General features: G+C 41.3%; 54 protein-coding genes (1 of these 54 running past the window's edge). 28 read left to right on the plus strand and 26 right to left on the minus strand.

Annotated features, from left to right (window positions below; genetic code table 11):
• The first annotated feature begins 155 nt into the window (after positions 1–155).
• Both QC759_RS05685 and QC759_RS05690 read left to right on the plus strand, forming a co-directional pair.
• Positions 156–2879, plus strand: coding sequence for a PAS domain S-box protein (locus QC759_RS05685; protein ID WP_048073302.1), 2724 nt, complete (start codon positions 156–158; stop codon positions 2877–2879).
• Positions 2880–3123: 244 nt separating this feature from the next.
• Positions 3124–3696 (plus strand): HEAT repeat domain-containing protein, encoded by a 573-nt coding sequence (locus QC759_RS05690; protein WP_048073303.1) that lies wholly within the window; start codon positions 3124–3126, stop codon positions 3694–3696.
• Positions 3697–3739: 43 nt separating this feature from the next.
• Here QC759_RS05690 and QC759_RS05695 read toward each other — a convergent pair whose 3' ends face one another.
• The 3 genes from QC759_RS05695 to QC759_RS05705 all read right to left on the minus strand — a co-directional run bounded on the left by QC759_RS05695 (position 3740) and on the right by QC759_RS05705 (position 6232).
• Positions 3740–4174, minus strand: a complete 435-nt coding sequence (locus tag QC759_RS05695; RefSeq protein ID WP_048073304.1) for an N-acetyltransferase — start codon at positions 4172–4174, stop codon at positions 3740–3742.
• 118 nt (positions 4175–4292) lie between these two features.
• The gene (locus QC759_RS05700; RefSeq protein WP_048073305.1) at positions 4293–5120 is read right to left on the minus strand and encodes a carbon-nitrogen hydrolase family protein; all 828 of its coding nucleotides are present in this window, start codon (positions 5118–5120) and stop codon (positions 4293–4295) included.
• 218 nt (positions 5121–5338) lie between these two features.
• Entirely contained in the window at positions 5339–6232 is an 894-nt protein-coding gene (locus QC759_RS05705) for a succinylglutamate desuccinylase/aspartoacylase family protein (protein WP_052660000.1), read from the minus strand.
• Positions 6233–6408: 176 nt separating this feature from the next.
• Between QC759_RS05705 and QC759_RS05710 the strand changes: the two genes are divergently transcribed.
• Positions 6409–6804, plus strand: a complete 396-nt coding sequence (locus QC759_RS05710) for a TIR domain-containing protein (protein ID WP_048073306.1) — start codon at positions 6409–6411, stop codon at positions 6802–6804.
• A 403-nt stretch (positions 6805–7207) separates the two neighbouring features.
• Positions 7208–7936, plus strand: coding sequence for a hypothetical protein (locus QC759_RS05715; protein WP_279845303.1), 729 nt, complete (start codon positions 7208–7210; stop codon positions 7934–7936).
• Positions 7937–8375: 439 nt separating this feature from the next.
• On the opposite strand, the gene QC759_RS05720 is transcribed toward QC759_RS05715, so the two are convergent.
• Both QC759_RS05720 and QC759_RS05725 read right to left on the minus strand, forming a co-directional pair.
• A complete protein-coding gene (locus QC759_RS05720) occupies positions 8376–9494 on the minus strand; it encodes a sensor histidine kinase (protein WP_052660001.1) in 1119 nt (372 codons plus the stop codon).
• A gap of 55 nt (positions 9495–9549) precedes the next feature.
• On the minus strand, positions 9550–10221 hold the full coding sequence (locus tag QC759_RS05725) for a cobalamin B12-binding domain-containing protein (protein ID WP_052660002.1): 672 nt from the start codon (positions 10219–10221) through the stop codon (positions 9550–9552).
• A 213-nt stretch (positions 10222–10434) separates the two neighbouring features.
• Between QC759_RS05725 and QC759_RS05730 the strand changes: the two genes are divergently transcribed.
• Positions 10435–10776 (plus strand): DUF488 domain-containing protein, encoded by a 342-nt coding sequence (locus QC759_RS05730; RefSeq protein ID WP_048073308.1) that lies wholly within the window; start codon positions 10435–10437, stop codon positions 10774–10776.
• Positions 10777–10861: 85 nt separating this feature from the next.
• Here QC759_RS05730 and QC759_RS05735 read toward each other — a convergent pair whose 3' ends face one another.
• From QC759_RS05735 to QC759_RS05755, 5 genes are all read right to left on the minus strand, one after another.
• A complete protein-coding gene (locus QC759_RS05735) occupies positions 10862–11758 on the minus strand; it encodes a PAS domain-containing response regulator (protein WP_048073309.1) in 897 nt (298 codons plus the stop codon).
• Between the two features lie 128 nt (positions 11759–11886).
• The gene (locus QC759_RS05740) at positions 11887–12342 is read right to left on the minus strand and encodes a response regulator (protein WP_048073310.1); all 456 of its coding nucleotides are present in this window, start codon (positions 12340–12342) and stop codon (positions 11887–11889) included.
• Between the two features lie 49 nt (positions 12343–12391).
• The gene (locus tag QC759_RS05745; protein ID WP_048073311.1) at positions 12392–12688 is read right to left on the minus strand and encodes a hypothetical protein; all 297 of its coding nucleotides are present in this window, start codon (positions 12686–12688) and stop codon (positions 12392–12394) included.
• A 226-nt stretch (positions 12689–12914) separates the two neighbouring features.
• Positions 12915–15224 carry a PAS domain S-box protein gene (locus QC759_RS05750; RefSeq protein WP_052660003.1) on the minus strand — a complete coding sequence of 770 codons (2310 nt, stop codon included), beginning with the start codon at positions 15222–15224 and terminating at the stop codon, positions 12915–12917.
• Positions 15225–15576: 352 nt separating this feature from the next.
• The gene (locus QC759_RS05755) at positions 15577–16380 is read right to left on the minus strand and encodes a hypothetical protein (RefSeq protein WP_279845309.1); all 804 of its coding nucleotides are present in this window, start codon (positions 16378–16380) and stop codon (positions 15577–15579) included.
• Positions 16381–16687: 307 nt separating this feature from the next.
• On the opposite strand from QC759_RS05755, the gene QC759_RS05760 reads away from it, so the two are divergent.
• The 3 genes from QC759_RS05760 (at position 16688) to QC759_RS05770 (ending at position 19078) form a co-directional block, all read left to right on the plus strand.
• Complete coding sequence (locus tag QC759_RS05760) at positions 16688–17578, plus strand: AAA family ATPase (protein ID WP_081944568.1); 891 nt, start codon at positions 16688–16690, stop codon at positions 17576–17578.
• A 7-nt stretch (positions 17579–17585) separates the two neighbouring features.
• Positions 17586–18740, plus strand: a complete 1155-nt coding sequence (locus tag QC759_RS05765; protein ID WP_048073312.1) for a vWA domain-containing protein — start codon at positions 17586–17588, stop codon at positions 18738–18740.
• Positions 18741–18826: 86 nt separating this feature from the next.
• Positions 18827–19078: a hypothetical protein gene (locus tag QC759_RS05770; protein ID WP_048073313.1), complete on the plus strand. Its 252-nt coding sequence runs from the start codon at positions 18827–18829 to the stop codon at positions 19076–19078.
• Positions 19079–19104: 26 nt separating this feature from the next.
• Here QC759_RS05770 and QC759_RS05775 read toward each other — a convergent pair whose 3' ends face one another.
• Positions 19105–19881: a metallophosphoesterase gene (locus QC759_RS05775; RefSeq protein ID WP_048073314.1), complete on the minus strand. Its 777-nt coding sequence runs from the start codon at positions 19879–19881 to the stop codon at positions 19105–19107.
• A 128-nt stretch (positions 19882–20009) separates the two neighbouring features.
• Entirely contained in the window at positions 20010–20780 is a 771-nt protein-coding gene (nucS, locus tag QC759_RS05780; RefSeq protein ID WP_048073315.1) for an endonuclease NucS, read from the minus strand.
• 416 nt (positions 20781–21196) lie between these two features.
• On the opposite strand from nucS, the gene QC759_RS05785 reads away from it, so the two are divergent.
• A complete protein-coding gene (locus QC759_RS05785) occupies positions 21197–22624 on the plus strand; it encodes a M48 family metallopeptidase (RefSeq protein ID WP_048073316.1) in 1428 nt (475 codons plus the stop codon).
• A 204-nt stretch (positions 22625–22828) separates the two neighbouring features.
• The gene (locus tag QC759_RS05790; protein ID WP_048073317.1) at positions 22829–23110 is read left to right on the plus strand and encodes a hypothetical protein; all 282 of its coding nucleotides are present in this window, start codon (positions 22829–22831) and stop codon (positions 23108–23110) included.
• 55 nt (positions 23111–23165) lie between these two features.
• Here QC759_RS05790 and QC759_RS05795 read toward each other — a convergent pair whose 3' ends face one another.
• Together QC759_RS05795 and QC759_RS05800 are read right to left on the minus strand one after the other, a co-directional pair.
• The gene (locus QC759_RS05795) at positions 23166–23630 is read right to left on the minus strand and encodes a hypothetical protein (protein WP_048073318.1); all 465 of its coding nucleotides are present in this window, start codon (positions 23628–23630) and stop codon (positions 23166–23168) included.
• 191 nt (positions 23631–23821) lie between these two features.
• Positions 23822–25228, minus strand: a complete 1407-nt coding sequence (locus tag QC759_RS05800) for an MFS transporter (RefSeq protein WP_048073319.1) — start codon at positions 25226–25228, stop codon at positions 23822–23824.
• Positions 25229–25536: 308 nt separating this feature from the next.
• On the opposite strand from QC759_RS05800, the gene QC759_RS05805 reads away from it, so the two are divergent.
• Together QC759_RS05805 and QC759_RS05810 are read left to right on the plus strand one after the other, a co-directional pair.
• Positions 25537–26283, plus strand: a complete 747-nt coding sequence (locus QC759_RS05805) for a ZIP family metal transporter (RefSeq protein WP_048073320.1) — start codon at positions 25537–25539, stop codon at positions 26281–26283.
• Between the two features lie 220 nt (positions 26284–26503).
• A complete protein-coding gene (locus QC759_RS05810) occupies positions 26504–26962 on the plus strand; it encodes an HIT family protein (protein WP_048073321.1) in 459 nt (152 codons plus the stop codon).
• 18 nt (positions 26963–26980) lie between these two features.
• On the opposite strand, the gene QC759_RS05815 is transcribed toward QC759_RS05810, so the two are convergent.
• Together QC759_RS05815 and QC759_RS05820 are read right to left on the minus strand one after the other, a co-directional pair.
• On the minus strand, positions 26981–27694 hold the full coding sequence (locus tag QC759_RS05815) for a HEAT repeat domain-containing protein (RefSeq protein WP_048073322.1): 714 nt from the start codon (positions 27692–27694) through the stop codon (positions 26981–26983).
• A 48-nt stretch (positions 27695–27742) separates the two neighbouring features.
• The gene (locus QC759_RS05820; protein WP_231553393.1) at positions 27743–28204 is read right to left on the minus strand and encodes a metal-dependent transcriptional regulator; all 462 of its coding nucleotides are present in this window, start codon (positions 28202–28204) and stop codon (positions 27743–27745) included.
• 238 nt (positions 28205–28442) lie between these two features.
• Between QC759_RS05820 and QC759_RS05825 the strand changes: the two genes are divergently transcribed.
• From QC759_RS05825 to QC759_RS05840, 4 genes are all read left to right on the plus strand, one after another.
• The gene (locus QC759_RS05825) at positions 28443–28910 is read left to right on the plus strand and encodes a hypothetical protein (protein ID WP_048073323.1); all 468 of its coding nucleotides are present in this window, start codon (positions 28443–28445) and stop codon (positions 28908–28910) included.
• Positions 28911–28940: 30 nt separating this feature from the next.
• Positions 28941–30155, plus strand: coding sequence for an FAD-dependent oxidoreductase (locus QC759_RS05830; RefSeq protein WP_048073324.1), 1215 nt, complete (start codon positions 28941–28943; stop codon positions 30153–30155).
• Between the two features lie 96 nt (positions 30156–30251).
• Positions 30252–31070, plus strand: a complete 819-nt coding sequence (locus QC759_RS05835) for a DUF4013 domain-containing protein (RefSeq protein WP_048073325.1) — start codon at positions 30252–30254, stop codon at positions 31068–31070.
• Positions 31071–31125: 55 nt separating this feature from the next.
• A complete protein-coding gene (locus tag QC759_RS05840; RefSeq protein ID WP_048073326.1) occupies positions 31126–31521 on the plus strand; it encodes a tautomerase family protein in 396 nt (131 codons plus the stop codon).
• A 274-nt stretch (positions 31522–31795) separates the two neighbouring features.
• On the opposite strand, the gene QC759_RS05845 is transcribed toward QC759_RS05840, so the two are convergent.
• The 6 genes from QC759_RS05845 to thsA form a co-directional block, all read right to left on the minus strand.
• A complete protein-coding gene (locus tag QC759_RS05845; protein WP_048073948.1) occupies positions 31796–32374 on the minus strand; it encodes an acetate uptake transporter in 579 nt (192 codons plus the stop codon).
• 95 nt (positions 32375–32469) lie between these two features.
• Positions 32470–34374 carry an acetate--CoA ligase gene (gene acs, locus QC759_RS05850; RefSeq protein WP_048073327.1) on the minus strand — a complete coding sequence of 635 codons (1905 nt, stop codon included), beginning with the start codon at positions 34372–34374 and terminating at the stop codon, positions 32470–32472.
• Between the two features lie 188 nt (positions 34375–34562).
• Positions 34563–35255, minus strand: coding sequence for a hypothetical protein (locus tag QC759_RS05855; RefSeq protein ID WP_048073328.1), 693 nt, complete (start codon positions 35253–35255; stop codon positions 34563–34565).
• 151 nt (positions 35256–35406) lie between these two features.
• On the minus strand, positions 35407–37410 hold the full coding sequence (feoB, locus tag QC759_RS05860) for a ferrous iron transport protein B (protein WP_052660004.1): 2004 nt from the start codon (positions 37408–37410) through the stop codon (positions 35407–35409).
• Positions 37403–38170 (minus strand): metal-dependent transcriptional regulator, encoded by a 768-nt coding sequence (locus tag QC759_RS05865; RefSeq protein ID WP_048073329.1) that lies wholly within the window; start codon positions 38168–38170, stop codon positions 37403–37405. The genes feoB and QC759_RS05865 overlap by 8 nt, the downstream gene beginning before the upstream one ends.
• Before the next feature lie 281 nt (positions 38171–38451).
• Positions 38452–40038, minus strand: coding sequence for a thermosome subunit alpha (gene thsA / locus QC759_RS05870; RefSeq protein WP_081944569.1), 1587 nt, complete (start codon positions 40036–40038; stop codon positions 38452–38454).
• Positions 40039–40657: 619 nt separating this feature from the next.
• On the opposite strand from thsA, the gene QC759_RS05875 reads away from it, so the two are divergent.
• A complete protein-coding gene (locus QC759_RS05875) occupies positions 40658–42610 on the plus strand; it encodes a heavy metal translocating P-type ATPase (protein WP_052660005.1) in 1953 nt (650 codons plus the stop codon).
• 216 nt (positions 42611–42826) lie between these two features.
• The gene (locus QC759_RS05880) at positions 42827–43039 is read left to right on the plus strand and encodes a DUF2188 domain-containing protein (RefSeq protein ID WP_048073331.1); all 213 of its coding nucleotides are present in this window, start codon (positions 42827–42829) and stop codon (positions 43037–43039) included.
• 192 nt (positions 43040–43231) lie between these two features.
• Here the strand turns inward: QC759_RS05880 and QC759_RS05885 are convergent, their stop codons facing one another.
• From QC759_RS05885 to QC759_RS05895, 3 genes are all read right to left on the minus strand, one after another.
• Positions 43232–43783, minus strand: coding sequence for a putative ATP-dependent zinc protease (locus tag QC759_RS05885; protein ID WP_052660046.1), 552 nt, complete (start codon positions 43781–43783; stop codon positions 43232–43234).
• A gap of 112 nt (positions 43784–43895) precedes the next feature.
• The gene (locus QC759_RS05890) at positions 43896–45272 is read right to left on the minus strand and encodes a 2,3-diphosphoglycerate synthetase (protein ID WP_048073332.1); all 1377 of its coding nucleotides are present in this window, start codon (positions 45270–45272) and stop codon (positions 43896–43898) included.
• 30 nt (positions 45273–45302) lie between these two features.
• On the minus strand, positions 45303–45626 hold the full coding sequence (locus tag QC759_RS05895) for a UPF0058 family protein (protein WP_048073333.1): 324 nt from the start codon (positions 45624–45626) through the stop codon (positions 45303–45305).
• A gap of 255 nt (positions 45627–45881) precedes the next feature.
• On the opposite strand from QC759_RS05895, the gene hisD reads away from it, so the two are divergent.
• The 3 genes from hisD to QC759_RS05910 all read left to right on the plus strand — a co-directional run bounded on the left by hisD (position 45882) and on the right by QC759_RS05910 (position 50174).
• Complete coding sequence (gene hisD, locus QC759_RS05900; RefSeq protein WP_048073334.1) at positions 45882–47165, plus strand: histidinol dehydrogenase; 1284 nt, start codon at positions 45882–45884, stop codon at positions 47163–47165.
• A gap of 395 nt (positions 47166–47560) precedes the next feature.
• Positions 47561–48820, plus strand: coding sequence for an aspartate--tRNA(Asn) ligase (aspS, locus tag QC759_RS05905; RefSeq protein ID WP_394296499.1), 1260 nt, complete (start codon positions 47561–47563; stop codon positions 48818–48820).
• Positions 48821–48926: 106 nt separating this feature from the next.
• Entirely contained in the window at positions 48927–50174 is a 1248-nt protein-coding gene (locus tag QC759_RS05910) for a BaiN/RdsA family NAD(P)/FAD-dependent oxidoreductase (protein WP_048073336.1), read from the plus strand.
• A 131-nt stretch (positions 50175–50305) separates the two neighbouring features.
• Here QC759_RS05910 and QC759_RS05915 read toward each other — a convergent pair whose 3' ends face one another.
• Positions 50306–50920 (minus strand): hypothetical protein, encoded by a 615-nt coding sequence (locus QC759_RS05915; RefSeq protein WP_048073337.1) that lies wholly within the window; start codon positions 50918–50920, stop codon positions 50306–50308.
• A gap of 267 nt (positions 50921–51187) precedes the next feature.
• Here QC759_RS05915 and QC759_RS05920 point away from each other — a divergent pair, with 267 nt between their 5' ends.
• The 7 genes from QC759_RS05920 to thpR form a co-directional block, all read left to right on the plus strand.
• Positions 51188–51847 (plus strand): nitrite/sulfite reductase domain-containing protein, encoded by a 660-nt coding sequence (locus QC759_RS05920; RefSeq protein WP_048073338.1) that lies wholly within the window; start codon positions 51188–51190, stop codon positions 51845–51847.
• A gap of 593 nt (positions 51848–52440) precedes the next feature.
• Positions 52441–52980, plus strand: a complete 540-nt coding sequence (locus tag QC759_RS05925; protein ID WP_048073952.1) for an SDR family oxidoreductase — start codon at positions 52441–52443, stop codon at positions 52978–52980.
• A gap of 14 nt (positions 52981–52994) precedes the next feature.
• Positions 52995–53792, plus strand: coding sequence for a 2-amino-3,7-dideoxy-D-threo-hept-6-ulosonate synthase (locus tag QC759_RS05930; protein ID WP_048073339.1), 798 nt, complete (start codon positions 52995–52997; stop codon positions 53790–53792).
• A 94-nt stretch (positions 53793–53886) separates the two neighbouring features.
• Complete coding sequence (locus QC759_RS05935; protein WP_048073340.1) at positions 53887–55011, plus strand: 3-dehydroquinate synthase II; 1125 nt, start codon at positions 53887–53889, stop codon at positions 55009–55011.
• Positions 55012–55250: 239 nt separating this feature from the next.
• Positions 55251–55820, plus strand: coding sequence for a hypothetical protein (locus QC759_RS05940; RefSeq protein WP_048073341.1), 570 nt, complete (start codon positions 55251–55253; stop codon positions 55818–55820).
• A 398-nt stretch (positions 55821–56218) separates the two neighbouring features.
• Positions 56219–57157, plus strand: a complete 939-nt coding sequence (locus QC759_RS05945; protein ID WP_048073342.1) for a phosphoenolpyruvate carboxykinase (ATP) — start codon at positions 56219–56221, stop codon at positions 57155–57157.
• Positions 57158–57368: 211 nt separating this feature from the next.
• Positions 57369–57671: the 5' portion of an RNA 2',3'-cyclic phosphodiesterase gene (gene thpR, locus QC759_RS05950; protein ID WP_048073343.1), read on the plus strand. Its footprint extends 246 nt past the window's final position; 303 of the gene's 549 nt are visible here — the first part of the coding sequence; it begins with the start codon at positions 57369–57371; its stop codon lies off the right edge, out of view.

The following is a 57671-nucleotide window of genomic DNA, read 5'->3' on the forward strand; positions in this document are numbered from 1 at the left end:
TTTGTGACTTAAGTCACAAAAAATTGTATTAAATATATGGTATGGTGAACCCATTAACTAAATGTAATGCTAAAAATTGTGAGTATATCTAAAAATTTAGGAACGTTTATATTATAAGTATCCCAGTAGTACTTACAGGTCTAAAGGGGATAATGATGAACGACAACAATAATGGTTGGAATGATCAAAACCGGATGAAAATATTGAAAAATGAAATATCAAATCTAAAAAAGGAAATCGCCTTTAAGGATGAAATCTTTGGCATCACCCCTAACTACATCCTAATAATTGGATTAGACGGTGAGATCTTAGAGGTGAATGGCTCTGTAAAAAATTTGAATTACCGGGTAGATGACGCCGAGATTCCAGCCCAGCTTTCACAGCTCAACATTATACCTTCCAATGAATTTTATAAGTACACTCAATCTATTGATTCTATTTTTAATAACAAAATTAATGAACCCTTTGAATCATTCCTTTTAGGTAATGGGGGAGGAATTAGATATGTTAAAGTAGATCTTTCCCCAGTAAAAGCAGAGGATGAGATAATAGCCATCTCAATCTTGGCCAGGGACATAACCGACCTTAAATTAATGGAAGATTCATTACAGGAGTCATTGGCTATTCAAGAGGCCACCCTGGAATCTGTTTCCAATGGAATTGTAGTGGTTAACAACCATAAAAAAGTAATTTGTTACAATCATAAATTCCTAAAAATGTGGAATATCCCGGAAGAATTACTTGAATCCGATGAAAACCATGTATTGAACCATATCTCAACCAGTTTAGAAGATCCAGTGGAGTTTCAATCAATTATAAAAAACATCTACCAGCACCCCCTCGAGAACAGCACCCACATTTTAAGATTCAAGGATGGACGAGTTTATAAAGCTTACTCGCAACCACATATCACTGACCATACCATAACTGGAAGAGTATGGAGCTTTCATGACATTACGCACCTTAAACAAACTAAAAAATCATTGAAAGAATCTGTTGCTTACTATAAAACTATATTTGAGCATTCTGGAACCGCAACTCTCATTATTGAAGAGGATAACACCATATCCCTGGTTAACTCAGAATCAGAAAAAATCTTAGGTTACCCTCCCTACGAGGTTATGGGAAAAAAAACATGGCTTGACTTTGTAGTTCCGGAGTGCCAGGAGCAGATGAGGGAATATCGGGAGTTAAGATATAAAAATTCCAAACTAGCTCCAGATAACTATGAATTCCGTCTGGTTGATAAAGAAGGTGAAGTTAAAGATATAATGGCCAATATTTGCATTATTCCAGGAACAAAAAGGATTTTAGCTTCTATATTAGATATTACCGAACGAAACGAAGTTTTAGAAAAAATTACAGATAGTGAGAATAAATACAGAACTCTGGCCGAAGCTGTGGAAGACTTTATTTTTATGTTTGATAAAAACGAGCGTCTGGAGTACATCAATGAATACGCTGCCCGCAAATGGAAACTTAACCGTCAAGAGGTTATGGGCAAACCACGTAGCGAAATATTCCCCCCTGAGGAAAATGAACTACAAAGCAAGTATATTCAGAGAGTAGTGGCCATAAAAAAGACACTGAGAGGTGAAAACTTAGTCACCATGTGCCCGGACTCCATGTGGCTGGACACAGCCCTTATCCCCCTGAAAAATAATGGTGATGATGTGGAAAAAGTTCTGTGTGTGGCCCGAGACATCACCGAAAGGAAAGAATACGAATTACTCTTAGGACGACAAAATGAAATTCATAAATCCATGGGAACGATCTTAACTGAAGCAATCTTATCCGAAACAGAAGAAGAACTTAGTCAGACATGTTTGACTGTTTGTCAAGATATTACCGGTAGTGAATTCGGTTTTATCTGCGAAAAGGATGAATACGGCTCTTTTCAGACCAGAGCTATCAGTGAAGATCTTCTAACCAAGCACAATTTACTGAATACAGATTTTTATCCCCTGCTCCGCAAGCTCAATATCAAAATCATATGGGAAGAACTCAAAACCAACAAAAAACCCCTGATTTACAACCATTTCTCTCCCCTTAAAGTCAATTCTTTAAGTGAAGATAAATTTCCTAAAAATATCCTTATGGCTCCACTGTTAAAAAATGGAGAATTCATGGGACTCATTGGATTATGCAACAAAAAAACCAACTACGATTTTTCAGACAGTAAAGCCATGGAAAGCATTTCCACTACCATTGTAGAAGCATTACTCCGTAAAAGGGCAGAAGAAAAGTTGAAAAAGGCATTACATGACAAGGAAATGCTGGTGCGTGAAATCCACCACAGAACCAAAAACAACCTGATGATCATGGCCAGCCTCCTCAACCTCACCTCTGCGGATATTGAAGATGAAAAAGCCAGGGAGATATTCCACCAGATCCAGACCCGGGCCAAATCCATGGCCCTCATCCATGAAAAACTCTATCAATCCACAAACTCCAAAGAAATCAACTTTGGAGAGTACATACGACACCTCTCCCGTGATCTATTCCACACCTTCTTAAGAGAACCAGGGAGGGTGCAACTGGTACTGGGATTGGAGGATTTAAACCTGGACATTGACACTGCCATACCACTGGGCCTCATACTAAACGAGCTTCTAACCAATTCCATGAAGTATGCGTTCCCCGAAGAAAGTTATGGTACCATCACCGTTAAATTTTACAAAAAGGATGAAAAATACGTGATGAAAGTGAACGATGACGGAATTGGATTACCTTCCGACTTGGATGTAGATAAAACTGATACTTTAGGATTGCAGTTGATTAAAAATCTTATTGGCCAAATAGACGCGGAAATTAAGATCCAGGTAGACCATGGAACACAGGTAACCATTAAATTTTCTGAAAAAGACTATTTATCCTGATTTTTCTCATTTCAGGATTACTCTAATTTTTTTTGATGCCCAGATTTATTTTGATACGGTTTACCTTTTTTACCATGCGGAAAGACATTGAAAAAAAAATGTTTTGTGAAGGATAGCATTTCCCAGTGGACACCCTTATTCCCCTATAAATTTAATATTCCCTAAGAAATTATAATGAATTTAGTTAGGTTAATATCCCAGAAAAATTAGAAATGTTGTTAGAAACCTAAGTTGAGGGATTAATGTGTCAGATGATAATAATAATCAATTATTGAAAGAATTAACAGATGATGATCCACAAAAAAGGATAGAAGCTGCCGAAAAATTGGGTGAAGCAAAAAGCCCCGATTCCATTGGCCCGCTTATCGAAGCGTTAAATGATGAGAATCCCCAGGTCCGTTATGCCTCAGCCAAGGCATTGGGATTGATAGGAGACCTGGCCATAGAACCTCTGGTAACCATATTAAAAAGTGAAGAAGGTAATATTCGCCGGTACGCCACCCTGGCCCTCAAGGATATCAAGAGTGACACCGTGGTTGACCATCTGGTGGAAGCCCTGAATGATGAGGATTGGAGTGTGCGCAAGTTCGCCTCCAAGGCACTGGGTGAGATAGGTAACCCTGCTGCCGTGGACCCCCTTATTGAAACCCTTACTGATGAAGACTGGGGTGTGAGGGTAGCCGCAGTTAAAGCACTGGGTGATATTGGTGATGAGCGGGGTATTGACCCCATCAAAAAGGCCCGCCGCGCAGCAACCGGGGATAAAGAGTTTAAAAAGGCAGCTAATAAAGCTTTGAAAAAGATACCAAAGAAGTAAATTCCTGCAATAAGAAGTAGATTCGGCAATCTACTACTCATTTTTATTTCTTTTTTTCCCAGGACATAATGTACTCCATGAACCCTGAATTTTCATTGGATTGCATGGATTTAATAAGAAATCCATGTCGCTGGTAAAATCTAACTGCCTTTACATTGTAGATGTAAACACTCAGTTCTAAGTAGTGATACCGTGATTTACAGTAATCCAGGAGTTTTCCACCTATACCCTTTCCCTGGTGCTTTTCCAGAACGAACAGTGCACCAATAAAGAAATTATCCCGAACACTGATGAAACCCCTTACTAAGCCCTCTTTTTTATAGATAAAATTAGTGGAAACCGGTATATAACCCTCTTTAAGGGGCTGGTAATTGTCAGTCCAGTACTTCTTGGATATGAAACTGTGAGCAGATATGGTGGTCTCCAGCCATACATCCATAACTTCATCTACTTCATGGGATTCTAATAGTTTAATCATCTCCCCGCCATCCCTAAATCTAAGGAATAAACATCCTCAAAATCTACATTTACCCCTCAATTTACATTTCAGTTTTAAATATTTTAAATCCTATTCTATTCTTATCCATAAATTTAGTTTATTTATCCTTAATTTGGTAAAGGTCAGTGCGTCTGTTTTTAAGAAGGGGGAGTTCCTGTCGGGTCTGGGATATTCTATCCAGATCAAGGGAAGCATATAATATTTCTTCTCCGGTTCCTGCTTCAGCAATTACCGTTCCCCAGGGATCGGCCACCATGGAATGACCGTAAGCCACGTAGGATGCATTGAGATCTCGGGAGGGTGATGCAGCAGCCAGGTAAACCTGGTTATCCATGGCTCTCACCCTTATTAACGCTTCCCAGTGGGCGGGTCCAGTGGTGAGATTAAAAGCACCAGGGATAATCATTAGTTGAGCCCCTTTCAGGGACATTAGGCGCAGTAATTCACTGAAACGGATATCATAACAGATGCAAATACCGATCCTGCACAGTGGTGTGTCTACCACGGTAAGTTGATCACCAGGAGAAAGGGTTTCTGATTCCTTGAATCTGATTTTACCCGGTACATCAATATCAAAAAGGTGAACTTTGCGATGCCGGCCAATTATTTCCCCCTGGGGATTGAAAAGGAAACTGGAATTATATATTTTCCCCTTATCTTTTTCTGGAATAGAACCAGCAAGGATATGAATTTTTTCCTTCTTAGCAACCTCAGAAATAGCACCTAAGCTGGGGCTACTATCTGCTTCCTCGGCATATTCTGGAAATAGGCTAGTTTCATAGGGGCAATTCCACATCTCGGGAAGTATTACTAGGTCCACTTGGGGGGCGGCTTGGCTGATGATTTCCAGTGCACGGGCTATGTTTTCATTCTTATCTTCAACAACCCTCATTTGACACAGTGCAACCTTTAAATGGTCCTTCATTTTCACTAACCCCTTTACACTTGTCTATTAAATTCTTCTGGTTAATAAGTTAAACCTTATAACCCGGGCAGTTTCCTCCTTCAGGATTAGTAAAATTGTGTGAACTTCTTAAAAATGGACAAAAAATTTTAATATGAATGAAGAAGATTAATGAAAGGCAGACACTGATTAATATCTAATTAAATATCCGGCCTATTATCTGTTTATAATTTATCCCTTTAATCAGCCTTATAAACTCCAGAATAATCTAAAAATGCCTTCATATACTGGTAGGATAAATTCAAGCTCCCGGGATCCGTTTTATTGTGAGGGGATAAAACTTCACACACCACTGAGGTGATACCATTCTGATTGCTTACGGTGGAAAGAACACCAGGGTATGGTCCCACCTCCACCAGGGGCGATCCAGTTCTATTCCCCATGTACTGGGCTAACTCCTGGCTTTTATTATTTTGAGGATAGTATATAATGCAATTTTTTCCCGGAATGTCGTTGGGTTGTGCGGAGTGGAAATCAACCAGCAAGGTAACATCACACTGGAGGGAAGTGTTGATTATGTTGTTTAGAGGAGTTCCTGGATTATGGGCCACCCTATCCGGGTCACTGTTGTTAGGGGTTCTGTTACCAGTGGCGGTGTTAAGGGGGATGGCAAAGGGAATAATATACACTGTTCCCTTGATTTTTTCCCCATTAAGTTCATTTATGAGGTTGAGGGCAGCCAGTTGTGGGGGTAATTCTCCCCCGTGAACTCCGGCCACCAGCATGATGCGGGGACGGCTTCCATCCCCCAATACAATCATGGGGGTTCCCTGTTTAGCAGCCTCCACAACCTCCATGGTTACCGGTGTTTGGTTTAGGTTATCCATTAAAACCGTGTTACTGGACACATCCCCCCCGGTGGAGTTATCTACAATTGTTATTTTGTAATTAGGTGAACTGGACACTTCCAATCCTGTGGCCAGTGGTGGGTTTTCATAGGGAATGTTCATTAAAATAAGGGTACACAGAACTAAGATAAAGAGTCCTGTAACCAGTAATTTTCCGTTGATGAACAGGATTTTTTTATTGGACCTGGATTTTTTCTTAGGGTATAATGATGGCCCCTTTTTCATTAAATCCCCCAAGTTCCTATCAAAAATTAATGTTGTAAATATTTTTATGCTTAATATTATAAATAGATAGCTATTTATCATCTAATTTATTAAAAATATAATTAGATTAATGCATAGTTCTAATGGAACCTAAATGAAATTGCAAAATACTTTAACACTAGAATGGTGGATCTTAAATGTTTCAAGAGGACATGAAAATTTATCATCTGTTTATCAGCCACAATGGCGAAGGAGACGAAGAATACCTTACCTTCATCCAGAGACTCATCGAAGCACGTGATTTTGAATGGGAAGACCATGGAATCCCCGGGAATAACGGCAGCGAAGATTTGAATAAGCAAATTGAACCAGCCGAGGTGGTGATTATTCTCTCTGGCCTATACGCAAGACACCATGATTTAATCCAGGAACAAGTGAATATTGCCCAAAAACTGGGTAAACCCCTGGTTTTAATTCGTCCTTATGGAATGGAAGAAGTTCCTGGGGAATTGGAAAAAATAGCCAGTGGTGTTGTAGGCTGGAATAGGGTGTGTATTGTAGAACGGATTCAGGAGTCTTTAGAAGATGAATAAAATGATTATCTATTTTTTATTGCTTTAAAAGGATATTATATCAATTAATTCCCAATTTATCTATTTTAAACCATTAAATAATATAATGATAAGGTCTTTTTTCAGGGGCAAATTGAATATTTATATTATCAATATACTTTTTTTTGTAATTTTGTTCAAATTTTTATGTCGGAAGTTGAATTTCCACATATGGTTTCCGGCATAAGTTAATATAGTTTTATCTACAACTATCTAACGTGATATGCGAACAAAATTGCCATTTAAGATAAATATCTGGATGTGTAATAAATTGTTCACATTATCAACTTCAATTACATGATACTATGAATTAAAAAATGTAAAAGGAGGTGAAAATACGGACAAAAAAATAATAATCCTAACAATCACTTTTATACTGACATTGGTGGTCTCTGGAACAGCAACAGCTGCAAACAACACCACTGAAATCATAACATCAGGTCCAAGTGGAATTGGAGGGAATGGTGAAAGCTATTATTCAGATATAAGTGAAGATGGAAACATTATAACCTTCCGCTCCAGTGCAACCGACCTTATACCCGGCATAACCACCACCGGACAACAAATATTCACCTACGACCGAACCACACAAACCACCACACTAATAACATCTGGAAGCTCAGGAATCGGTGGGAACCATGCCAGCACTTGGCCATCTATTAGTGGTGATGGAAACATCATAACCTTCCAATCATGGGCTACTGATCTTATACCCGGCATAACCACGGATAGTTATCAAATATTTGCTTACGACCGAACCACACAAACCACTACACTAATAACCACAGGAACATCCGGAACCGGAGGAAATAATTTATCTATTCGTCCGGTTATAAGTAACCAGGGAAATGTTATAACCTTTGAATCCAGAGCAACTGATCTTGTACCCAATCTAACCACCAACGGAGTACGCCAGATATTTGCCTTTATTCTCAGGGAGGATCCAGATGATGGTGACCACAACAGTGACCCAGAATCAGTTCCTGAAGTTCAGGCAACAACATTTGCAACTAAAACCATAGGAATGCAAAACACAGGAATACCACTTGTAGGAATAGTCTTAGCCTTCTTGATGGTAATTGGCGGATTTGTCAGCACCCGTAAAAAACAATAAGGGGGACACCATTGGCCGGACTGATTTTAGCTATCCTGATGATCTCAAGTGGTTTTGTTAGCAACAGGAAAAACAGATAAAGGGATTTATATCCCTTTTTCCCCTTTTTTATTTTTAAATTTCAATGAATCCATCTAATCCTACCAATCTTTTACAGGGATAAGAAAGTCTTAGGAGAATATTCTTATGGCCAATTTGATGAATTCAACTATTAATATCATTAAAATGAACAGTAAAAAGAGAACTGCGAATTTTATTGTCCGGGTATTGCTGGCTATAATCATATCCTCCTGATTGTTTGATATTCACTTAAATTAGATGGTTATACTTAATTTTAAATTTTACTTATTAATTTGATTGTAGATTGATTAAATTGGTTAGTCTAAGTGAAACAATAAGCACAGCACACAGTCAGAGTATTAAAACTAGTAAGATCCTTTTAAACTCCAAGTTCTTTGAAAGTAATGGTAAACTGAGTTCCCTGGCTGTTTTCAAGTTTTAATTTTCCATTTAACTGGCTGGTTAAACTGGTTACCAGTTGCATACCCAAAGAATTGGTTTTAGTATAATCCAGGTCCGGTGGAAATCCTATTCCATCATCACTCACCTTTAAAACAAATTCATCTTCTTCTTTCCCGAAGGATATAGAAATTTTGCCTCCCCTGTCGCCGGGAAATGCGTGCTTCATGGAATTGGTGACTAACTCATTCAGGATTAAACCCAGGGGAATGGCGGAGTTGATATCAATATTCACTTCCTGGATGTTCAGTTCGAGGTCAATTCTACTGGGGTCCTTAACATAGGTGCGGTACAGGTCATTGGCCAGGGTGGTTATGTACTCCTTGAAGTCAATATTTTTAAGATCAGTGGATCTATACAGGCGTTCATGGATTAAAGCCATGGATTTAGCCCGGTTCTGGCTTTCTTTGAAGATTTCTTTAGATTCTTCATCTTTTAAGTAACTTGACTGGAGATTTAGGAGGCTGGAGATGATCATTAAATTGTTTTTAACCCGGTGGTGTACCTCCTTTATGAGCATTTCTTTCTGCTGGTTTAGCTGTTCAAGTTGAATATTCTTTTTAGTTAGCTCCCGCTGGGCATTGGTGAGATCGTTATTGAGCCGACCCAGTTCTTCATAAATCTTGGCTTCTTTAGCTTCCTGCTCCCGGAAGTGGGTGGTGAAATATTTCATAACCCCCCGGAGAGCACTGGTTTGTTCATGGTTAACCTGGGTTAGGTGTTCCATGAAATGAAAAGTGTCATCGGCAGATTTTGCCCCAAAAATCAAGATATACTGGTTAACTAAGAACCCGGAGACGTGTAAAACCATCAATTCATCTTCTAATTTTAATGTAAATTCCCAGTCGTAAACCGCGTCTTGGTTTTTTATTTTTTCAATAAAATCCTGTGCCTTTTCCTGGCTCCCCTCATCCCCGATTTTCAGGAAAGGTTCTCCTATTTTAAAAGATCCTAATCCCAGGTTATCATAGAAAATTTCAATGATTTTCCCATTGTAATCGCAGGCCAGGCCAAATGATTCCACTGCACTATCTACCATGAGCTTTCCCCCTTTATTAAAAAATGAGTTTCCGTGGACATAGCTTTCCACTATCCTATGATGAAATTATTTCATCGGCCAGGTTTATGGCCTCTACCGCGTTATGGGAGTATCCGTCTGCACCTATTTTTTTCCATAGTTTTGGTGCCAGGAGAAAGGGTCTGCCCCCTACCATTATCTTAATTTCTGATATATCCTGCGTGTTTCTGATTAATTTTATTAAATCCATCAACGTCCTCAGGTTGGAATGGATAGATACTGACAGAGCAACCAAATCTGGTTTTATATCGATGATGGTTTGCAGGATACTTTCATTGGGCGTGTTGGCCCCCAAGTAGTAGGTATCCCATCCTTCCATTTCAAATAGGTCCGCTACCATTCTTAACCCCATTTCGTGCATCTCCCCTGCAGCACACGCTGCCACCATCTGGTGGCCATTTTTTTGGGTGGAAAATATATGGGGATAAAGCTGGGACATGACCCTCTGGGTGGCTGCCGTGCAGAAGTGTTCTTGGGCCACAGTTATTTGATTGGTTTGCCACAGGCGACCTATCTCGTGCTGAGATGCCTCAAAAACATTCATATAAATATCTTTAATAGATGTACCTTCTTCCACTGCTTTCATTATCATATCACTGGCTTCATTTCTCCTGAGATTTAAAAGGGCATCCATATAATTTTTAGCCAGCGAAAAAAATTCACCAGATTCCTCTTCTAATTGATTCATGCCTTTCCCCCTATTAGATATTAGTATATAGTTTTTGATCCTATTTGTTTTTATGGGAATGTTCCTTTTAGGCCCTGGTGTGGCTCCTTAAACCTACAGAAGATTAGATCAGGAAGATACCATGTTCCTTTTGAAGACTTTAATGAGAAATATTTATTAGTTATGCTGTTTTAAGATGTATTAAGCTGAATAAAGTTATATGGTGGTTTTACAATGATTCAAATTAAAAGAGCCTATGATGAAGTGAGCAGGGATGATGGTTTCCGTATTCTGGTAGATCGTCTGTGGCCCCGGGGACTGAGCAAGGAAAAATTAAAAATAGACCTATGGCTTAAAGAGATAGCACCCTCCCCTGAACTTCGCAAATCATTCAGGCACGATCCTGATAAATGGGATTGGTTCCGGACCAGTTATCTGGAAGAGTTAAATGAAAAATCCGAATTAATATCCAGTGTTAAAAAATTGGAACAGGAAAAAGGAAAAATTACCCTGGTTTATGCTGCCAAGGATGAAAAACATAACAACGCCGTGGTTCTCCAGGAACTAGTTAAATAGTAAAACGCACCTCAGGATGTCCAAGATCTTAGGGAAAATTAAAATGCTCGTTATTCACTCGCTATTTACTGCTATAATCCAGTTATTAGGCAAATTTATCCATGTGTTCATCCCGGTAGTCATTTTGGATTAGAGGTTTCATGGCCTCGATCATGCTGCCCATGATCAGGAAGAAATTCTCATCCTTCTCCCTCAAAGCATCCATTAATGACCTTTCTACACTTTTCCGTGAACTTATATCCGTGAGAATGGAAATTGCACCTAAATAGTTCCCATCTGGTTTGAATAAAGGGGTGGATGAAACCAGGACATGTAAATAGATACCCTGCTTGTTCTGTAATTTTAATTCATAGGCATTGCTACTGCCACTTTCCTTCTGGTTCAGATGGTATCTGATCAATTTCTGACCATCACGGTCCGTGAAGTGGGAAATATCCTTTTGTAGCATTTCTGATACTTTATAACCCAGCAGGCTAGCAATGGATTGGTTAACATAGGTTAATTTGTTATGGGAATCCATTAAGAAAACACCAGACTGGGCTTTTTCTACCATTAACCGGTATTTTTCTTCACTTTCCCTTAATTTACGTTCAATATTCTTGCGTTCCATTGCATACTGGATGGATTTAACCAGTAACTGACTTTCAATCTGCCCTTTTACCAGATAATCCTGAGCACCTTTACTCACTGCTTTAATAGCTAATTCTTCATCAGCAAGTCCGGTTAATATGATTATGGGTGTTTTTGGGGCTTTTTTATTGGTGGTGATGAAGGTGTGGATACCGTGACTATCCTGGAGATGAAGATCGAGCAACAGAACATCCACCTCTTCTTTATCCAGTAGGGTTAATCCCCCTTGGAGATTATCTGCATGGAGAAAATGGAAATGGATACTCTGCACATCCTTAAGCATCTCCCTTATCAGAACCATATCTCCGGGATTATCTTCAATTAGCAGGAGGTTGATGGGATTTTCATACATGATAGTCACCGTGGAGTTCAATCTATTCCTTTAATAAATTAATTAACATCTAATTGTGGGCAATACTAATACTATGAAAGGCGTCATTAATTAATTTATTGTAAAATAAACTTTTATAATACAACTTTTTAAATTTCATTTATTTTAGGGGGGAATTTTACAATGTTAAGCCAGAAATCCTCTATGATTCCAACCACCCTAATGAAATGATTGAGGTCAAAGGGTTTGGTAATGTAACAATTGGCATTATTCTGGTAAGCCTCTACAAGATCGTCCTCAGCAGTGGACGTGGTTAATACCAGGACGGGAATACATTTAAGGCTTTCATCCGCTTTAATCTCTTTGAGTACCTCTCTTCCGTCCTTTTTTGGTAAATTTAAATCCAGTAAGATCAGGTCAGGCCTGGTGGCCAGGGAGTGTTCCCCTTCTTTTCGAAGCATTTCCATGGCCATCTCCCCATCCAACGCCACTTGCATCTGGTTATCGATCTGGGCATCCTTAAATACTTCTTCAATTAGGCGAATATCTCCCAGGTTGTCTTCAATTAATAATATTTTAACTGGATTCGTCATACCGGGCTGCATAGCCTATCCTCCCTGCGGATGCCTTACATTTTAAGAACTTAATAATAAATTAACTTTTAATTTGATTTCTAGTGGAATTAATGAGTATATTCCGTTCCAAATATCTCAATCTCTCGGATAAAAAGTCCAATACAACTTTTCTTTCTTCAAAGGTCACATTTTTTTTGGAAAGCATGTTGATGAGTTCGGTGGTGCTTCGGACCGATTGAGTGCCGGTTTCCTCATCCATGAGTATGATGTCTCTTTTGCCCATTTCCTTGGCTGGAGCCACACAGACTGCACCTAAAATATTACCCTTTTTATCCTTGACATCCATGCTGCTGACGAACTTCTTCCCGTCTTTCATGGTAAATCACCTAATTACATTTAGATACAATGTATAAATATATTTTTCCATAAGTTTTATTGATGATTCTACACAGAATGTGCCAAAAAAAATATCGCTTTAAAGCCGCGTACATTTGTTTTTAAATAAAAATCTATTGTTAATGTCATTACTGCCTTAATTAATTCGATCAATCCTAATTAATTCGATCAATTATATGAATATAACAAGAGTAAAAAAAATAGGATTAGGATCTCAGGGTGAAATAAAAGGTGGTTCCATTTCCCAGTTCAGATTCCGCCCAGATTTCACCACCATGCTGGTGTACAATCCTCTGGGCAATGGATAAACCAATACCTGATCCCTCGTATTCCTGGTGGGTGTGAAGTCTCTGGAAAATGGTGAAAATCCGTTCCAGATGTTTGGGTTCTATTCCAATACCATTATCACGCACCGCAAATTGGAAAAAATTCCTTTGCTTTTTACAGGATACATGGATTTTGGGTTCATTTTCACTACGGTACTTGATGGCATTTCCTATAAGATTCTGGAACAGTAAAACCATCTGATTTTCATCGGCTCTAAGTGTAGTGGGTAGATTATCATGGGTTATCCGGGCATGGTTTTCATTGATGGCAATGTTAAGATTTAATTTAATTTTATCCAGCACTTTATCCAGGTCCACTTCTGTGAACATCACATCTTTGTTGGCTATCCTGGAGTATTCTAAAAGGTCAATGATCATACTGTCTAAACGTTTAGCACCGTCCACCGCAAAATTTATGAATTCCCGGGCATCATCGTCTAATTTATCCTTATATCGCCTTTCCAGTAGTTGCAGGAAATTGGTGATCATTCGCAACGGTTCCCTTAAGTCGTGGGAAGCTACGTAGGCGAACTGTTTCAAATCAGCATTGGATTTAGCCAGTTCTTCAGTGCGTAGTTTGACCTGTTCCTCCAGATTCTCCCAGTACTTCCGTAGTTCTTCCTCGGCATTCTTACGTTCAGTTATATCACGTGCAGCGGCAAAAACCCCCACTACCTCACCATGTTCGTCCCGGTAGACTGAGGCATTGTACAGGACAGGGGTTAAGCTGTTGTTTTTGTGTTTAATTTCCAGAGGATAATCCCTCACCAGTCCGTAATGGAAAACTTGCTGGTATCCTTTCTTAGCATCTTCGGGATTGGTGAAGTAATCTGCAAAGTCAGTTCCTATTAATTCTACCCTGGAATAGCCAGTTACCTTTTCTGTGGCCCGGTTAACATCGGTGATCCTACCATCGGGGCCAATGGTCACCTGTGGATCAAGGGAGGTCTCTATGAGATTACGGTTATAATCGTTGGCCCTTATTAACTCCTGGGTACGTTCTTCAACCTGTTCTTCCAGATTATTCATTGCCTCTTTAAGTTTTTCTTCCACCTTTTTACGGTTGGTGACATCGCGATTGGTTTCTAAAACAATTTTTTCACCGGATATATCGGTGATTAGCTGCAGACGACTTTCAACTATGATTTTTTTACCGTTTTTCATTTGGTGGATCAATTCACCAGACCAGGTCTGGTCTTGGTCCAATTTTTTAAGTATCTCCTGGAATCCCCCGGTGAATTCTGTTTTCAGGAGTTCATGGCCTCGAGCACCAATAGCTTCATGGTAACTGTAGCCATACAACCTTTCTGCGCCCTGGTTCCAGGATAATATTTTGGAATCAAAATTCCAGGAGAAAATAGCTTCGTAGGAAACATCCAATAAAGCAGCGTGTCTTTTTAATTCTTCTTCAATCTTCCGGTGTTCGGTGATATCTTCAAAGGTAGTGTAAACCTGGTAGGGTTTATCCTGGCCATTTTCAAATTCAGGGACCGCGTGTATATTTAACCAGGTGTATCCCCCACGGGGAGGATACTTAACTCCCATAATAACGTTTTTAACTTCTTTCCCTGTTTTTAGAGCAACCATAGAGGGATGTTCATCTCCAGGGAAGGGAGTGTAGTCTTCATGTATGGCCTGCCATATGGGGTCTTCAGAAGTCCTATTTTTAACCTGTTTAAAGGTGTAACCCATAATTTTTTCGGCCGCAGGGTTCATGGACACTATACGGCCCTTTTTATCCTGATAAACAACACCCTGGATCATGGTTTCATATAGGCTCTTATAGCGGGCTTTACTCTCTTTCAGGGCTTTTTCATTCTGTTTGCGGGGGGTAATATCCCTAATACTCATACTGGTCTTGATCATTCCATCGGCATCAGTGAAAATAGTAGAAGTTACCTCACCGTGGAAGAGAGAACCATCTTTGCGCTGGAAAGTTAACTCTGCCTTTACCCTACCATTCTGGACGCATTGATGAAGGGCAGATTTTAAAGATTCATCCTGAACAAGTAATCTTTCTCTTCCCGCAATGATAATCTCTTCCTGGGTCATTCTAAACATTTTTTCTGCACTAGGGTTAGCTGCAAGAATAGAACCATCGGGTTTGGTAATTAACATGGCATCTAAACTACTTTTAAAAATTGAACCATATACACCCCGATTTAGATCAGAATTAGAATTATCGACCATGAGAATCACTCCACCCCGGTACTGATTAACGTGAATAGTTATACGGATAAGTTAGGATTATTTCCCTACACGTACTAACCTGTCAATTAAGGAAAAATAAATCCCTTGAATAATATATCATAGGATCTATAAATGTTCATAGGATTCTAAAATGTTTGATTAAAAAATACCACTTATACCGAGGTAAACACCATCATTACGTTTTAGGTGGTAATTGTTAAACAATATCAAATTTTATTGAAAAATTATATTGCTGATTTGGTATATTTTCTAAAAAAATCAGTGCTTTTTAAAATAAGGACAAGTTACAACCTAAAAACTTAAATAAAAAGAAAAATCACCGTTATTAAGTTTAAATAGCCTGGAAACAGATAGATAAAAGTTTTTTAGTTTCCTGATAGGCCTGGTTATAGGATGCCCACTCTGGTATTTCATAGACAACTGTGCGGATACCTGCTGACGCCAATGGATTGGATACCGTAATTGTAGAAGAACCATGCTCGGCATTGGCACTGGAACGGTAGTAAGTGAATTCCGGCAGTTTTTGTTCCACGAGATCACCAATGGCCACCGATGGAGAGTCCATTTTAGGTGTGGCTATGAAGTAACCCCGACCATAACCAGGGGCATGATCGTGGCATATGATCACTGCATCGATATTGGATTTCTTGATATCGGCAATCACGTACTGTGATACCAGTCCCTCTCCACTTTCACGGCCGGTAACATAATTATCCGGGTTATTGGTCACGTTAACTATGTAATGAACAATGGCCTGATCCGAGGATAAACTGTACTGGTTAACCACATCGGAAGCTGTGCGAATGGAAAGTTTCTCCCGGGGATGCATTCCCGTGATAACCGCTACGGTCTTTTTACTAGCAGTGTCATTGGATGTGGCGTTAGCTGAGGTTATGACCTCCTTACTGACTGATCCACGGTAATCAGAAGCAAGAACTGTTGGTGCGGATACAGGATCGTTGAAATAGGGTGCCAGGAAAACAAAAAAGCCCACAGCAGCCATGGTTATAATGACTATAAGGGATAAAGTTCCGTAAAACTTTAGTCTGCTCCGACCGGGCTTGGTTTCTGAGTAATATAGCTTACCCCCACATTGACATTCATCAAAATCTTCCGGGGATTCATCCTCTTCCAACTGGTAGTAGCCACCACAACTCGGGCAAATCAAATAAGGCATATGGGAATAATTTAATAAAATTGGCCTATTTAAGTTTTGTGTCTCATGATAGTGGATTAATTCTATAGATCCCATTAAATCATTTAGTTATCACCATAACCCGGATAAAAATCTGGTAAAATAAAATAAGAAAAGTTAAGGTCGGAAAGGTTGGTATAAAATCAGATAGGGTTCATCTTTTGTAGGACCAGATACATATATACTGTATGGAAACAATTTTTCTAAACGATCCAGTTTACAATTTTAAACAGGTACTTTAAAGTTTATGGAGGTAACTAACATCAAAATTAATACGAAGTCCGGTACCACTAAAAAAGGTGTTTACAGCATCGATTACATCAGGGATGCCCTGGTGGGTGCCCGTTACATTCCCGATGATAATATAATCACCATCCTCTACCTCTCCCTTGAACTGGGAAAACCCATCCTGGTGGAGGGTCCCCCGGGGACTGGTAAAACCCAACTGGCCAAGTCTATTTCCCAGGCTTTGGGTAGGGATTTTTTCAGGGTGCAATGTTACGAGGGCATAACCTTTGAACAGATGGTGGGAGAATGGAACTATCAGAAACAGTTACTCCATCTGGAGATGTCCCGTCTTAAAGAGACTGAACAGGATGTGTTTTGTGAGGAATTTTTTATTAAAAGACCACTGCTACAGGCCTTCATTAACCCGGTTCCTGCAGTGTTACTGATTGATGAAATTGATAAGGCTGATGAGGAGGTGGAAAGCTTCCTTCTCCAGGCTCTGGGTGAAAAAGAGATCACGGTAAATGATCTGGGAACATTCACCCTAAAAAACGATCTGGTGGTTGTTTTAACTTCCAATTCCCAGAGAATGCTTTTAGACGAAACCAGAGATCGGTGCCTTTTCCTTTATATTGATTATCCTACCCTGGAGAGGGAAATGGAAATTGTTAAGTCCCTGGTACCAGAAGCACCCCACGAACTGGTGGAGAAAGTGGTGGGGATCATGCAGAGGATCAGGAAACTGGAGCTAATGAAGATACCATCTATTCGGGGAACAGTGGACTGGATACGTACCCTGCTTTTAACTTCAGGTGATGATTCTAGTGATGAAACCCTGGAGAAAACTGTCCAGGTGGTTTTAAAATCAGAGGAAGACCGTGAAAAGGTGAATACCCGGATATTCAAGTGAGGGTTATATGGATAAGATAGTTGCATTTTCTGGTACTTTGCGCGAGAAGGGGATTCCCGTCAGTATCCGAAGTACCCATGCCGGTAAAGAAGTTTCTAAATTAATAGATGAGGAAGATCCACTCTTCAAGTCAGCACTGGCCGCAGTGTATGTCAAAGAACAGAGACAGAGGGAATCGTTTAACCAGGTTTTTGATGAGTTCTTTGAAGGGGTTGTTGCTGATGGAGAGGAAGAAGGAGATGAAGGCACTTCAAGCAAGGCCTCTGATAAAAATGTCTGGTCAAAAAGTTCACAGAAATGGGTCATCACTAACCAGGAAGATGATAACAGCGAAGTAAAGGCTCCGGAGATACATTCCAGTGAATTCAATTACCATCCCCCACTGGAGGATTATAAAGAGGAAACACCCAGTGATTCCGAACTTCTCAGGCGGGATATTAACACCCTGAATTCCTTTGAACCGGAACTTTTCCTGTTGTGTCAGAAGATGGGTAAAAAAATTGCCCTGGTGCGTAGCCGGCGCCAGCGCCAGGCAAAGATCATGCGCCCCGATGTACGGCGTACCATCCGTAAAAATCTTCAAAATGGCGGGGCCCTTATTGACCTGGTTAAAAGCAAACCCCGGATTAAAAAGAACCAACACTTCTTTTTAAATGATGTGAGTGGTTCCTGTGACTGGATCAGTAACTGGTTTTTCTGTCTGCTCTACGCTGCCCAGAATTCCTTCCGCCGGGTTCGGGTATTTGATTTTGACAATCGTTGCGTGGAAACCACCAGTGCCATGGCTGAACCCGACATGATGGAAGCTTTTATCAAGGTTCGGGATATTTTACATAAGAATCTCATGGTCCACGGGACCAGCAACATGTACCAGGCCTTTGAATCCTTTTTAGGTAAGGCTCAACTTAACCGCCGTTCCACCCTCATGATTCTCACTGATTGCCGGGACTGGGCTGGTCCCAAGGTAGATGGGATACCACAGAGTGCGGAGCTGGTGGAGAAGATGAGTCGTAAGTGCCGGAAGGTGATGATACTCAACCCTGAGGAGAGAAAAAAATGGGATGTGGTGGATAGCTGTGTTTCCCATTACCGTGATGCTGGTGCCGAGATACACGAGGTCCGGAACCTCAATCAACTGGCCCTGCTGGTAAGGGATCTTTAATTATAACTAAATCATTATTCTATGGTGTTTAGGAAAAATTCAATGAATTATATGGGAATAATATGGAAATAGGGGATGGTGGTTAGATGGGTGAAAATAAAACTGAAGACTGGTACGTGGTTTGTCGGAATACAAAATGCAGGCACCGCTTTCCTATTCCCTCAAACACCCCTGTGGAGTGGAAGAGACAAAAATTCAGGGGTGTCTGTGGCCACGGGGAGGATAAAGTAATTTTAGAATTAAAAAAACCAGTTAAGTGCCCAGAATGTGGAGAAGAAAGTTACCGGACCATCCCTCGACAATTCCGTGGCCCAAACAGTAAAACCTGTTCTGTTTAAAGAATTTGCTCTCATGAAATTTGCTCTCAACGGAGGTATCTTACCATTTTCTTAAGATCGCCGCCATTGCTAATATCTTTTTTCAGGTCCAGTTCCACATACGCTTTTCTACCTTTAGTGTAACTGGAGGATATGATCAGCTGATTTCCGTATAGTTTATAGCCATCCACTGGTGTGTGGCCTACGATCATGGCCTGGCAGCCCACTGCTTCCAGGAACTGGTCCACATCCTGCTTACTATAATCATGGTAACGTCTCCACAGAAGCTCAAAAAGGGACTGGTTAGCCGAATACCCCCTTCGGGTTATGTTCATTATCTGCCGTAGTGATTTAACATTCTCAGGAGGGCCTGAATGACTAATAAAAACTCCCTTTGATGTTTTAACTGCTACGGGAAGTTTTTTAAAAAAATGACTATATTCAGCGAGTTTGACCTTCCATCGACTGCCATACTTGTCTTTTAAGAGTTTTTCAAAAATAAGACTTTGGTTAACTCCACCCTTGTAAATTGGATTACCGGTTATGGTTGCCCACTCATGGTTTCCCAGTAAGAGGTGGAAACCGGGATATTTCTTGCAGTCTAACTGGATTTCTTCCAGTAATTCCAGGGAATTATCTGCTTCTTTGGTGCCCATGGCATGGATGAAATCTCCAGTGAAAATGAGGTGCTTATCTTTAACTGGTGTATTCTGCCATATTTGGAGTAGTTTATGGAAGTCTTTTAGGTTTCCGTGAAGGTCGCTGGCAATTAATGCCAGGCCCCGGTGCGGTAGTTTTACCACATCCACTTCCTGACTAGGCATAGTATATAATTGATGTTTGATGGTATTAGTCCCTTACCACCAAAAATCAGGAAAAAATGAATTGTAATTAAGGACAAATGCTAAAAACTAATTCTAAAAAGAATAGTAATAAAAAATATAATACAGTTTTATTCCGAACTACTGCGTCCAAAGAAGTTTTCTAGGGTAACCACTTTATCGGTACCCAACTCTCGGGGCGGTTCAAGGGCTTTGAATTCCATTCCCTGTTCTTCCAGTAATTCCAGGGCATCATCCGTAGCTGATGGAGCAACCAGCACCCCCCGGACTTTTTCTTTATGGTCACTGAAGCAGTCCACGTAGCGCCTTAACTGTTTAACCGCATTGGTACCTGCCTTCCGGCTTTTAAGCTCCAAAATAGTGATGTTCCCATCCTGGTCCTTTCCCAGTATGTCAATAAAGCCCTGTGGTGTATGGTATTCACGGGAAGTAGGGCGGAATCCCTTTTCAAATACTTCCGGGTCTTTGAAAATTAGGTCCCCCATGTTGGCCTCGTATCCTGCCAGTTCCAGGCTTTCTGAATCTTCGCCTATGAAGTAGGATATCATGTGGGTTTGCAGGATTTTAACTTCCAATGATTCAGAGGGGTTTCGTCTAACACCCTTTATTTTAACCATCCCCTGGTAAATATCAGCAGTTACTTTGGTTTTGGGTGGCTGCCAGTTGACCGGGTCCAGGTTCCGGTCCTGGTGGATGATGAATGAACCATCTGATTTAATTAAAATGATCCTGTCTCCCAATCCCAGGCGGCTAACAGCCCTCCCATCATAATCAACACGACAACAGGCCATGATGGTGATAACTGCCCTTTTGGATAGTCCTTCATTGATAATCTCTAGTACACGTGGAGTGTCCGGGTTTTTTTCTTCCACCAGTTTCATGATATGAATTTCAGAGCTTATATTAAAAATATTTCACTGTTATAATAATATAAGAACTATAATTATTATTCAACATATTAAAAATAATCATTTACCCCCTTTACCCTACTTAATGCTTTTTTAGATTCTTTAAAAGCCCCAAGAAAGATAAAATAATATAATGACCTTAATAATCGCATAATACTCTTGATAATTACATAACAGTCTTGGTATCATTCCATACTACGTAGAAATAATAGAATTTGAGTATTTATAGATTAATGGACATTTGTATCATCACTAGCTCCATTTAAGATGTCTAAATCAGAATATAGTAGAATATATTAAATTGGGGATACATACTTAGTGGCATTGATAGGAGAATGTTGCAGTGATAATGAACTTTAGAATTTGCTAAAAGAGTGGTTGGGGAGAGCATGTTGGAAACAGACTTGTTAATTGACACCGAACTCTCGAAAATGCATCTGGAAGAAGCACTGGATTTTTTACATAAATTTTATCTACTGCCTCAACCAGATTTGTTTAAAAATGTTTCTAAAACTGTGGAGGATGGAGTGGGAGTTCTATCTTACACTGCCACCGATCCGGAGAATAAATGGGAAGCTAGGATTAAAATCCGGGCAACTAATCCCTTCCAGGTCAAGTTTACCACCACCAGTACAACCCCCAATTTAGACCATGAACTGGATGTCCTTAAAGAGGATATACTGATTGGTCTTCACACCTTTGAGGATGCAATTCGCCAGTCCACCCTCTATTTTGCCTGGGTGGAGGGCGAGGATATCATACCGGAAGCACCTCCCACCCGCCGTAAAAAGGCCTCCTTTCGTATGTTTGGAAGCAATATGATCCTGATTTACCTCTTATTTTTTGGAGTTAACCTGGTTCTTTTCCTTTTACTGGGCATAATAGCAGCTATTATTGCTATATTAGCCCTTCAGTTTGTAATTGTCCTTTTTTCCGACCGTTTACTGCTTAGGACCAGTGACTGGAGGATTACCTCTGATAATCCCCGGGTGCATATCCTGGAGTACCAGTTACCCCTGGAAGAATACCAGAAATTCCAGGAGAAATTCAATGAAAATATTATCATTAAAATGAAGGAGGAGATTTACCAGAAAAGCCTGGGGGTGGGACTAACTCCCACCTGTGAACTGGGTGAAGAAACATTCCAGGAGTATGGTTTCCACTGTCAGCCTGATTTGAAGGTGTCCAAGGTGGTTGATGTTTACAGCATAGTGCAGGAGGCCGCCAGTAAGTTCAACATTGCCATGCCCCAGGTGGCCGTGAGTAACACCATGATACCCAATGCCGCTGCCACCGGACCCAGCCCTAACCGGGGATTAGTGCTCATAACCACCGGACTTCTGGTGCAACTGGAAGAGGATGAAATTTTATCGGTAATTGGTCATGAAATGGGTCATCTATCTGGAAGAGACCCCCTGATTCTTTTCAGCATAATTTCCGCTGAATTCTTAATGAGATTCACCATACTATTCCCCCTGGTAGCTCTATCTCCATTTATTTACCTGATTGTGGCCCTGGGAGTTATATTCTTCGTGGCTAAATTCTTTGAAACCCGGGCCGATCTTCTATCCGCCATGAAGATTGGCCAACCCCAGGTCCTGGCCAATGCTCTGCGTAAAATTGGTTACCAGCGCCTCCATGCCGAAAGGATATCTCCCACCAGACTCCCCTCCTGGGTTAACTTCGACCCTCATCCCCCCATATATTTCCGTATCGACCGCCTGGAGAGTATGAAATCACCCCCGGAGGTTAAAAACCCCCTTATAAGATCAGCCCGGGACGTGGTTAATGGGTTTAAACGTACCCTGGGTTTGTAAAACGATACTGGAAATAAGATTGTTGAGCGGTGTAATGAGTTTACTTGGCAAAAAGTTTAGTCGTAAAGAATTAATCAGTAAGCAGTTATTAGTAAAAAAAGGTTAGAGAGATAATCTTGTGAAAAAGAGGATTATTGTGAAAAAGAGGATAAAATAAAAATAGGATTATGGATTCTGATTGTTAAAAAAGAAAGTTGGTGGAAAATGCAGATTGATGTTGGTTCTTTAAAGGAGTCGGATAGGGGATGGGATGTGCAACTTAAGGTCACCCTTTCACTGGAAGAGATATCCCAGATTGATCAGTCCGCCCTTAGGGATGATGGTGATTTTAAGGTAGACCCGGAGGATAGTTCACTGCTCTATTTCCATTCACTGTTGAGTGTGGCTGAACCATGGGAAGATGAGCCACTGGAGGAACTGGTCAGGGCCATTAAACTGGAAGTTGAGTACCGGGTGAAAAGATTGTTTAGGGCTAAACCTGTATAACTGGTGAATTTAAGAACATTAATCCCCTACTGTTTATTTATGAATTTAATAAGATTTATTCACGTTTCAATAAACCTAAAATGAGTTTTACAACCTCCACCAGGTTAGCTATCACCAGCACTACCATTACCAGTATAAGAACTATTTTCACCAGTACGGTTATTCCGCTGCTTAATATAAAGGGGAACACCACATACAGGTAGTAGGCCACCATAAATGACAGAATATTTAGTATTATTTTAATTAAGCTTCGGAACCATCCGGGGTGATATATTAAGAAGAGTATATTCCCTACTATGGAAGCACCAATGGAGAGGTTAAATATCCACAAAACTTCCTGGAAAGAAGGGGCTATGAAACTCAGATTCCAGGAGAGAAGATTGTTTACAATATACAGGAAGATCAGATTAGCTATTATGGCTACAATAAATTCTGATTTGTGTGGTTTCTTTTCTTTCAACAAATTTTTAAAAAAATCCTTTTTATTTCCCTTATCTTCAGGGTTAGAAGTTTCTTTCAATTATACCACCTCATGCATCTATCCTTTAATTTTCAGGACCCGTAAGATCAGTTAAAGTAATATGGATAATAATTATTTCGTTCTACTAGTCATTATTTACTCAGCTTATCATATTATTTACTCAATTTATTGGGGATTATAAGTCTATCATCAAATTTTTTTAGTACCCTTAAAACATTATCCGCACGATATTAATTATTCACACGTGCATCTGACCTATACACCCCTATATATGTTAAAACTGCCCCTAATGCACTGATGGCGGCAAATATATAGAAGGATACATTAAGGCCTTCCATGAAGAGGGGATAATTGGAAGGTGCTATTTCCACATTGCCCAGGAAGCCCGTTAAGATTAACAAAAGGATTCCCAGGCTCAGGGTCTGGCCAATGAAAATCATGGTGGAGAGGGTGGCGGATCCCACACCGTAGAATTTACTGGTTAATGATCCCAGGAAATTTTGATTGGTAGGTGCTGAAAACAAACCTAATCCCACACCGACCAGGAGTAATCCGACAACTACCTGGAAGAGGGGAGTTTCAAGACCCGAAAAGGCGAGAATTAATAATCCTATGGTGCATACAACTGCTCCTAAGAGAATAATTCTTTTATTATCTCTTTTGTCAATCCAGCGCCCCACCACTGGAGATAAGAGGGCCACGGCCAGTGGCTGGACCGCCAGGATCAAGGCGGTGCTAATGGTGTCCAGACCCCGCAGGTTCTGCAGGTAAAGGCTGAGGAGTGTCCACATTGCCGAGGTTCCAATGGTCACCAGGAGAAGAGCGGACCCTGAAAAACGGGTAAGTTTGTTTTTAAAAATTTTAAGGGAAATAATAGGATTAGGGGAGTCCTTAATTACTCTAAAGAAGAGTGCCATCCCCACCAAACCAGAAAGGAGAAACACTTTCCCTGTAACCTCGTTTAGGGCGGAGAACCCGTACATTAAACTGGAAAGGGAAAGTGCATAGATCAGTGACCCCACCAGGTCGAATTTTTCACCTTCCGAACCCTTCCACTCTCCTTTAAACCGGGTTAATAACAGGACCAGGGCAAATAGGCCAATAGGCACGTTTATGAGAAAAATACTCCTCCAACCTAAACTCTGGGCCAGAAAACCTCCCAGGAGGGGTCCCAGGAATAGGCCAATATACACCGCACTGATCTCAATCCCCAGTACTCGGCCCCTTTTTTCCGGGGGAAAAATGGAGATCAAAAGGGCCACCCCGGTGGCGAATATCAGGGCACATCCTGCTCCCTGCAGGAAACTGAAAATAATCAGGGCCAGCCCCGAAGTGGAAACACTGGCCAGCAGAGATGCCAGGGTGTAAACTACAAAACCAGCAGTGAATATTTTTTTACGGCCGTGTATATCCGCCAGCCGGCCAAAGGGCAGTACCAGTGCAGCGTTAGCCAGGGTAAAGGCTGTGGGTATCCATCCCAGGAGCAGTATGTTCACCGCCAGTTCATTCTGGATAAGGGGGAGAATTAAACTTAGGGATGATCCCATGAATGGTATCAGTACAGAACCGATGATTACCAGGACCAGTGCACACCTTTCCACAGATACTTCTGCAGTGTTTTTTGGGGTTGAATCCATTGATTTTTACCTGCCCTATAATTGTAAGCATTTCCCGATAGTATACATATTCTTTAATATTATCTTGCACCCTCTATTTAGGATTGGCCCTTTCCCCAAAATTATGGAACACTAAACCCTCCATTTATAGGGAGATCTCAGTTAGGGTGGAAGTAAGGTGGATGGTGTGAATTGTTTGAGGCAAATTATTTAAGAAATTTAAATAAAGATGTGGAGTAATTAAAATAATAGTTATTGATAGTTATTGTTCAGGTAGTACCAGTTAGGGAAATGATCGAGATATTTTGAATGTGAACTTAGTGATTTTTATGTTTTCCAGTTTAATTATGGCGGGGATATGGGGTTTTGTGGCTGGATCTGCACTTCTTTTGGGGGCCGTCTTTGGTTATTATTTCCAACTTCCCAAACGTCTGATTGCCACCACCATGGCCTTTGGTGCCGGGGTTCTCATGTCAGCGGTGTCCTTTGAACTTCTGGACGAAGCCTATACACTGGGAGGTGCACCCCATCTGGTGGCTGGATTTATCATCGGTGCCCTTATTTTCACCATCACCAACCTTTACCTGGCACGTAAGGGTGCCAAACACCGGAAACGATCAGTTAAACCTGAGGAATATGAGGATGCTAATGGTGCCATGGCCATTGCCGCTGGTTCGGTTATTGATGGAATCCCGGAATCAATTGCCATTGGTCTGACCATGATCGGTGGGGGAGCAGTGAGCACGGCCACTGTGGTTGCCATATTTTTATCCAACATACCAGAAGGCCTTTCCAGTTCGGCAGGGATGAAAAGGGATGGTTGGTCTCCCCGAAAAGTATTCTCCCTGTGGCTGGTAATTACCATTATCACGGCCATATCTTCCCTTTTGGGTTATTCTGTATTCAGTCAGCTACCCGTAGAAGTGATGGCGGTTACCCTGGCCATAGCTGCCGGGGGTATACTGGCCATGGTGGTGGATACCATGATACCCGAGGCTTTTTCCCAGACCCACAACCTGGCGGGGATGGTGACGGTGATTGGTTTTGCCATTTCCTTTATCCTCTCAAAATTATGATACAACCTTTAAAAGGAGATAAATTTCTTAATACAGTAATATAAATCTCCTTTTAATATTATAACATATTTATCACATGTAAATTGAAAAATAAAAATTAAACTCGAGAATTGTTGTATTGATATAAAATATTGGAAATGAAAATGCGGGAATATAAATGTACAACAGATGAGGGAATATAAAATTGTACAATATACCGTGAAGAGAGGGAGATGGATAGATGAGTATTGAATGTCCTTACTGTGAGAAACTGGATGAATATAACTTTGGTGACCCCCTGGTTGAAACTGAACACTGGATCGTGTTTCTGGCTCCCAACCAGAGTAACCTGGGCACCTGTGTGGTGGCCTTAAAAAGAGAACAACGTACTTTGACTGGTCTTTCCCGGGAGGAATGGGATGATTTTATCAGTCTGTTAGAAAGTATGGAAGGAGCAGTTAAAACTGCCTTTGACGCCACCCTATTTAACTGGGGTTGTCTTATGAACACCTTCTATCTGGATGGAACCCCCGAACCACAGTTACACTGGCATTTCATACCCCGCTATAATCATGAAGTAGATTTTGCCGGGCATATCTTCGATGACCCTCATTTTGGCCACATGCATCCCCGGCCCCTTAAGGATATATCCCCTGAGGTGCGTGATAAAATTGCCACTAGAATAAGAGAATTTTTGTGAATCTATTTTTCTGTGAATCTATTTTTTCTTTTCCTTCAAACGAGTGTTGAGATCCTGTATTGCCTCTTCCACCTGGAGGCGTACGTACCATTTTTCATCGTCCATGGCATTTAAAAGGGGCTTAATAGCCCGTTCATCTCCAATTTTCCCCAGTGCTCCTGCGGCATGCCGGCGTACACTCACGTCCTCATCTTTCAATGCCTCGATTAAGTCCGGTACTGCTTTTTCATCACCGATCATGCCCAGAGCTTCTTCAGCTGCACTGCGGAAGCTGAAATCCTCCACTTTAAGTGCTTCCAGTAACTGATCAACGGCCCTTGGATCACCTAAACGGCCCAGGGCCAGGGCTACGGTGTTTCTGATCCTTTCATCCTTGAGTGATTCTAATAGAGGTAGGAGTGCCCGTTCATCACCAATTTCCCCCAGTGCCTCGGCAGTGTGCTGACGAACATACCATTTTTCATCGCGAAGAGATTGTAAAAGGAAGGGAGTAGCTTCACTGTCACCTATTTTTCCCAGGGAACTGGCAGCATTCCACCGTACATCACTATCCCCATCATTTAACGCCCCAATAATGGCTTTAACTACTTTTTTGTCCTTAAATTTTCCCAGAGCCCGGGCAGCAGTGGCTCGATTTTTACTGTCACTTTTCTGTAGTGCTTTTATAAGACCGTTAACATTCCCCTCACTTTCAAGCTTAGCCACATCAGGGTTGAAATCGAACAATCCCATTGTTTATCCCCCTTATAAACATATCCTTCAGAATTACCATAGATCTAGTTACAATTTAGTTTCACTGACCATGGTTCCTTTTTCGGCGTATTCCCGGAATTTTTCCATGTAATTACAGGCATCAGGGAAGAGATCATTGAATTCCACGAATTTCCGTAATTTGCTTATGGTGGAAACATCCATCACATGTTCCATGGAACAGGCATCATCTTCTGCTATTTCCGGATCCACACCCATCAATACCAGGAAGTCCTTGAGCAGGTGGTGACGGCAGCTTACCTCCTGGGCAATTTTGATTCCATCATCCATTAGTTCAATTGTGCCATAACGCTCGTAGGAAACCATGTTCATTTTTGAAAGCTTTTTAACAGCCTCAACCACGCTAGGAGGTTTTACTCCCAAGATCTCGGCCACATCTTTCACTCTAATGGCTCCCTGTTCCTGCTGCAATGAGTACATGGCCTCCAGATAATCTTCTACACTGCGGGTTATTTTCATGGAATCTGTCATTGTAATTTATTCTGTTCTTTTTATTCTATTAACCTTTTCTTATCCACAGTATTCAAAGTAAGATATGGACTTTGAATCCTTCTCTCTGTCCTCTGTTCTGAAATCTTTATACAAACCTAATGGAAAGCCTTATAAACCCTAATATACTTATAGAGTCAGCATAGATAGATTAAGGTGAAGATTGGAATAGTAGTTTTAATTGAATTTAGGAAATAAATTCTGATAGAGGGATATGTAGATGCCAAACTTCAGTATGGAAATGGCCATTTTAACCAGCATGATACTGGGCCTTATAATGGCTTTTTTTAATGTGGGGGGCGTATTTGCCCTGGTTATAGTGGGATTTGTAGCCGTTTTCCTTACCAAAGATGAAGACGCCAGTTATAAAGTTGGTGCACTGGCAGCAATTTTATTGGCCCTCCTTTACTTTGTAATCTGCCTGTTCACTCCCCCAGATTTACCATATCAGCTCCCCAATGCCGTGACCATAGGAGTGGGTTATGCTGTTGACGGTCTTTTCACCCTGGTTCTGGGACTGATGGTTAGTGTGATTATCTATGGATTGTTTGGATCCATTGGTGGTTATTTCGCAGATAAACTTTTCAAATCCCAGGATAAACCCAAAAATCCCCGGATCAGTGAAAGACCCAAAAGGATCATTAAAAGGAAACAAAAACCCCAGAGAAGAACCCTTAACCGCAGATAATTCCTTATTAATTTTAATACAGTGATATTTATGAATAACATAATTGTGGTTGGATCAGGAGCTGGTGGGGCAACTGTTGCCCGGGAACTAGCCATTCAGGGGATGGATGTCACTCTAATTGAGAAGGGTAGTAGTGTTCCCAGTGAAAAGGCATTTCAGTGTTACGACAACCTGGATGTAGGGGTGGAACTTCTTAAAACCACCTGTCTGGGAGGCACCACCCTGGTAACTGCCGGAAATGCCGTTCGAACCTGCCAGCAGGAATTTCAAAAGTTAGGAATTGATCTTTCCGGTGAATTTGAGGAAGTAGAGGCAGAATTGAAGGTAGGTCCTCTGCCAGACACTCATTTTGGAGAAGGCACCATGAAGATCATGGAAGCCTCTGCTTCACTGGGGTTAACCATGGAGAAAATGCCCAAATTCATTAATCCCGCAGAATGTGTACCCTGTGGTAAGTGCGCCTTTGGTTGTCCACGCAATGCCAAGTGGAGTTCCCTGGAATATCTGGCTGAAGCTGAAAAGCACGGAGCTCATATTGTGGATAACAGTCCAATAACCCGGATCATGACCCCTGCAGGGCAGGTTAAAGGTGTAGAGATATTAAACTCTGAAAATGGAGTTAAAAAGGAATACATTGCAGATACAGTTATATTATGTTCCGGGGCAATTGAAACTCCCCGATTATTAAGATCAGCTGGTTTAACTGCGGGTGAGCGCTTATTTGTAGACACTTTTGTCACGGTAGGTGGTGTACTACCGGGTATTAATTTTTATAAGGAAGTATCCATGAATGGATTGTATAAAAAGGAGAAGAGATTCATACTATCTCCACATTATTCCAGTTTGCTGACATCCCCAAACCAGGTAACAGAAAAGGATATACTGGGAATAATGGTCAAGATACCCGATGAATCCTCCGGTCGTGTGGATGCGAGTGGTGTGTTCAAACAGAGCACCTCCCAGGATGTGGGTTTAATGGCTGAAGGATGCGCTGCTGCTGGGGCCATACTCACCGAGGCCGGTGTTAGCCCGGATACTCTGGTTTCCACTCCAGCCCGGGGAGCCCACCCCGGGGGCACAGCGGCCGTGGGAGAAGTAGTGGACAAAAACCTGGAAACAGAAATTGAAAACCTGTTCGTGGCTGATGCCAGTGTTTTCCCCCGGGCACCAGGTGCCCCACCAGTTCTCACCATCCTGGCCCTGGCCAAGAGACTGGCTAAACATGTGGTCTCACTTAATCAATGAAATGTTGGATGATAACATGCCCTTGTAAATAGGGTATTATAAAATAAGAAATAAATATAATTTATATCCATTTTATAAATGAATCCGATGATCTTGATGAATATCAAAGAAATTATAATAAACTCTATTAAATATCCTTTTTTAGATTGGAAGAAAATTCTTATTTTGGGCTTTATAGTTGTAATTTATACAATTCCGCATGATATGGTTCCAATTAATTTACAGAATGGTTTCACTTATCCATTTTTAATTATTGCTTTATTGATCAACTGTTTTATTAGTGGATATTTTTTCAAAATTATTCAATATTCCTTAAAAGATACCAGGGAACTACCTAAATTTAGGAAGTGGGTTAAACTATTCAAAAATGGATTTAAAGTAACTTGTGTAAGCTTAATATATTCAATACCGGCAACTTTACCTTTAATAATATTAAACCTACCTTTAATCAATTATTATTTATACTTACCCGACTTTATTATCGTTATAATTGGTGCAATAGCACAAATATATTTACAGGGGTATGCCACATGGTTATTACAAGGGTATGCCACAACTTTTTTTGTTTATATGTTATATTGCTTAATAATCTTCCCGATATCTTTAATAGCAATTACCAATATGGCTAACAATGATGGCAAATGGAGTTACGCCTTTAAATTGAAAGCAATATTTGATAAAATAAAAAATATAGGATGGATTAAATTTTATTCCTGGTACTTTTTAGCAAGTGTAATTACTTTATTAGTATTATTAATAGGAATATTTCTTATGTTTATATTTTCAATCTTAATTCACAATTATCTATCCATAAAATTAATTGATTCATTAATTATTACCCCTTACATCTACATGTTCTTCTCTAGATCATTAGCTCTAATTTACAATTCAGAAAAAAATGGTCTTGAAAGATAAAAATCTATAAATAATTATGATTACAATTGTAAAATAAGAATTAGAGGCTATAAAAATGTTTCCACTAGTAAAAATAGAAATTCGTAAAGGATTTTCCTCAGAATATAAAAAGGCGATTCTGGATGGTGTACACCAGGCACTGGTGGATGCCCTGGGAATTCCAGACAGTGACCGTTTCCAACGGATATATGAACTGGATATGGAGGACTTTGAATGTCCACCGGATCGCACCGATGCCGTGACCATGATCCAGATTACAATGTTCCCGGGACGTTCATTTAATGCTAAAAAGAAGCTTTATCAGGCGATTGTGAAGAATTTAGGTGAAAATCCAGGTATTGATGGGTACGATATTTTGATTATCCTACTGGAACCCCCCATGGATAATTGGGGTATCCGCGGGGGAAAACCAGCCAGTGAAGTGGATTTGGGATTTAAAATAGATGTTTAATGGATAAAATAATTCCATTACTTATTTTTCAAATTATTATCCTATTTTGTTATAGGGATACAACAATATTGGGAAAGTGGTTATGAATTTTATAATCCTATAAATTTTTAAATTAATATTTTAATTAATTTCAAGTTTCTAGTCTTTTCAAGTTTTTAGGTCCGATAAAAGAAAAAACTTCCTCCAGTAAATACCAGAGGAAGTAAACTATATTTAAATAGCTGGAGGCGGTTAGCTATTCAAATAAATGTGAATTAATTTAGGTGGTGCGACTTTAGGTGGGCAACACATCCTTTCCATAGGTTTCATTGAGAACCTGGGCCAGTCCCACATACACGGCACTAAAACCAGTGAATATGCCCTCATAACCGGCTATTAAGGTTATGGTGGCGTTTCCAGTTATATCTCCCAGTGCCAGTAGGAAGAACAATATGGCCAGTGAAAGGAAGACCACTTGCAATCCACGGCTTAACTTGAGGGTGCCAATGAACATCACCAGAGTGAACAGTCCCCACATGAAGAGGTAGGCCGCCAAGGATAGTTTATCCGGTGCAGTAGCCAGTCCCATCTTGGGGAGTACCAGGAGAAGGACGAAACTCCACCAGAAGAGGCCGTAGGATCCGAAAGCCACAGTTCCGAAGGTGTTTCCCTTTTTGTATTCCATGGCACAGGCCATTATCTGGGCAATTCCCCCGTAAGCTATTCCCATAGCTAGGATCATACTGTTGAGGGGGATAAACCCAGCGTTATGTATGTTCAGTAACACGGTGGTCAAACCAAACCCCAACAGTCCCAGTGGTGCTGGATTTGCAGTTAGATCTTCTATTAAGACAGATTTTTTCTCATCTTCCATACTATCACACCCCTTAGGGGCAAATTTATTCAAATCATCTCCTTTTTTTGGAATTATGAATTTTTTTTACCAGCTTTAAAAAAAACTGGGGGACATTATTCTTCCAGGGTGGAAGTGTCTCCCAGATCTTCACCCTTTTCCTGGGCCCGTAGGATACGGCGCATTATCTTACCGCTCCGGGTTTTGGGTAGTTTGTCCACCTGTACTATCTCTCCCAGTACAGCTACTGGTCCCAGTTCGTAGCGGACGTGCTTTTTAAGGTCTTCTATGAGCTGGGTTTTGAGTTCGTATCCTTCGCGGAGGATGATGAAGGCCTTGATTACTTCCCCCTTAATGGGGTCGGATTTACCAATGACCGCAGCTTCGGCTACTGCCGGGTGTCCTACAAAGGCTGATTCCACTTCAGCAGAACCTATACGGTGCCCAGCAATTTTTAAAACATCATCACTGCGTCCCTGTATCCAGAAGTATCCTTCCTCATCTTTACGGGCCATATCACCGGCCTTGTAGATGTATCCAGGGAAAGCGTTCCAGTAAACATCTTTGAATCTTTCTTCATCCTTGTACAGGGTGCGGAACATGGATGGCCATGGTTTTTTAATGACCAGATATCCTCCTTTGCCTACTGGTACAGAGTTTCCCTCTTCGTCCACCACATCGGCATCTATTCCCGGGAAGGGAAGGGTTGCTGATCCTGGTTTCAGGGAGGCTGCAGGTATTGGTGATATGAGGTGCATTCCAGTTTCAGTTTGCCACCAGGTATCCATTATGGGACAGTTTTCTTTACCCACATTTTTGTAGTACCACATCCAGGCCTCGGGGTTTATGGGTTCTCCCACTGTTCCCAGGATGCGGAGGGATTCCAGGTTGTAAAGATTGGTGTATCTGGTTCCGAATCTCATAAGGTGTCTGATGGCTGTGGGAGCTGTGTAGAATTTGGTCACCCCGTATTTTTCCACAATCTTCCACCACACCCCCGGGTCAGGGTAGTCTGGTGCTCCCTCGTAGACCACCGTGGTGGTACCCAGAAGCAGGGGTCCGTAGATAACATAGCTGTGTCCGGTGATCCATCCGATGTCCCCAGTGCACCACCAGAGGTCGTTTTCGTGTATATCGAATATGTCGCGGAGGGTGGTGGCCACTCCTACCATGTATCCGGCGGTGGTGTGTAGTACTCCTTTGGGTTTCCCGGTACTTCCGGATGTGTATAATATAAAGAGGGGGTCTTCGGAATCCATCCATTCTGGTTCACAGTAGGCGGGTTCACCATCTACCAGTCGTTCGTAGAAGATTTCCCTTCCAGATAGTTCTGATATCTGGATGGGTTTTCCGGTGTGGTTGACCACCACTATGGTTTCAATGGTGGGGCATTGCAGTATTGCTTCATCAGCTATGGCTTTAAGGTCGATGATTTTACCCCTTCGGTAGGTTCCATCGGCAGTGAACAGTACTTTGGCCTTGGCATCGTTCATGCGCTCCACAAATGCACCGACACTGAGCCCGGAGTATACCACGCTGTGAACTGCTCCGATCTTGTTACAGGCCAGTATGGATATTAATAACTCGGGGCACATGGGGAGGTACATGGAAACTGTGTCTCCTTTTTTCACCCCCAAATTTTTGAGGGCATTGGCCAGTTTATTCACCTGTACATATAACTCGTAGAAGGTGATTTTTTTCTCTTCTCCACGTTCGTTGATGTATAGGATTGCCACCTGGTTGCGTTTTTCGGTTTCGATCCATCTGTCCACGGCATTGTAGGCTAGGTTAATTTTACCTCCTACAAACCACTGGTAGAATGGTTTATTACTTTCATCCAGGACCTGGTCCCATTTCTGGAACCATTCGAATTGTTCTGCCTTTTCTGCCCAGTATTTTTCCAGGTCTTTACCTTTTTCAATTTCTTTTTCCCAATTTTTCACGTGGGCTCTATTTAGAATCTCTTCTTTTGGTTCGAAAACCCTTCTTTCATCCAGAAGGACTGCTGTATCCCGTACCATTTTCATCCGCCCTTTAGTTAGATATTCCATTTTTTAATGAATGTAATTACTAAGTTACTCTAACTATATATATATTACTATTATTAATCATTATAAATTATGATTAATCATTATAAATTGATTTTTGGTAAAAAAAAGAAAGTTAAACTCAGCATATAAACTGAGTTTGCCTTAAAATGTTCCCTAAATTAGGTGTAATCCAGTTCACCCTCATTGTAAAGTTGTTGTAACTCAGTGGCATGGCCCAATTCAAAATTACGGTAGGGATTATTCATATGAGGGAAGATCATTCCATTTAATGTGTACAGATAGGCGGGGATCATCCCGTAGGTTTTCTGTAGGACGTGGAAGTACAGTGGGAATCCACATCCCTGGATTAGAACTGCATTACCCTGTCGGGCATTACCGTGCCAAGCTATGGGGAGAGGTCCAGTCTGGTTGTGTTCTTTAGCCAGGGTGTATACATGGTTCATGGCCTCATCATAGGTATCAAAAACAATACCATCGGACTTGTACTTGTATCGATCGTCAGGAGCTCCGAACAATGCTAACTTTATGGAGTCCCCGTAATTGGTAGGGTCCGCTGCTCCCGTACCCTGGGTGTCAATGAGCCCCAGTTCAATTATGAACACATCCCCGTCCTGATAACTACGGTAGTTGGAACTCCCGGCAAAGTGGCAGATCAAGGCACAATTGGAATTTTTCTCCTTGGCGTATTGGACCAGAAGTTCTGAATGAGGATGCCCAGGATAAAAGTCAGGATTTCCCACTTTAACGAATGAAATTCTACCTAAAGGAGCTAAAGGGCCACTGGATACAGTAACCACAGAATAACCTACAATCACCACCAGAATGGCAATTGCAATTAATGACCATTTCATTTTTTTATCACCTAATCTCAAAACATTTTTGATACTAAACTCATTTTTATTGATACAACACTTTTTGATACTAATTTTTTTTCAATTTTAGTGAACTACTAAACTTACTTCCATACTAAATAAATAACTTGCTATGGGAAAAAGAAGAACATCAAAGGATGAACGACAGCAAATGGGCTGCTATTCCTCCTACTATAAAGGCGGTTATTAAATTGGCGGCAGAGATAACACTGGCTGCTTTCAATCCAAATTCCCGGATTAATATGCTAATGGTGGAAAGACAAGGTATGTACAACATTCCTATTAATGCCAGGACAATAAACTGGACTGGAGTTAGTGCCAGGGATAGATCTGTCCCTACAAATGACACCAGAGTTAAGAGAACAAATTCTTTACGGACTACACCCACAATCAAGAGTATTCCTGCAAAGGAAGGTAGTAAAAGCCATCCCACTGTTAATGGTGCCATGAAATTACTTATAGGTCCCAGTATGCCCAGCACGTATAATACTTGAATTAACGCACTTCCGGCAATGAAAACTGGGAACACCAGATAGATCAGGGATTTTGTACGGTTCCAGGTTTGTTTAAGAATGGTGGATGTGGATGGCAGCCTCAGGGCATGCATCTCCATGATCAAACCCGTGGCCTCACCCGGCATGGCCTTGAGAGCCAGTTTTCCCATTATAAATATTATGATTATATCCAGAACATAAAGGGCCAGAGCCCACCATATGCTGACAAAGATGGCCACTAGGCTCAGTATGATTATGGTTCTGGCCGAGCAGGGGGCAAATGTTATGGCAAATGCGGCCAGTAATCTTTCCCTCCGGGTCTCCAGGATTTTGGTACTGTCAATGGCCGGGACACTACAACCGTATCCCAGTATCAGGGGTATCAGTGCCTTACCATGCAGACCAATTTTCTGCATAAAACTGTCCATCATAAAGGCCACCCTGGTTAGGAGACCAGAATTCTCGATATACGAAAGCAGAATGTAGAAGGGGATGACAAAGGGCACGATCAACGTGACCCCTGCTACGAATCCTCCAAAGGCCCCGTTCCATAGTACAGCAATTACTGGACCAGATAGGGCAGCATCCACTGGTTGGAAGAAACTCATTGCTTCGGTGATGATCTCGGATAGGAAGTTTCCCAGAACAAAGGTCCAGATTAAAAGACCAAGTATCACCAGTGCCGAGGTGAAATATCCAAATAAGGGATGTATAAGAATTTTATCCAGTTTTTCAGATAGTGTAGGTTTATATTTATCCTGTTTTTGAGCTCCGGCCGCGATCCTGCTGGCCAGGGCATAACGTTCTGAGGCAATTATGGAAAAGGAAGGTTCATCATGGATTTTCTCCAGTTCAAGGGCGAGATAGGTGGAGTATTGGATTGCACGTTCTGATATGGATTCCACCTGTTTATTAATTTCAGGGTCATTTTCTAAAAGTTTAATGGCTACCCATCTATTGGAATATCCCAGGTCAAGGCCCTCGTTATCCAGGAATTCTTCCAGTTGTTTAACTACCCTTTCCACTTCACCGCCATATTCAACCGGGACTTCTACTACTTTCCTGGTTTGGGCCACGTCAATGGCCTTTTCTACCAGTTTTTGTAATCCCTCACCATGTATGGCTACCGTGGGGACCACCGGGACACCCAGGGCTTTTTCCAATTTTTCGGTGTCAATGTGAAATCCCTTCTGGCGGGCAATGTCCATCTGGTTAACACAAACCACCAGAGGAACTCCCATTTCCATTAGCTGCAGGGTGAAAAAAAGGTTTCTCTCCAGTACTGAACCATCCAGGACATTGATAACCACCTCTGGTTTTTCGTGGGCAATGTATTCCCTGGAAACGATTTCTTCCATGGAAAATGTGGAAAAAGAGTATATACCCGGTAAATCGATTATATGTAATTTTTGGCCATTATAATGAAAAGTTCCCTCAGCAAGGTCCACTGTTTTCCCTGGCCAGTTCCCTACTACCTGCTCTGAACCAGTTAAATTGTTAAAAATAACACTTTTACCCACATTGGCATTTCCGGCCAGGGCTATGGTAATATCCGCTGGTTCAATTTTTACTTCTTGGGTTTCCGATGAAATGTTTTTTTCGTATTCTGATTTTTCAATGCATTCCGGAAGTTTAACCATATGATAGGGCTCCTTTAGATGGGACTGTGTCTTCTCTGATTATCTCTACAAAAACGTTTTTAGCGATATCCCTTCCCAGTGCAAGGTTAGATCCTCGTACTAATAATTGAATTGGTCCCTTAAATGGAGCAACTTCCAGGACGGCTATATGGGCGCCCATGGTTATTCCCATGTCCATCAGTCGGCGTATGACTTTGTAATCTCCCCGGATAAAAGAGACTTTACCTTTTTCATTCTTTTTCATGTCTGTAATGGAGACCAGGTTCTTATCACGTTTTCCAACCTCGTTAACTTCTTCTTGCCGCCGTTTACGGCATTCTTCACAGGTTTCAAACTGGAAGTCACACACAGGTATCAATTCTTCATCATCCGGGCATTCATCTGGGTTTTCCAGGAGCTGGCATAATGCTCGTTCCGCATCATCGGAAAGCACGTGTTCCATTTCACAGGCCTGGTCATGGACTTTATCCTTTTTTATTTTAAGCACATCGTGGAGGAATCTCTCCAGAAGTCGGTGCTTTCTGGTGATCTTGGAAGCAATTTTATATCCTTCCTCAGTAAGGGTGACACCCTTATAGGGGGAATAATCAACGTAACCCTCTTTTTGTAATTTTTTTATCATCTGGGTTACACTGGCCGGTGATACATTTAGCATGGTAGATATTTTGGTAGTTTTAACTGGTCGTTCCTTTAAAGATAGTTTATAGAGAACTTCCATGTATTCCTCGGCATTTTCACTTAAAGTATTTCCAGAAGACATTTAGGTACACCTAAATAAAGTTTTAGTTTAATACTATATAAAAGTTAGGGGTACCTAATAAAGATATTTAAAAAACCTAATAAAGATATTAAAAACTTAATAAAGAATTTAAAACCTACCGTGTTTTTTAAAAACGAAAAATAAAGCTTATTTTCTTGATTAAATTATCAATAACTCCTATATTAATCAAAAATTAAATATGAATATGTTAATATCTGAAAAACAATAAATTACCTGAATTTTAAAAAAGAAGAAAAAATGGGAGAGGTAAGTCGGAAGACTTACATCATTGGTGGCATTCCACCAGGCATTCCACCCATATCACCCATGTCTGGTTCACCAGAGCCAGATGAGGCGATCATGTCGTCGATCCGCAGGATCATTTCTGCTGCTTCGGCAGCTGACTGGATGGCCTGTTTTTTAACCCGTTTAGGTTCAATGACGTGGGCTTCTTTCATGTCTACCACATCACGTTGGAATACATCCAGTCCCATGTAGAAACTCTGTTCCTGGGCGGCTCGCATGTCCACCAGGGCGTCGATCTGGTCAATTCCAGCATTTTCAGCCAGGGTTTTAGGGACGATTTCCAGGGCTTCAGCAAAAGCAGCAATTGCTAACTGTTCACGGCCACTGATGGTGTCGGCGTAGTCCCGGAGTCCTTTGGCAATTGCCACTTCTGGGGCTCCACCACCAGCTACTACCTGACCATCTTCCACGGTTGCAGAAACTACTCCAATAGCGTCTTCTACTGCTCTTTCAACTTCTTCAGCTACGTGTCGGGTACTTCCTCGGAGGATGACGGATACCGCCTTAGGATCATCACATTCTTCCACAAAGGTGAGTATTTCATCGAAGATCTTCTTCTCGTAGACGTGACCGGCGTGTCCCAGGTCTTCTGGAGAGAGCTCGTTAATGTTGGTTACCAGACGTGCTCCAGTGGCCTTGGCCATACGTTCCATATCGGATTTCCTTACCCGTTTGAGGGCCATAATTCCTTCTCTGGCGAGCAAGTGCTGTGCCAGGTCGTCTATTCCTTTCTGACAGAATATGACATTGGCACCGCTTTCCACGACCTTGTCCACCATATCCTTTACCATCTGTTCTTCCTGGTCTAAGAAGGCCTGCATCTGGGCGGGGTCAGTGAGTTTGATTTTGGCGTCAGTTTCCAGGTCTTTGACTTCTATTGGGTATTTTAAAAGTGCTATTTTAGCATTTTCTAGGTTTTTAGGCATGGCATTGGTTGCCCTGCTTTTGTCGATAACCACCCCGTTGACGATCTGGGAATCGTGGACTGTTGCTCCCTGTATTCTCTGGATGTTAATGTGGTCGGTGTCCACTTCACCGTCTTCTTCCACCTGGAGTACGGCATCCACTACCAGTTCAGCCAGTGGTCCTCGTGCTTTTTCAGTTCCTTTACCAGTCATGGCCGTCATGGCTACCATGCAGAGGGTTTCACGGTCACTGGCATCAATAGCTATCTGGTTTAAGAGTTCCTGTGATTTTGCTGCAGCTTTGCGGTATCCCATCACCAGGGTGGTGGGGTGTATCTCCTGGTCCAGGAGGTCTTCTGCCTTTTTGAGTAGTTCTCCAGCAATGATAACCGCAGTGGTTGTTCCGTCTCCCACTTCGTCTTCCTGGGTTTTGGCAACTTCCACTAGCATTTTAGCGGCAGGATGCTCGATGTCCATTTCTTTGAGGATAGTTACACCGTCATTGGTGACCACAATGTCACCTAAACCATCCACGAGCATTTTATCCATTCCTCGTGGGCCTAGAGTTGTTCTAACGGTTTCAGCCAGTACTTTTCCGGCCATAATGTTCATTCTCTGAGCGTCCCTTCCTAATACTCGGGAAGAGCCTTCAGGCATTATAATAATAGGTTGTCCTTGTCCTTGTCCACCTAATTGTGCCACATTATCATCTCCGTTTTTCTCAATTGGTAATTTATCAGTGGGTTAGAGGTTATATAAATATGTTGCGGAAGCAGGTTATTTAAAGATTCATCAGTACTGACCGTTTTATATAATACTCCTTTTCCCCGGATTGAAAATTAGTAAGGTCACATCTTTTTTTAACCAGAAAATTATTACTCATGTACCTGGATTTTCAGATCAAATAAACAGTTTAGGATACTTGAATTTATTTCAAAAATGGTTTAATAAACTGAATTGATCCCAAAGGTCAATCCAACTTTATTATTAATCCAAAAAGCTTTATATAACCTTTAAATACTTTAATAATCATTTTTATAGTGTTAAAAAGTTCAAAAAGAATTATAGTAATACTTTAGCCAGTATACAAACAGGGTTATTCTTTTTGATTGGGAAACATTTCCCTGCAAAAAAGATTCCAAACAGGGAATAATTGACAATTCTCCAGTCAATGATCATTAAACCGCAAATGGAACATTAAATCAAAACACAATGAGTTATTAAAAAAGTTAGTGTTTTCAGGGAATTATTAATAAAATATAAAAAAGGTGCTTTGATGCCAAATATAGATATTAAAAATAATATTAGCTTTAATAAATTTAAAACGGATAGTGAATATCGTTCCATAGTTTTAACAATTATTTCCGCAGTTTTTTTATTAATCAGCTGGTCCGGTATCTTAAAAAATGTAATACCATTTGACGTGGCCCTGGTGAGCGTGGTAATCAGTGGAACTCCCATTCTTTTGGAGGCAGTTAAGGGACTTATCACCTCTTTTGATCTCAAAGCAAATGTACTGGTGAGTATAGCATTGATTGCCTCTCTGTTAATTGGGGAATATTTTGCAGCTGCAGAAATTGCCGTTATCATGACGATTGGTGAGATACTGGAGGACCGAACAGTTCGAAAAGCCCGGGAAAGTGTAAAAAAACTTTTAGAGCTAACACCCCCTATGGCCCGCATTAAGACACCCGACGGAGAGAGGGAAATACCAGTGGAGGATCTGGCCATGGGTGACATTCTTCTGGTAAAACCAGGAGAATCCATCCCAGTTGATGGAATTATTATAAAGGGACATACCTCCATTGACCAGTCCATACTGACTGGGGAATCCATGCCGGTTGATAAAAAAATAGGGGATGAAGTATTTATAGGCACTCTGAATCAGTTGGGCGTCATTGAAGTAGAGGCTACTAAAGTGGGGGAAGATACATCCCTGGCCAAACTCATACGCCTGGTACGTGATTCTGAAGATAAAAAAGCACCGGTGGTTAGATTAACTGACCGGGTGGCCACTGTAATTGTCCCCCTGGCAGTTGCCGCCTCCCTGATAACCTACTTCTTAACCCAGGACATCATACGCTTGGTAACTATATTAGTGGTGTTTTGTCCCTGTGCACTGGTACTGGCCACTCCCACGGCAATTATGGCCGGTATTGGTAATGCATCACGTAAGGGAATCCTGATTAAAAGTGGGGAAGCACTGGAAACTGTGGGTAAGGTGGATGTTATTGCCTTCGATAAAACCGGTACCATAACCTACGGTAAACCCGAAGTAGCTGAAGTTATGTCATTAAGTGATGAGTACACTCCTGAAGAGATTTTGAGTATATCTGCAATGGCAGAAAAATTCTCAGAACATCCCATTGGTCAAGCTGTACTCCATAAAGCAGAAAATGAATTATTATCAGTAGATGACCCTCAAAAGTTCAGGGTAGAACTAGGCCAGGGTGTCGAGGCCGATATAGATAATCAGCAGGTTCTGGTTGGAAATAGAAAACTCATGGATAACAACCTAGTCCTTATAACTCCGGAAATGATTGATATAATGAAATTTCAGGAAAATAGGGGTAAAACTGTTCTGCTGGTGGCCATTGAACAATCAATAATTGGAATTATAACTGTAGCAGATAGGATCAAAGGAGAGTCCAGAGAAATAGTAGAGGAACTTAAAGAAATAGGTATTAAGGAGGTTTTCCTGTTAACCGGTGATAACCAGGTTACGGCATCATCTATAGCACGGGATATCGGAGTAGATAGGGTCTATTCCCAGCAACTTCCCGAGGATAAGGTCCGGGTAATTGAAGAACAGCTACAGCAAAACCGGAAGGTGGGTATGATTGGTGATGGGATCAACGATGCTCCGGCCCTGGCCCGGTCCAATGTGGGTGTGGCCATGGGTGCCCTGGGCTCTGATGTGGCTATTGAAACCGCCGATGTAGCCTTGATGTCCGATGATATAAGTAAAATACCAGAACTCATCCATCTCTCCCGTAAAGTCCGGGGCACCATTAACGTGAACATAGTGGTACCCATCCTCATCAATTTCACGGCCATTGTCCTGGCTGCCTTTGGTATCATTGGCCCGGTGGCTGGTGCTCTGATTCACAACCTGGGATCGGTTCTGGTGGTGGGTAATTCTTCCCGGCTCATCAATTATCGCCGCAATAAAACTTCTAAAAAATCAAAAATTATCGTTAAAAATGCGGAATCTGTATCCCCGCCTTGATTTTAGGCATTTTTTAATTATTTTTCCTTTTTTTTATCTTCCTAAAAATTAAATCCTATTGAAAAAACATTAAAACTATGTGAAAATTAAGTCAGTGTATTTTTAGCTTAAAATAATTGATTTAAGTTGTTATAATTTTAAGATAGGTATTTAAAGATTATAATACATATCTAAGGCCGAGTAAGATTAATTATCCATAATCAAAGAGGTGAAAAGATGGCTGCTAATCTCCATGTGATGACTGGTAGAAAGGGGGGTTGGGATGTTAAAAGGGATGGTGCGGTGAAGGCATCAGGACATTTTGACACCAAGGAAGAAGCAATTGAATTCGCCGAGGAAGAAGGTAAACGATACAATGTGGAAGTTTTCATCCACAGTGAAAATGGTAAAATAGAAAAAAGGGAAAGCTTTGGTAAGAACCTCTATTAAGATAGATCTACTGGCTAACCAATTTTTTTTTTATTTTCCTTAATACCCTATTTTTTTAAATTAAGAATTTTCACTTATCTAGCATCACTAATCCCTGTCTAGCATTCACTTAATTTACTATTTATCCTCCTAATCACAATAGCTAAAAAAAAGTAGCTAAAAAAAAGTATCCCTAAATTTTAACCATAATGTTCAACCCTGCACTCGATACTTAAATTCCCATATGAATTTCCCGGTGTGCTCACCACCAGCCAGGTGTTCCATCTCGTGGGAGACACCGTAGGCCGCAGATCCTTCAAAGGTCAGGGGCCCCTTGATTCTTTCTAGATGTATTTCCATGGCTGCCGGGTTGAGTCCCGCCAGTATGATATCTTCAGCATCCAGTTGAACCCGGAAAGGCCTTTCTACCAGTTCACGTTCATTTTTAGTACCGCATTTCTCCAGGCGCAACACTTTACCTTCCGTGGAGATTAAAATTGGATTTACAAATAGGGTTACCCGTTCCAGAGTATAACCTTCCTCTTCGACCTCGTTGTAACGGGTTATTTTCTCTTTCACCGCCATGGCTTCCAGTTCACTGGTTTTAAAGCTCCAGTCTCCACCAAATTTAAGGGAAAATAATACAGGTATGAAGGCATCTGGTTTGATCTGGAGGTCCTTTATGGCTTTGTTCTCCGCGAAGTTGAAAGAAAGCTGTTTTTTGAGTTTATCATAATCCAACTGAGTATAATCTGTAGATTCCACCTGATCACCCACCGGGTCTTAGGATTCCATATTTTTAAAAATATCTCTAAAAAAAGGCTAAATAAAATGAAAATAAAACAGGAAAAAATCATTCCTGCCTTCAAGAATGCTTTTATTTATTACTGTGGTCAGCTATGGCTTGGTCCACAACTTCCAGGATGGCTGGATCCAGGTTATCTTCTTCCCTGATTACCAGTGGTATGTTGTCACAGTACACCACTTCCAGACCGGCCTGGAGTGCATCCTTGGTGGCCACGTCTACTGCCGCGGCCTTCAACTCGGTTAACATGACATCAACCTGGTCAATGTATTTTTCAATGTCCTTCTGGAGTAATGGCCGATTGGACAGGTAGGGTGTGGTTCCCACTACTGTGCAGCCATGTTCTTCTTCCAGGTGTTTTATAAGAACCTCTTTAACTGAATCAGGAGCGGTGGTAGCAAATAAGACACGTTTACCCTCCACTGATTCCAGGGGTTTGGGCCTGAACACCGTGGGTATAACCGTGGCTTGGGGATTGATTCCCTCTATAAATTTCTGGATACGTTCCACCTTCCCGGGACTGGCCATTGGCTCTTCACACATGGTTACAACCACCAGATCTGCCAGTTTAATACGGTAGGGGCCGAAGAATCTCTCAATGTTGATTATGGGCTGGTTAGCACCTACCAGTACAATGTGCCGGTCAGTTTTAATGGGTGGTATGGCTGCTCCACTTCCCTCCATTATCACAAATTCAGAATCAACTTCGTTGGCCATCTGGGCGCCCTGTTTCATGTTGGTGATGAACACCTGCCCCACCATTCCTCCACCGCAACGGCGGCATCCAATGGTGAGTATTCGGCTCATCAGGGCATCTTCCCAGTGGTCACTGGCAGCGTGGATTCCCTTATCAGATTGTTCCATGAGGTACTGGGGTGTGATTTCGATCTCATCTCCCCGGACGATCTCCGGTTCCTCCGGACCTCCACGGCCCATGGCCACCACACAGGGGTTGTATTTTTCCCTGTGGATTAAACGGGCAGCGTAGGCTGACACTGCGGTTTTACCGATTCGTTTACCAGTTCCCAGAATTTTAAGGGATGGTTTGGTGAGGACTTCATATTCATCCAGGGGTTGGAATGAAAAATCAGGCCCCTCGTAGAGTATTCCCTGCTCCAGGACCATAGAAGCTATCTTGAAACGTTTAGAATAATCAACCACCGGTTCGTCAGAAAGATCCATAACCACATCGGCATGGTGTTCAACGGCTACTTCAACAATAAGATCATAGGGAATTTTATGATGATCAGGACCAAAATAAACTTTAACTCCCAGTTTCTTACCAATGGATTCTGGTGTGGCATCTCTAAGTTTTTCTGTGCCTCCAATGAATACCGCGGCAACCACTTCGATGTGTTCAATGTTATCAAGAGTATTTAATGCGGATTTAGTAACCGGAAGATAGTGTTCACCATCAATCAAGCATACCATCTTTAATAAGGTACTCATTTCAATATCACCAGCCAGGGGTGTTTTAATTTACATTTCAATTTTTTGTATGGCTAAGGCATCATCATTCTGGAATCGTATGAGTTCTTTTCGCGACCGTTTTACTAATTCTGAGAGTCCATTGGAAATGTTAGAAGAAGTTCCTCCGTTGTTGGCAGCAATGATCTCAGAAATAGAATTTGATAATACAAAAATAGCATATTTATGTTCGGCTTTGGTGCGGTGTATGTGATGTGGGCTGATGTTAAGGCATAAGTACTCCTTACATTCATCCTTCACCTCATACTCATGGTCCAGATGCTTTAAAACGTATACCAAAAATTGGTGTAACTGTATAAGCTCATCTTTGTACATATCTACCAGACACCTACAATTAAGTAATTTAAATTCGATCAACAGGCATATATAAATTTGCCCCCAAAGCTATACCCAGAAAAAACCATAAGCATAAGGTATAAAGTATGAAAGTGCTGGGCACAGTGGGTAAAATAATGTTTACCCATGGTTACAAATAAAGGTTTGGACTGATCCATAATACAATAACAATAATCCACAACAACCTGTTTAAAAACTTGATCTTGGTTAATAAAATTGATGCTTGGTTAAAAAATGAAAATTATAAAAATAGATGACGGAACTATGGAAAAATTCTTACAGAGATCACAGTTAGACTCCAGTTCTATTGTCAACATTGTAGAAGGCATTGTGAGCAATGTTAGGGATAATGGAGACAAGGCACTCCACCACTACACTGAAAAATTTGATAAAGTTGACCTTAAGGATTTTCTCATTGAAGAAGAGGATTTAAAGGGGAGTATCCAGAAAATTAACTCCCAGCTTATGGTTAGTCTTGAAAAGGCGGCATCCAACATTGAAAAATTTCACCAGTCCCAGTTACCACAGGAATGGTCACTGGAAGTGGATGAGGGCATAACTGCCGGTCAGATCGTCCGTCCACTGGAAAGGGTGGGTTGTTACATACCGGGCGGAAGGGCAATCTATCCGTCAAGTATTCTAATGACGGTTATCCCGGCAAAGGTTGCAGGGGTGGAGGAAATTATATGTTGCACCCCTCCTGGTCCCGATGGAACAGTGCAGGACATGGTTCTGGCGGCAGCCTACCTGGCTGGTGCCGACAAGGTATACCGGGCGGGTGGGGCACAGGCTATTGCAGCCATGGCCTACGGAACTGAAACCATTCCTGCAGTGAATAAAATTGTGGGACCCGGTAACATCTTTGTAACTGCGGCCAAAAAAATGGTATACGGACAGGTAGATATTGATTTTCCTGCCGGACCATCAGAAGTCCTCATAATAGCCGATGAAACTGGTAATCCTGAGTACATTGCACTGGACCTCCTGGCCCAGGCAGAACACGACCCCCAGGCGGCCTCAGTACTGGTGACCACATCCATGGCGCTGGCCACTGCCGTGAAGGACCAGGTAGAGGAAGAGTTGCCCCGTATGAAAAGGGAAGAGATCATCACTGAATCACTGCAAAAAAACGGTAAAATCATTGTGGTCAATACAATGGATGATGCCATCCGGTTTTCCAATGAATACGCACCGGAACACCTGATAATAGCAACCCGCAAACCAGAAGAAGTGGTTAAAGATATTAAAAATGCGGGGAGCATATTCCTGGGAAATTTAACCCCGGTAGCTGCCGGCGATTATGGTTCGGGCACCAACCACGTCCTGCCCACATCATTCTGCGCCCGGATGTACTCTGGCCTTTCCACGGAATCCTTCCTGAAGAAGCCAACTGTCCAGAGGTTATCTGAAGAAGGTTTAAAAAGCCTTAAAGATGTGGTTATCCCCCTGGCAGAATACGAAGGCCTTTATGCACACGCTGAATCATTTAAAAAGCGTCTGGATGGAATAAAAAAATAAGTTGATACTACTATAATGAAAGTGACAGGTGCACCTAAACAAAAGGTACACCCTAAACTAATATATTATATAACATGCCAGTGATTAGTTTAATAGAAATAAGTATATTCTACCTGGAACACTAAAGGTATAATTGAATAATAATTAATCAAATAGGAATTGAATTAAAAAATCATCATTTTTATCAGTGCTGAATTTCTTATCACCCCTTTAAAAAATTCAACTGGTATTAATGCAATTTTTGAATCTAAAATTTGAATTTAAGCTTAAAAAGCTATTTTAGATGTTCACACACCAATTTGTATCCCTATTACATTAAATTGAGGTGAATTAAATTGACAGATTCATTAGGAGACTGGAAAAGAACACATTACTCACAGGAACTTGACGAAGATATGGACGGCGAAACAGTGACTCTCATGGGCTGGGTTCATGAGATCCGTGACCTGGGCGGTATTATCTTCGTACTTTTACGGGACCGGAATGGTATAACCCAGATAACTGCTCCCAGCAAAAAGATCACCCCCGAACTAATGGAAGAAATAAGAAAATTCAAAAAAGAGTCAGTTATCGCGGTTAAAGGAACCATTCAAGGATCACCTAAAGCACCAGGTGGTGTGGAAGTCATACCAGAAGAAGTTAAGGTACTGAATGAATCCAAACAGCCATTACCACTGGACCCCACTGAAAAGGTGCGGGCTGAAATTGACACCCGGCTGGATTCCCGTTACCTTGATCTGAGAAAACACAGCATCAGTGCCATATTCAAAATAAAAAGCACAATGCTGCACTCAGTCCGTATTTTCCTGGAAGAAAAGGGTTTCATGGAAGTCAACACCCCCAAACTGGTGGGATCCGCCACAGAAGGTGGAACCGAACTCTTCCCCATAACCTACTTTGAAAGGGAAGCCTTCCTGGGTCAAAGCCCCCAACTCTACAAACAGATGATGATGGCCACTGGACTGGATAAGGTCTTTGAAATTGCCCCTATCTTCCGGGCCGAAGAACACGATACCCTGAGACACCTCAACGAGGTAATATCCATTGATGCAGAGCTGGCCTTTGCTGACCAGGAAGAAGCCATGGAACTCCTGGAGAAACTGGTGCACCATGCCATTAAAGAAGTGAAGGAAAACTGCCAGGCCGAACTGGAAGATCTGGGAGTGGAACTGGAAGTACCCGAACTACCCTTCCCCCGTCTGGAATACGATGAAGTAATCGACATAGTTAATTCCAAGGGTGTGCAACTTCAGCATGGCGAAGACCTCTCCAGGGCAGCTGAAAAAGCATTAGGCGAAGTTATGGATGGCTATTACTTCATAACCAACTGGCCCAGTGAAATCAAACCATTCTATGTCCAGCCCCATGAAGATGAACCGGAAAAAAGCTATGCTTTTGACCTGATGTACCGGGATCTGGAAATATCCTCTGGGGCAACCAGGGTACACCAGCACGATCTCCTGGTGAAACAGATAAAGAGTAAAGGACTGAACCCTGACTCTTTCCAGCGCTATCTAGCAGCATTCGAGTACGGAATGCCACCACACGCTGGTTGGGGATTGGGAGCAGAAAGGTTCACCATGTGTATCACCGGAATGAAAAACATCCGGGAAACCGTGCTCTTCCCCAGGGACAGGAGAAGGTTGACTCCTTAAGTCAACCTTTTTAATAAAAAAAGTTTGAACCTTCCCCATTCTTTTTATGGTATTAATTACTCCTTTTCTATTCTTAAATCTAAATAATTACTCAAGGAAATGTAAAATGAAAATATACGACATAGCTGTAGTGGGAGCCGGACCTGCCGGTTGCATGGCCGCCATCCAGGGGGCAAAACAGGGAAAAAATGTGATATTGCTGGAGAGAAATGATAAAATCGGCCGTAAACTACTTCTAACCGGCAACGGCAGATGCAATCTTACCAATACTTCCAGTTTGAAAGTTTTCCTTGAAAAGTTTGGCAGAAGAGGTTCATTCTATCGTGATGCCTTCAGCACATTTTCCAACCAGGACCTGATGGAGTTTTTTAAAGAAAATGACCTTAAAATGAAGGTAGAAGAGGAGGGACGTGTATTCCCCATCACTGAAAAGGCAGAATCTGTGGTTGAAGTTTTGATAAAGGTTTTGAATAAATATGGGGTAAAAATTGTTTGTAATTACCGTTTAAATCATTTAAATAAAAGTTCAAAGATTTTCAAACTATCTTCAAAGGAAAAGGAGTTAATCACCGCCCGTAAAGTTATCATTGCCACGGGAGGAGTTACCTATGGCTTCACCGGCTCAACCGGGGATGGTTTAAATATGGCAGAATTATTGGGCCATAATATTACCGAACTAAAACCAGGGGGTGTTCCCCTGAGGGTGCGGGAAAAATGGATTCATAAGTTAAAGGGAGTTACCCTGATGGATGTGGGCCTCACAATAGCGTACGGGGGTAAAAAAATAACTTTGCCCCGGGGAAACCTTCTTTTAACCCACTTTGGTGTTTCAGGACCAGTAATTCTGGATATGAGTCATGATATTATAAATCTTTGGGATGAACACGGGGATTTAAAGCTCTACATTGACTTTAAACCAGAAGAACAAAGAGAATCCCTGGAAGGGGAGCTCATTAGAGACTTCCAGAATAACAGTAAAAAGATTTTAAAGAACTACTTAAAAAAACATCTCCCCAACCGTACCATTGAACCTATATTAAATACCATATCACTTGATCCCCAGAAACAGTTGAATCAGGTCAACAAAAAGGAGAGGTTGAAGTTGCAGGAGGCATTGAAAGCCCTTCCTTTGACTGTAACTGGTCACCTCCCCCTGGATAAGGCTATGGTAACCTGCGGGGGAGTCAGCAAAAAGGAAATTGACCCGAAAACTATGGAATCCAATCTGGTTAGTGGATTATATTTTGCCGGGGAGATAATATCTGGTTGTGGTGGTAGGGGTGGGTATAATTTGCAGCAGGCCTTTTCTACCGGTTATGTTGCAGGGTGCAGTGCGGCATCCTCAGAGAATTAAAAATGAACCAGGAAATATATTTGGTTTATGAAGCAACAGTTAATTTAAAATTTGTAATGAAAATTAGAGATATATCAATATAACAGAACTATTTAGAATCCTGTTAAATTGATTAAAAAAGAATATTTAGCCTATTTTTTAGAGTTCATGTTTTTAATGTACTCTTCCAGTGGCCGGGTAGCGAAGTAGAGCACGATAACCACGGCAATTAGCCAGGTGAAGTTGGTTACAATGGTCTGTGCCCCGGGAAAACCCACCACCCCCATGGTTAATAGGGGAACAAATGCCAGGTACACAGTTATGAGAGATACAGTAATGGCTTTCCTGATTTCTCCGGTGTTAAAGGGTGATGTTCCCGACATGTAATTTACAATGAGCATCATACCCAGAAAGGTGACCAGGCCCAGGGATACGAATATCCATTGCAGTGGTATGGACAGCAGGATGATTATGGCTGGTATTAACACCAGATCCAGAAATCCCAGAATACCAACCATTTTCAGGGCATTCTTCCAGCTTTTTTCATTGGAATGTCTGACCTTACGCAGTAAATTGTCCCGCTCTTTAATGGCTTTTATCCGCTCTTTATCCATCCATTCAATCTTAATTTCAAGTTCATCATTGATGGATTTCAATTTTTCATTTTTCAGGAGATTTAAATCGTTGATCTCTTTTTCCAGATCAATACGCTGTTGATTTAATTCATCAACACTTTTTTCCAATTCATTTCCCTCATCCTCTGCCATGTCAAATCCCCACCAAAGAAATTGGCTTTAGGTGCATTAGACCTAATTCAATCTATGGATATTATGGTAAAAGGCCTATATTAATTTTTAGATGAGAATTAACAAAAACTGATGATTTCATTTGATTATCCACCACAACCATATAATTATTACTTTTTTGGACATTGATGGTATTAGATTGTAGTCTACTAATATAAATTGCACTTAATTACGATTTTATTAGTCATTGATTACATAGAATGAATGCATAGAATGGAAGGTGTAAATATGTCAGAAAATATTCCAGAAAAAGGAGCAGTTATCCAGAAAGACCTGGAAACCTATGCTATAATTCCCTATATTCCCGGTGGTCTGGTGGACCCTGATACATTAATTAAAATAGCAAACACTGCCCAGAAATACCATGCAAAAACTCTTAAAGTAACTTCTAACCAGAGTATTGCCATCATTGGAATTAAATACGATGATATTGACCGGATCTGGGAAGATCTGGACATGAAACCCGGGGGGTTCATTGGGAAAAAAGTTAGAACCGCTAAAATTTGCCCCGGAACCACCTACTGCAAACGAGCTCAACAGGATTCCATCAGCCTGGGACTTAAAATCGATGAAAGGTTCCAGGGAATAGAACTACCCAACAAACTTAAGATCGGAGTATCGGGGTGTCCAAATTCCTGTTCAGAGTCTGGAGTGAAAGATATTGGACTCATTGGCTTCAGAAAGGGGTGGAGAATTTTGGTAGGTGGAACCAGTGGAATAAAACCAATGATCGGCCAAACTTTAGCCCAAGATCTGCAAGATGATGAAGTCCTTGAACTGATTGGTAAAATAATCGAATATTACCAGGAAAACGGGGATAAAAAACGTTTAGGTAGATTTATTGAGAGGATAGGCTTTGAAAGATTTAAAAATGCGGTTCTCCACTAATAAATATCAGAATTGGGATTTAAATCCTTAAAACCATTGGATTTAATCCTTAAAAATCCACAATTATTGGGACAATATCTCCCATTCTTTTTATATCTGGCCTGCATTTTTTAATGATTTGTTCTGTAATCGCAGGTCTAATAAGGAATCTGATAGGAATCAGGAAAAATAAAATTAGTAAAGAAAAGCCCGGGTTAATGATACTTCTTGGTAGTTTTTAAAATACTCCTGACAGATTTTGGACGATATTTACGCACATTACGAACGTAATGGTCCTTATTCTCAGCATTTTTATTATCTGAAGTCATAACAATCCCCCCCTGTAGGTTATTATGTTATCTTTGGTTATTATATTTTTTTAAAAGGATAAAAAAATTCAAAAAGATAAAAAAAGTTCTCAGTTTTAATAAATTAAACCTTTTGCCACTTGAATAAAAGAATAATCGCAATGCTTCACCAACTTCCCTTAAGCTCCGGATTTCTACTGCTTCTTGTCCGGTGAACTTTTGCCATCTATTCCCAATTACCGTACATTAAAAAGGAATGAGATCACACAATTTATATATTTAATAACGTATCCTGGATTCAATACCATGATCAACATTGTATACGATATCAAAGTTTACAGACAGACCCTGAAAGACATTATCAAAGAAGATGATGTGGTGGTTGAGCTGGGCTGTCATGTGGGTAATTCCACCCGTATCATATCCCAGCTAGCGTCCCACGGGAAGATAATAGCACTGGACAAGGGCACTGAATCTAGAGAGAAGCTGGATGAACTGAAAAAGGAAGTTAAAACTCCCATTGAATTTATAAATGCAGATGTGCGCCTACACGAAACCCTGGAAGAAGTGACCCAAAAGGTGGATGAGTGGGGTGGTTGTGATGTTCTCTCGGTGGATCTGGGTGGAGGTTACCATCCCGACACCACCTTCAAAGTTTTCTACATTTGGTCATCAACTTTAAAACCTCGTGATACAATAATAAGAAATAGAGGTCTTTTAGACTTTATTCACTCATCATCCGGCACTGAGATCATCAGGTCAGAAAATGGGTGGCTGGAGTCCTGTGGAGATGATGGCATCCCACCGCGTTTAAAAGAACTAAAACTCTGGTCTCCTAAACTATAAGAAGGAGGGTATTTATGATAGGAAAGAAAATCAGGATTGAAAGGATAATCAACCGGAAAACCGGGAGATGTGTTATCGTGCCCATGGATCACGGTGTTTCCATCGGACCTGTGGAAGGAATAATAAAAATGGCAGAGACCATAGATGAAGTGGCCAGCGGCGGTGCCAACGCTGTAATAATGCATAAGGGAATGGTCGGCACAGGACACCGAGGTTATGGACGGGATATTGGACTGATTATCCATTTATCCGCCAGTACTGCCCTGGGACCAGACCCGGATCATAAAGTACTGGTGACCAGTGTGGAAAAAGCCATCCAGTTGGGAGCAGACGCAGTATCGGTACATGTAAACGTGGGATCGGAGATGGAACCCGAGATGTTAATGCACCTGGGAAGCATCTCCGAGATCTGTGATGACTGGGGAATGCCCCTCATTGCCATGATGTACCCTCGAGGCAAGAAAATTGACAATGAACACGATGCCGAAGTGGTTAAGCTGGCAGCCCGTGCCGGTGCCGAGCTGGGAGCCGATATCATTAAAACCAATTACACCGGAGACCCGGACACATTCAAAGAAGTTATCGACGGTTGTCCCGTCCCCCTGGTCATTGCCGGAGGACCCCGAGTGGAAACTGACCGTGAACTTCTGGAAATGGTTAAAAACTCGGTGGACATGGGTGGAGCCGGTGTGGCTATAGGTAGAAACGTTTTCCAGGCCAGATCTCCCCAGAAAACAACACGGGCCATTGCGGAAATAGTGCACAACAACCTGGAAGTGGACGAAGCCCTTAAAATCTTAAATGGTAAATAAATACCCATTTTTTAATCCCCAATAAAATAAACCCCCCAAAAATACGATCATTTGTAGATAAAAATATCTATAAATGTTTTAGAAGGTTATAACTATGAAATTTGCATGGATAATGGCTGAAGGTAATGTATGGGACAAGAAAAAGCAATTCATTACCACTGCACTGGAATCTGGGATGGATCACGTTGTTGACTTCAGCGATGCGGACAATATCCGCAGACTGGGTAATGTAAAACTCATTTCGGATATTGATGGCTCCGATGTGATGCTGGTGGGCCGTAACAGTGAAGGTGATGGCACTCTCATCATACCCGATGATCTTTCAGAATCCAAGGATCTGGCTGCAGTTAAAAGGTTAAAGAGAATGGACAAGAAAGTGGCAGCCTATGTGGAAATTCTCACCAAAAAACATCAGGAACTGGCTGCTCTCCTTGGAAAGGAAGCAGATTACTTAATACTCATGGGACGGGACTGGAAGGTCATTCCCCTGGAAAACCTCATTGCGGGATTGCAGGATGAAGATGTGAAGATCATTGCCGCCGTAGCTGACTATGATGAGGCTAAAGTGGCCCTGGAAACAATGGAACACGGAACTGATGGTATTCTACTCTGCCCCCATGAAATTAGCCATATTAAAAAGGTTTCGGAGTTAATAGACAAGATAAAAAGTGAAAGTTACCAGTTGAAACCAGCCACCGTAACCAAGGTGGAACCAGTGGGTATTGGAGACCGGGTGTGTGTGGACACCTGTTCCATGATGCAGCTGGGTGAGGGTATGCTGGTGGGATCGTACTCCCAGGGACTGTTCCTGGTGCACAGTGAGTCCATGGAAAGTGAATATGTGGCTTCACGACCCTTCCGGGTTAACGCCGGACCAGTGCACGCCTACGTCATGACCCCCGGAAACAAGACCAAATACCTCTCGGAACTGGAAACCGGGGATGAAGTTCTAACTGTGGACCAGGAAGGCAACAGTAAAGTGGCCATTGTAGGCCGGGTCAAAATTGAAAAACGTCCCCTGATGCTGGTGGAAGCTGAATCTGATGGAGTTATTCTCCGAACTCTGCTCCAAAACGCAGAAACCATCCGTCTGGTCGCTGAGGATGGTACACCCCTCTCTGTAGCCGAGCTCAAGGTAGGGGACAAGGTCATGATCTATCTGGATCCCAAAGCCCGACACTTCGGAATGGCCATTGAAGAAACCATTATCGAAAAATAGTTACAAAAAACTGGTTAAAAGACAAATACATCTTTTAATCTTTATCTTTTATTTTAATCTCTATTTTTTCCATATAAAGTTGGACTGCATTTTTAACTGCTTTTTTGATATTTTTTAAGTCCTATTTCTCTATAATCTAAAATCTCAAACATAAAAATTTAAATAATACTTTTTGACCATTATACCATAAATAAATCCATAGTTGAGGGGGCAGAACTATTAATAAAAAGATTTTAGCATTGTTAATTATTTTAGTAGCCATCATTGGTACTTACGGAGTGATTTATGTCGCAGTTACAAATGTTTTAATGCCTAGTGACTTGGATACCTTTAAATCTGAATTAAGTACAGTTCAGGTGCCGGTGAACAATGATTCTTCCATTAAAGAGATGGAAAATGCAGCGGCTTATACAGAAAGTGCATCTTCACTGGAATATGTATCCCCTAGCGAGCGGAGTGCCGTGGCCAGTAGTATGCGAATATCCAACACACCACCTCCAGAATTTTTCAATCAAAATTTAGAGGTATCTGATCAGTTCTTCAGTTACCGAATGTGGGCCTACACCCTGATATTCCGGGGAGATATTTCCAATGAGTTAAAAAATATTTCCAGTACCCATGAGGAAATTTCCCGTTTGAATAATGAAACTGAATCCCTGAATCAAAAATTGTACACTGATATGGAAAAGGGAGATAGTAAAGCCTACGCTGAAGATTTAAAACTGATTGCCGATAATTTAAAACAGTACAACACAGCCATGGCTGAATTAAAAAACCATCTGGAAACTTTGGTCAATCTCCTGGAATGATTCAATCACATAAGAATATCCCCAGGGTTATCATTCTCCGGGGTGACAATCCCCCAGAACATCTCCAGGAGTGATCATTCTGTTGATCAATCTCCAAGAATATCTCCGGGAGTGATCATTAATAGTCAATTCCATGAAATATCCCGAAATAGGGGCCATTGATATATACTAACCTTTGAAATATTCCTTAACTTTGATGATCCACAAGGTAGGAGAAAAAAATTAAGCCCACCGTAACTATATTTAACTAATAAGTAACAGTAGCCACTGCCACGTAATTAAATATAGTAACCAGTAGCCATTGTCACTTAATATTTAGATCTATAAAATATTCAGATATTTCAATGAGTTACAAAGGAAGAGATTAGTAGGGTAATGTAAGATTCGGGGAATTATACATGTCAGAATACCAGGTGGAGTTAGTAACACCCCACACCAAGGATAGAATGTTGGGTGAACTTAAAAACAGGGTAAAGTTCGAAAGAAAGGCCAATATTCACGGGGCCTGTGTTAAACTCCTTACCGATAATGAAGGTTTTAAGGAAGAATGGGAGGATAACTTCAAGTTCATGAATGAGGATATCCGCCCCCATACTAAGGTCTTTGCCGTGGAAGATGGTGGAGATCTTCAGGTTTTATATGAAACTGTTTCCAAGACCTGCATCATTAAAAACTGTGACTACTATGGCTGGATTAAAAGTATTGCCCTGGCCACTATTTCTGACTTCTTTGAAGAGTACCACTCTGAACACCGGCGATACTCCACCCATGGATCAGCAGTGGACTGTGGTGGCCATGGAATGGCAATTATTGGCCCACCAGGAACTGGAAAAACCACCCTGACCTACGGACTCCTCCAGTACCCTAACTTTAACTACCTATCCGATGACTGGTTCTTCACCAGACTATTTAACAACGCCGCGGTTATTTATTCATCAGAAAAAAACTCATACATACGAGATGACTTGAGCCAGGTGTGGCCGGGTTTTTCCAAAGAGGTGGCCCGTGTCCAGCTGGACAACAAAGGACGAGGCATCGCTGATGTGAACACCCTCTTCCAGGGACGTGTCCGGGAAACCAACACCCTGAAAACTGTGGTTCTTCTGGAGAGAAATGTTTCTAATCCTCCCTTCCGCCAACTTGATCCTGATGAGGCCCTGAAATTCATGCTGGAAAATGATTTCTGCAACCCCCACCAGTTAATAAAGGATGAACGGAAACTCAACCTGAGAAGTGATTTTTTCTATGAATTATTCCAGAGAGTGGATGTTTACTTACTCAACACCGTGGAAACTCCCCAGGAAAGTCTGGACCGTATTAAGAACCTCATCATATAAGGAGAGTAGGTTTGGATAATATTTATCCCAGGAAAAAAGAATATAATCACAGGGAAATCTTTGGAATCACTGCATCTTGAATCACTGAGGAATACCTCATAAATACTGGTTATTCACTGATAATTCCCCATAAAATTCAATTAATTCCTTAAATTAACATTAAAATTTAATTACAGCCAACAAATGACTAGTTATTCAAGCTGGTGATAATATGCGAGCATTTTTAGCAGTTGACGTGGACAGCACTTTAAATTATGAAATTCAGAAAGTACAGAAGGAACTAAAAAAAACTGCCGCCCCATTGAAGATGGTGGAGCCGGAGAACCTGCATTTCACCTTCAAATTTTTTGGAGAAATCTCCCCTACCCAGACTGAAAACATAATCCAGATAACCCAGGACAAACTGGAAAAGTACAAATCCTTTCCCCTGAATATTAAGGGGACGGGAGTATTCCCCAGCATGGGATATATGAGGGTTATCTGGCTGGGAGTTGAAGAACCAGAGCAGTTCTCC

The sequence above is a fragment of the Methanobacterium formicicum genome (assembly GCF_029848115.1).
Classification (GTDB): domain Archaea; phylum Methanobacteriota; class Methanobacteria; order Methanobacteriales; family Methanobacteriaceae; genus Methanobacterium; species Methanobacterium formicicum.

What these genes read in the sequence shown, in the direction of transcription:
- QC759_RS05815 (WP_048073322.1), bottom strand. Translation starts at nt 27,694, where the DNA reads ATGGGATTGTTCGATTTCAACCCTGATGTGGCTAAGCTTGAAAGTGAG.
- QC759_RS05925 (WP_048073952.1), top strand. Translation starts at nt 52,441, where the DNA reads ATGATCAACATTGTATACGATATCAAAGTTTACAGACAGACCCTGAAA.
- QC759_RS05830 (WP_048073324.1), top strand. Translation starts at nt 28,941, where the DNA reads ATGAATAACATAATTGTGGTTGGATCAGGAGCTGGTGGGGCAACTGTT.
- QC759_RS05740 (WP_048073310.1), bottom strand. Translation starts at nt 12,342, where the DNA reads ATGCAGCCCGGTATGACGAATCCAGTTAAAATATTATTAATTGAAGAC.
- QC759_RS05725 (WP_052660002.1), bottom strand. Translation starts at nt 10,221, where the DNA reads ATGAATCAATTAGAAGAGGAATCTGGTGAATTTTTTTCGCTGGCTAAA.
- nucS (WP_048073315.1), bottom strand. Translation starts at nt 20,780, where the DNA reads ATGAAACTGGTGGAAGAAAAAAACCCGGACACTCCACGTGTACTAGAG.
- QC759_RS05775 (WP_048073314.1), bottom strand. Translation starts at nt 19,881, where the DNA reads ATGCCTAGTCAGGAAGTGGATGTGGTAAAACTACCGCACCGGGGCCTG.
- QC759_RS05810 (WP_048073321.1), top strand. Translation starts at nt 26,504, where the DNA reads ATGAGTATTGAATGTCCTTACTGTGAGAAACTGGATGAATATAACTTT.
- QC759_RS05735 (WP_048073309.1), bottom strand. Translation starts at nt 11,758, where the DNA reads ATGTATGAAAATCCCATCAACCTCCTGCTAATTGAAGATAATCCCGGA.
- QC759_RS05875 (WP_052660005.1), top strand. Translation starts at nt 40,658, where the DNA reads ATGCCAAATATAGATATTAAAAATAATATTAGCTTTAATAAATTTAAA.
- QC759_RS05840 (WP_048073326.1), top strand. Translation starts at nt 31,126, where the DNA reads ATGTTTCCACTAGTAAAAATAGAAATTCGTAAAGGATTTTCCTCAGAA.
- QC759_RS05805 (WP_048073320.1), top strand. Translation starts at nt 25,537, where the DNA reads ATGTTTTCCAGTTTAATTATGGCGGGGATATGGGGTTTTGTGGCTGGA.
- QC759_RS05895 (WP_048073333.1), bottom strand. Translation starts at nt 45,626, where the DNA reads ATGTACAAAGATGAGCTTATACAGTTACACCAATTTTTGGTATACGTT.
- QC759_RS05835 (WP_048073325.1), top strand. Translation starts at nt 30,252, where the DNA reads ATGAATATCAAAGAAATTATAATAAACTCTATTAAATATCCTTTTTTA.
- QC759_RS05920 (WP_048073338.1), top strand. Translation starts at nt 51,188, where the DNA reads ATGTCAGAAAATATTCCAGAAAAAGGAGCAGTTATCCAGAAAGACCTG.
- QC759_RS05820 (WP_231553393.1), bottom strand. Translation starts at nt 28,204, where the DNA reads ATGACAGATTCCATGAAAATAACCCGCAGTGTAGAAGATTATCTGGAG.
- aspS (WP_394296499.1), top strand. Translation starts at nt 47,561, where the DNA reads ATGGACGGCGAAACAGTGACTCTCATGGGCTGGGTTCATGAGATCCGT.
- QC759_RS05945 (WP_048073342.1), top strand. Translation starts at nt 56,219, where the DNA reads ATGTCAGAATACCAGGTGGAGTTAGTAACACCCCACACCAAGGATAGA.
- QC759_RS05750 (WP_052660003.1), bottom strand. Translation starts at nt 15,224, where the DNA reads ATGGTCGATAATTCTAATTCTGATCTAAATCGGGGTGTATATGGTTCA.
- QC759_RS05720 (WP_052660001.1), bottom strand. Translation starts at nt 9,494, where the DNA reads ATGGTAGATAGTGCAGTGGAATCATTTGGCCTGGCCTGCGATTACAAT.
- QC759_RS05800 (WP_048073319.1), bottom strand. Translation starts at nt 25,228, where the DNA reads ATGGATTCAACCCCAAAAAACACTGCAGAAGTATCTGTGGAAAGGTGT.
- QC759_RS05700 (WP_048073305.1), bottom strand. Translation starts at nt 5,120, where the DNA reads ATGAAGGACCATTTAAAGGTTGCACTGTGTCAAATGAGGGTTGTTGAA.
- QC759_RS05890 (WP_048073332.1), bottom strand. Translation starts at nt 45,272, where the DNA reads ATGAGTACCTTATTAAAGATGGTATGCTTGATTGATGGTGAACACTAT.
- QC759_RS05855 (WP_048073328.1), bottom strand. Translation starts at nt 35,255, where the DNA reads ATGAAATGGTCATTAATTGCAATTGCCATTCTGGTGGTGATTGTAGGT.
- QC759_RS05845 (WP_048073948.1), bottom strand. Translation starts at nt 32,374, where the DNA reads ATGGAAGATGAGAAAAAATCTGTCTTAATAGAAGATCTAACTGCAAAT.
- QC759_RS05770 (WP_048073313.1), top strand. Translation starts at nt 18,827, where the DNA reads ATGGGTGAAAATAAAACTGAAGACTGGTACGTGGTTTGTCGGAATACA.
- QC759_RS05910 (WP_048073336.1), top strand. Translation starts at nt 48,927, where the DNA reads ATGAAAATATACGACATAGCTGTAGTGGGAGCCGGACCTGCCGGTTGC.
- QC759_RS05730 (WP_048073308.1), top strand. Translation starts at nt 10,435, where the DNA reads ATGATTCAAATTAAAAGAGCCTATGATGAAGTGAGCAGGGATGATGGT.
- QC759_RS05695 (WP_048073304.1), bottom strand. Translation starts at nt 4,174, where the DNA reads ATGATTAAACTATTAGAATCCCATGAAGTAGATGAAGTTATGGATGTA.
- QC759_RS05790 (WP_048073317.1), top strand. Translation starts at nt 22,829, where the DNA reads ATGCAGATTGATGTTGGTTCTTTAAAGGAGTCGGATAGGGGATGGGAT.
- QC759_RS05880 (WP_048073331.1), top strand. Translation starts at nt 42,827, where the DNA reads ATGGCTGCTAATCTCCATGTGATGACTGGTAGAAAGGGGGGTTGGGAT.
- QC759_RS05760 (WP_081944568.1), top strand. Translation starts at nt 16,688, where the DNA reads ATGGAGGTAACTAACATCAAAATTAATACGAAGTCCGGTACCACTAAA.
- QC759_RS05765 (WP_048073312.1), top strand. Translation starts at nt 17,586, where the DNA reads ATGGATAAGATAGTTGCATTTTCTGGTACTTTGCGCGAGAAGGGGATT.
- QC759_RS05935 (WP_048073340.1), top strand. Translation starts at nt 53,887, where the DNA reads ATGAAATTTGCATGGATAATGGCTGAAGGTAATGTATGGGACAAGAAA.
- QC759_RS05915 (WP_048073337.1), bottom strand. Translation starts at nt 50,920, where the DNA reads ATGGCAGAGGATGAGGGAAATGAATTGGAAAAAAGTGTTGATGAATTA.
- QC759_RS05745 (WP_048073311.1), bottom strand. Translation starts at nt 12,688, where the DNA reads ATGAAAGACGGGAAGAAGTTCGTCAGCAGCATGGATGTCAAGGATAAA.
- acs (WP_048073327.1), bottom strand. Translation starts at nt 34,374, where the DNA reads ATGGTACGGGATACAGCAGTCCTTCTGGATGAAAGAAGGGTTTTCGAA.
- hisD (WP_048073334.1), top strand. Translation starts at nt 45,882, where the DNA reads ATGAAAATTATAAAAATAGATGACGGAACTATGGAAAAATTCTTACAG.
- feoB (WP_052660004.1), bottom strand. Translation starts at nt 37,410, where the DNA reads ATGGTTAAACTTCCGGAATGCATTGAAAAATCAGAATACGAAAAAAAC.
- QC759_RS05685 (WP_048073302.1), top strand. Translation starts at nt 156, where the DNA reads ATGAACGACAACAATAATGGTTGGAATGATCAAAACCGGATGAAAATA.
- QC759_RS05825 (WP_048073323.1), top strand. Translation starts at nt 28,443, where the DNA reads ATGCCAAACTTCAGTATGGAAATGGCCATTTTAACCAGCATGATACTG.
- QC759_RS05930 (WP_048073339.1), top strand. Translation starts at nt 52,995, where the DNA reads ATGATAGGAAAGAAAATCAGGATTGAAAGGATAATCAACCGGAAAACC.
- QC759_RS05785 (WP_048073316.1), top strand. Translation starts at nt 21,197, where the DNA reads ATGTTGGAAACAGACTTGTTAATTGACACCGAACTCTCGAAAATGCAT.
- QC759_RS05865 (WP_048073329.1), bottom strand. Translation starts at nt 38,170, where the DNA reads ATGTCTTCTGGAAATACTTTAAGTGAAAATGCCGAGGAATACATGGAA.
- thsA (WP_081944569.1), bottom strand. Translation starts at nt 40,038, where the DNA reads ATGCCTGAAGGCTCTTCCCGAGTATTAGGAAGGGACGCTCAGAGAATG.
- QC759_RS05705 (WP_052660000.1), bottom strand. Translation starts at nt 6,232, where the DNA reads ATGAAAAAGGGGCCATCATTATACCCTAAGAAAAAATCCAGGTCCAAT.
- QC759_RS05710 (WP_048073306.1), top strand. Translation starts at nt 6,409, where the DNA reads ATGTTTCAAGAGGACATGAAAATTTATCATCTGTTTATCAGCCACAAT.